Source organism: Stenotrophomonas sp. STEN046 (genome assembly GCF_056759755.1).
Genome location: NZ_JBRRDR010000010.1, coordinates 1 through 55449, shown reverse-complemented (window position 1 = coordinate 55449; position 55449 = coordinate 1). Strand labels below are relative to the sequence as shown.

Sequence of the window (55449 nt, the reverse complement as noted above, 5' to 3'; positions counted from 1 at the left end):
CGCTGCCAGCACGGTCAGCCCCAACAGCAGCGGGCGGCGCCCGAAGCGGTCGGACAAGGCACCGCACAACGGGGTGATCGCGATCACCGCCACCGCCGCGACCGTCGACAGCCACAACGCATCGCCCTCGTCGTGGCCCTGCGCGTGCAGGAACGCGGGTACATAGGTGATGCCCACGTAGTAGGTGATCGAGCCCAGCGCGGATATCGCAAAGGTGCGCGCAACCGCGCCCGGATGATTGCGCAGCACATGCCGCAACGGCGTGGCCGGGATGCTGCCTTCGCGACGCTGGCGTTCGAACTCCGGCGATTCATGCATGCCTGAGCGCGCGATCAGGATCACCAGTGCCAGTGCCGCGCCAAAGAAGAAGGGAATACGCCAGCCCCAGCTGTCCAGCTGCGGAGTGGGCAGCAGCGCAACAGTGACCGCCGAGATCGCCACCGCCAGCAGCGCGCCCACCTCACTGGCGGCCGAGGCCAGCGAAGTGACCAGGCCACGTCGCCGCACCGGTGCGCTTTCCAGCAGATAGGCGACCACGCCGGTGTATTCGCCGCCCACGGAAAAAGCCATCACACAGCGCAGCACCAGCAGCAGCACGCCGGCGGTTGCGCCTGCGGTGGCGGCGGTCGGCAACAGCGCGGTGGCAAGCATTGCCGCGGCCATCAGGGCCATCGATGCAAGCAGCATCCAGCGCCGGCCAAGCCGGTCACCCAGATGGCCAAAGCACAGCGCACCCAGCGGGCGCATCAGATAGGACACCGCGAACCCGGCCAGGGTCACCAGCATTGCCTCCTGGCCGCCGCCGAAAAACACCCGCGACAGCACCGTGGCGAAGTACAGGTACAGGGTGAAGTCGTACCACTCCACCACGGTGGACAGCCCAGCCACCCACATCGAGCGCTGCCGCGTGGCGGTCATTGCATGTTTTCCTTCATGGCCGCAGCGTGTCATGGCCATGGTGACGATGCGGTGGACCCATGCCCTGCTCAGCCGCCTGGCGAACGGCCAGCGGGGGCCGGTTGCATGTACTGGGTCTGGTGGCCGGTGAAGCGCTCGCCATCGAAGCCAAAGCAGAAGCGCCCCTCCTCGAACACGCGGTAGACCAGCAGCGAACCGTTGAGGCAGAACTGCTGCTGGTCCACGCCGGTTTCCAGTGTGCCGTAGCCGGTGGCTTCGCCGCCGTCCATCGCCGGCCCGGTGAACGCATCGATCGGCAGCGGCGTGGCCCTGCCGGTGCGGGTATCGACAAGCACCAGCGAGCGCTGGAAGTACTCGGGCCGCTCGTCGATCTGCACCAGCAGATAGTGCTGCTGGAAGTTGGGCGCCTGGTGCTGAAGGGCATCTTCGATCAGGACACGATGCGCCGCATCGCAGAAGTCGACCGGGCTGTAGCGATAGCTGCAGCCGTCGTGGTCGTACGGAAGATGGATGCCGGCATAGCGGACCGGAGCATCACTGCCCACCACGTCACCCGGCTCGGGCGTACTGCACAGCAGCCAGGAATACGCTGGGTCTTCCGGATCGGACATCAGTTTCGGTTCGCGGCCATTGTCGTAGTCCGCACCGCCGTCGAAGGCCTGCCCGAACTGCTGCTGGACGATCGGCCGCGCCTTCTCCAGCGGCAGGCCGATCTTCGCTCCGCGGAACGATACGAAGGTCATCGTCGGCAGGATCACTTCTTCCACCGGCAGTCCCTTCCATGTCCCGCGCACGCAGAACGTGGCGATCTCGTTCTCCGCATCCACCCTGCACGGCTGCGGTGCATGCGCAGCCAGCCAGGGGTGCGACGGACGCCCGGCCGGTTGATCGATGTACCACCCCTGCAACGCACAGGTGGGCAGGACATCGAGCAAGGGAGAGAGATCGGCGACGGTCGCAGGCGCCTCGATCGGCACAGCCGCAGCCGTGCTCTCGGCGGCGGCCTGCGGCGTGCGCTGGCAGGCCGCCAGCAGCATCACGGCGACAAGCAGCAGGGCGTGTTGCACGTGCGCGGTTGAGAAAGGCGTTCCCTGCATTGCGAGCTTCCTTGTTTCAGCATCCAACGATGATCGCCGATCCGGGTCCATCCAGGCATGCAGCAGCTCCACGCCATGCGGGGATGACCGGCAATCGGCTCAATGCGCTTTGCCGCTGCCAGCGACATCCGCACCTGGCAACTGCAGCACCGCCTGCAGGCCGCCACCTTCGCGGTTGTGCAGCCGCAGCGAGCCGCCGAGCGACTGCGCCAGCTGCACGGCAATGGCCAGGCCCAGGCCGGTGCCGCCCGTATCGCGGTTGCGTGAGCTTTCCAGCCGATGGAAGGGCGCCAGCACCGCCTGCAACTGGTCTTCGGGAATGCCGGGGCCGCGGTCGGATATGCTGATCCACACCCTGCCCGCCTCATCGCGGCCGGCATCGATCTGCGCACTTCCCGCATAGCGCAGGGCGTTGTCGACCAGATTGCCGACCACCCGCCGCAGCGGCTGCGGCCAGGTCTGCACGATCAGCCCGCCGTCGGCCCCACCGCTGACCGGTTTGCCCATGTCTTCATAATCACCGACCACACTGGCCAAAAACGCGCCCAGATCCATCGACACCGGCGCACCACTGGCCACATGGCTGCTGCGCGCGTAGGCCACGCCTTCGCGTACCAGCTGTCCCAGATGATCCAGGTCGGTCAGCAGGCGCTGCTGGGTGGCATCCTCGGGCAGGGTCTCGACCCGCAGCTTCATCCGCGTGATCGGCGTCTGCAGATCATGCGAGATCGCCGCCAGGATCTGCAGGCGCTCACTGACATGGCTACGAATGCGCAACTGCAGTGCATTGAGCGCCGCGGCGGCAGTGCCTACCTCTGCAGGTCCATCTTCGGGCAGCGCCGCCCCGTCCTGGCCCGGTTGCAGCTGCGCCACCGCGTGCGACAACTGCGCCAGCGGCCGCATCGCCAGCCGCACTGCCAGCCATGCGCACAGCAGCAGCAACGCCAGCTGCACCAGCAGCACCGCCGGCAACCAGCGCGCCAGTGGCAGTCCAGAGGGAGTGACCTCGATGGTCAGCGGCGTGCCATCGTGCAGGCGCAGTTCCACTTCGAATCGCTCGGGCATGCGCGCGACCTGCCGCGACTGCAGCGGGTAGCGGTGCTGCAGGCTGTCATCGATGATCGCGGTCACCTGCCTTGCACGATCGGTCTCCAGCGCGGGGCCAGCCGCAGCCGGGCGCAGCAGATAGCGGTAGGTACGCCGTTCCAGCCGCGGCACCCATGCTTCGCGTTCGCTGGCCGGCAGATGCTCCAGCAGGGCCACACTCACGGCGACGTCCTCGTCCAGGTTGCGCAGCATCATGCTGCGCGTGGCCTGGTAGCGCTCGAAGAACAGCAGGCCGAACGAAAGCGCATGGGCCAGGACCAGCCCGCCCAGCAGCAACAGCAGCAGCCGCGCCGACAGCGTGCGCGGCCACGGCAGGCGACGCGCGGCGGCGTTCATTCCTGCGGCCCCAGCATCTGCACCGGCATGCTGAACACATAGCCTTCGCTGCGCACGGTCTTGATGTAGGTGGGCTCGCGCGCGTCGTCGCCCAGGCGCTGTCGCACGCGGCTGACCAGCAGATCGATGGACCGGTCGAACAGCTCGGCGTCGCGGCCCTGGGTCAGGCTCAGCAGCTGGTCGCGGCTGAGCACGCGGTTGGCGTGGTCGAGGAACACGCGCAGCAGGCGGAACTCGGCGCCGCTGAGCGGATAGGCGGTGTCCTGCGCATCCAGCAGGTGCCGCGCGGTGGTATCCAGCCGCCACTCACCGAAGGCCAGCTGGCGCCCGGCTTCGGTCACCTGCAGGTTCGGCGGCAGCATCTGCGTGCGGCGGATCACCGCGTTGATGCGGGCCAGCAGTTCGCGCGAGGAGAACGGCTTGGTCACATAGTCGTCGGCGCCCATTTCCAGCCCGATGATGCGGTCGGTTTCATCATCGCGTGCGGTCAGCAGCACCACCGGCACCGCGCGATGCTTGCCGGCGCGCAGGTTGCGGCACAGGCTCAGGCCATCTTCACCGGGCATCATCACGTCCAGCACCACCAGGTCGACAGCGTGGGTATCCATCAGCGTGCGCATGGCGCGGCCGCCATCGGCCTGGCTGACGCGCAGTCCATTGCGCTGCAGGTAATCGGCCAGCATCTGGCGGATCTCGCTGTCGTCGTCGACGACAAGGATATGCGGTACGTGATTCATCGCGTTCTCGGTGAAGGCAGGGACAGGGCCGCACGGCGCGGCCATGGTAGCGCGGCTCAGGGGCTGGCCAGCAGGCGCTGGATCTCGCTTTCGGTACGTGCGTAATCACCTTCACCGTAGTGGCGGTAGACCACCCGTCCCTGGCGGTCGACCAGGTACAGCGCCGGCCAGAAGCGGTTGCCCCATGCATTCCAGATCCGGTACTGGTTGTCCTGCACCACCGGCCAGGTGATATCCAGCCGCTGGATGGCACGGCGCACATTGCCCGGCAGTCCTTCATAGGCGAATTCCGGGGTATGCACGCCGATCACCTGCAGGCCCTGCGCCGCGTAACGGCGGTGCCATTGATGCACGTAGGGCGCCACGTTGAGGCAGTTGCTGCAGGTGTAGGTCCAGAACTCGACCAGCACCACCTGCCCTCGCAGCTGCTGGAGCGTGACCGGTGGACTGTTGTGCCACGGCCCATCGCCCTGGAAGCCGGCCGGCGGCGCCGCCTCGGCAGGCTGCGCGCCGGCTTCGGGGCTCGGCCAGGCCAGCAGCACGCCCGCACCGCCGCACAGGGCCAGCAGCAGCGGCAGCGCGTATGCGCGAACGCGTGCCATGTCAGCCTCCCTGCTCGGCCAGCGGCAGTTCGGCCGGCTTCACCCCGGCCGCTTCAAGGATGCTGTCGGCGACCTGTGCAGGGTGCGAGAGCAGCGACACGTGACTACTGCCGATCGACTGTACCTGCGCGCCGATGCGGCGTGCGGTGGCCGCCTGCAGCTGTGGCGACAGCATGCGGTCATCGCGGCTGATCACATACCAGCTAGGCTTGCTGCGCCATGCCGCTGCGCTCACCGCCTCGCCCAATGCGCTGGCCCTCAGCGGCACCTGGGTGCTGTACAGCAGTGCTGCGGTCTTCTTCATCACGTCCGGCGCGAAGTCCTGCGCGATCGCATCGGCCGGCAGGGTCAGGTAGCCGTCACGCTCCTGCAGGCGGGCCAGCCCAGGGCCGACCGGGAAACCTTCGCCCTGCTGCGCGGATGACTGGCCGACATCCGGCGCGAACGCCGCCACGTAGACCAGGGCCTGCACCTTCGGGTCGTTGCCGGCTTCAGTGATCACCGTGCCGCCCCAGCTATGGCCCACCAGCACCACCTTGCCCGGCGCGGCGGCAATGGCACGGCGGGTGGCGGCCACATCGTCGGCCAGCGAGCTGAGCGGGTTCTGCACCGCCACGGTCGGCAGCTTCCAGTCGTGCAGGGTACCGATGACCTTGTTCCAGCTGGAGCCATCGGCGAACGCGCCGTGAACCAGGATGATGGTGGGCGCTGCGCCGCCATCGATCGATGCGGCGAAGGCAGGGGTGGCAACGCTGGCCAAAGCCAGGGCGGCTGCAAGCAGGCTGGTGCGGATCATGGGTGGCACTCCGGTGTTGGGAGTGGCCATTTCCACCTGCGGGTGTATCGGTGCTGTTTCGGCACCGGGCGGAGTTGTACCGGACTGTAGGGCGGCGGCCGGTTCCTACAGTGGGATACATTCGGCCGCCGGGCATGGGCCAACGCTGCGGCGTGGATATCGTTCCCCGCGCGCGCGCAACACCCCGATACGCCCCCCGACGCGGCGGTTTTGTATCGGACTGTACAAAACCCCGCCGACACCACAGTGGCTGACAAAACCCCTCGCAACGGCACACGTTGCCGATACCTGCACGTCCTGAAATGGCCTCCATCGACCACTGGCCCGCAGGACACCGACATGATCAGCACCACCGCTTCGCTGCACACCCCCCGCCTGGATGCCGTTGGCCGCTGGCTCTCGCCACTGGCCCTGCGTGTACTGCTGGCCTGGGAATTCTTCGAGTCCGGCCGCGAGAAGCTGGGCGGGCAGAACTGGTTCGCCGACCTGGACGGTCGCTTCCCGTTCCCGTTTTCCACCCTGCCCGCATCGCTCAACTGGCAGCTGGCCACCTGGCTGGAACTGGTGGGCGCGGTGATGCTGCTGCTGGGCCTGGCCACCCGCTCGGTGGCCTACATCTTCTGGGTGCTGACCATCGTTGCCATCGCCGCAGTGCACTGGCCCGACCAGTGGAACGGCCTGGCCGAACTGTGGCAGGGCTATGCGATCACCGACCAGGGTTACGGCAACTTCAAGCTGCCGCTGCTGTTCCTGGCCATGCTGCTGCCACTGATCCTCAACGGCGGCGGTGCACTCAGCCTCGACCGGCTGCTGGCCAGCCCGCAGCGCGCCACCGCCGGCAACGACAGCCTCGGCTGGGGCGTCAGCCTGATTGCCCTGCTGCTGCCGGTGGCCGCACTGCTGCCGGGCATCGGGTTTGGCGGTGCGCTGCTCGGTGCTGCACTGCTGCTGGGCCACGTGCTGCGCCGTCGCCGCCCGGCCTGACCGGCTTCGCTCCTTCCCCCCTCTGCTTTCCGCCATCCGCATTGCGCCGCCGTCCCGGTGGCGTCCATCCCGCACGCCCCGCGTGCCTTCCAAGGAGTCATCCGCATGTCCATCTCGACCAAGAACACCTCCACGTCCCGCCTGCCGCGCATCGGTGCCATCGGCATCGCCCTGGCCGGTGGCCTGCTGCTGGCCGGCCAGGCCGCCGCCATCCAACCGTTGGCGATCAGCGCCGTGGCGGTCAGTGCCGCCGCCGAGGGCAAGTGTGGTGAAGGCAAGTGCGGCGCCAACAAGGCCGGTACCAGCAAGCCCGCCGGCAAGGCCCGCGTGGCCGAGGGCCAGTGTGGCGAAGGCAAGTGCGGCGACGCTTCGTTCGCCCGCACCGATCGTGACCACGACGGCAAGGTGTCGCGTGCCGAGTTCAATGCCGTCGCCGCCAAGCGCGCCGCCGAGTTCGACCGCATCGATACCGATCACGACGGCTACATCAGCGAACAGGAAGCCCACGACTACCTGCGCAGCGTCTACACCGCCAACGGCAAGCCGATGCCGAAGGGCCTGTTCTCGCGCGTCAACGACTGATCGCCCACCATCCGGCGCCGCCCCCACGGCGGCGCCACTGCCCCGGAGTACCGCGCATGTCCCTGCCCCTGTCCCTGCCTTCCGCCAGTGCCGGTCTTGGCCTGCGCCGCGGGCTGATCGATGAACTGCTGGCGATGCCGGCCGGTGCCATCGATTTCCTCGAATGCTCGCCGGACAACTGGATCGGTATCGGCGGCGCGCACGGCGCCGCGCTGCGCCAGCTGAGCGAGCGTCACCGCCTCACCTGCCATGGCCTGTCGCTGTCGCTGGGCGGTCCCGATCCGCTGGACCGCTCGCTGCTGCAACAGACCCGCGCCTTCCTGGACCTGCACCAGGTGCAGCTGTACAGCGAACACCTGAGCTACTGCGCCGCCGGCGGACACGTCTACGACCTGCTGCCGCTGCCGTTCACCGCCGAAGCCGTGCGCCACGTCGCCGGCCGCATCGCCCAGGTGCAGGACAGCCTGGGCCGGCGCATCGCGGTGGAAAACATCTCCTACTACGCGGTGCCCGGCGCTGACATGAGCGAGATCGCATTCATCAACGCCGTGCTCGATGAAGCAGACTGCGACCTGTTGCTGGACGTCAACAACGTCTTCGTCAACGCCTGCAACAACGGCTACGACGCCTTCGATTTCCTTGCCCGCGTGCCGCCGCGTCGCGTGGCCTCGCTGCATGTGGCCGGACACTTCGACGAGGACGATGGCTTCAAGATCGATACCCATGGCGCGCCGGTGAAGGGCGTGGTGTGGAGCCTGCTGCGCCAGGCCTATGCATGCGTGGGCGTGCGCCCCACCCTGCTGGAGCGCGATTTCAATTTCCCACCGCTGGCCGAACTGCTGGCCGAGGTCGACCAGATCCGCCTGGCGCAGACCGATGCTGCGGTACCGGAGGTGGCCCATGGCTGAGTCGCTGGCCACACTGCAGCACCGCTGGGCCGACCACATGCGCGATCCATCGCGACCGGCACCGCAGGGTATCGAGCCGCGCCGGCTGCGGGCCTACCGTCGCCTGTGCATCGACAGCCTGGACAGCCTGCTGTCCAGCAGCCTGCCGCGCCTGCAGCAGCAGCTGGGTTCAGTGCAATGGCGCGCCACCGTGGAGTACTACTACGCGAACCACGCTTGCCAGACGCCGTTGTTTCCGCAGATCGCCAGTGAGTTCGCCCGCTGGCTTGCGGTGCAGCAGCCGCTGCCCCTGCCCAGCTGGGCGGCGGAGCTGGCCCACTACGAAAGCACGCAGCAGGCGGTGCAGATTGAACCGCACGATGCGGGCCTACTGCTGCAGCGCGCGCCGGCTGCCGATGACGTACTGGCGGTGTCAGCACACGCACGCGTGCTGGGCTACCAATGGCCGGTGCATGCAGACGATGTACTGCACCAGCACACCGATGCCACGGCGACGCTGTTGCTGATGCGTCGCCTGCCCGATTTCAGCCTGCAGGTCGCTGCGCTGGCACCGCTGGCCTACGCACTGCTGTCGGCATTCGGCAGCGACGGCACGCGCGTGGATCTGGCCCAGCAGGCATTGGCAGCGGCGCATGGCATCGCGCCAGCCGAGCTGCAGGCGCTCTGTGCACCGCTGCTGGCCGAATTGTGCGCTGCCGGTGTGCTGGTTGCGCTGACAGCTGCCTGAGCGCGCCGGCCAGCGTCCGCCACATCCCGTTTCCCCTATCCAACGAGGTCTGACCATGGCTGTTGCAACTTCCTCTTTCCTGCGCGGCTGGCGCCTGTTCGTGGCCATCGCCGTTGTACTGATCGCCATCGCGGTGGCTGCATTCGCACTGCAGCCGGACACTGTCGAAGGCAGCCGCGCGGCGATCCGGGTGACCGCACGCACATCGTTCCTGTTGTTCCTGGCCGCGTTCACCGCGTCCTCCTTCGCCAGCCTGCTGCCTGGGCCATTCACCCGCTTCGTGCTGCGTGAGCGCCGCATCGTCGGCCTGTCATTCGCCTTCTCGCACCTGCTGCATGCCATCGCCATCACCGCCTTCGGCATCCTCAACCCGGCGTTCTGGCCAGCGCGGTCGGCGTTGGCCAACCTGCCTGGCAGCATCGGCTACGTCGCGATCCTGGCCCTGGCCATCACCTCGCACCGTGGCCTGGCCCGGCGCATGGGGCCTACTGCCTGGCGACGCCTGCACGTGACCGGCATGTGGATCATCGCCGCGGTATTCACCTATTCCTACTTCAAGCGCGTGCCGGGCAACTTCTGGTACGCGGTGCCTTCGGCGCTGCTGTTCACCGCCTTCGTCGTGCGCTGGATCGCCAAGCGTGCGCAGTCACTGCGCCGCACCGCCCACGCCCGTCCTTCCCTGCCGGCGGCGTGACCGCCCTTCCAACTGGAGTACTGACATGTCCGATTCTTCTCCCCGTCGCCGCGCACTGGTCATCGGTGGCTCGCGTGGCATCGGCGCGGCCATCGCGCAACGCCTGGCGGCCGACGGCCACGATGTGGCCCTCACCCATGTCTCGCATGCCGATGGCGCGCAGGCATCGCTTGATGCCATCCGCATGCACGGTGGTCGTGCCGTGTCCTTCCAGGCCGACAGCGGCGATGCAGAAGCGCTGCGCAAGGCCGTGGCGGAAGCCGCGCAGGCATTCAATGGGCTGGATGTGCTGGTGGTCAACGCCGGCCTGTACCGGCATACCCCGATCGACAGCGTGGACCTGCCCACGCTGGACCAATTGCTGACGGTGAACATCCGTGGCGTGGTGCTGGCCATCCAGGCGGCCCTGCCGCATCTGTCGGCCGGCGGCCGCATCATCACCATTGGCAGCAACACCGCCGTGCGCAGCGGTTCGCCCGGCAGCAGCCTGTACGCGATGAGCAAGGCGGCGGTGGCCGCGCTGGTGCGCGAGCTGGCACTGGAGCTTGCCCCGCGTGGCATCACCGTCAACAACCTGCAGCCCGGCCCGACCGCCACCGACATTACCGCCGGGCTGGACGGGATGCTGGCCGCGCGGGTTCCGCTGGGCCGCATCGCCCAACCCGCCGAGATCGCCTCGCTGGCCAGCTGGGTAGCCGGGCCAGAGGCGGGTTACATGACCGGCAGCAGCCTGACCATCGATGGCGGCTTCATCCTTTGAGCCCTGCACCGATCACGCGTTCAGCGCCGCGCCACCCAGCTTCAGGGCGCACGGCGCAGCGTGATCAGGGTGATCTCCGAAGGCACGCCGATGCGCGCCGGGAAGCCTGCCCACAGGCCGGCGCCGTTGCTGACATACAGCGTCATGCCGTCCACCTGGTAGCGGCCGGATACATACCCCCCATTGGCGCGCTTCACCAGCTGGTCCATGCCGATGATCTGGCCGCCATGGGTATGCCCGGACAACTGCAGCTTCACTCCGCGTGCGGCGGCATCACGTGCATTGCGCGGGCGGTGATCGAGCAGGATCACCGGCGCGGCCGCATCGGCCCCGGCCAGCGCCGCCTCCAGGTCCGGCAGGGGCAGGCCATAGCGTGCCGCCACCGGGTCGGTCACGCCGGCGATGGTCAACGCCGCCTCGCCACGGCGTACCTGGGTATGGCTGTTTTCCAGCACCTGCATGTGCAGCGCGCGGAATGCCTGCATCCATTCACTGTACTGCGCGTAGTACTCGTGGTTGCCGGTAATGGCGATCACCCCATCGGGCGCACGCAGCTCGCCCAGCGGCGTGTAGTCGTCGTGGCGCGCCTGCACGCTGCCGTCGATCAGGTCACCGGTAATCACCACCAGGTCGGGGTTCAAGGCATTGCTTTCGGCCACGACCCTGCGCACCCAATCGCCGGTCAGCAGGCGGCTGGCATGGATATCGGTGAGCTGCAGCACGCGGTAACCATCGAAGGACGGCGGCAGCCCGGCAATGGTCACTTCGATCTGCCGCGGTGTGGGCACGGCCATGCCCTGGCTGACGCCGAACGCGCTGAGCAGCAGTGCCGCCACGGCGGCCACCGGGCGCAGGGTGCTCGCGCGCAGGGCCTGCGCCAGACGCGGTGAACGCAGCAGGCGTGCGCCGAGCAGGACCACATCCAGCACCAGCAGCATCAGGGCCAGCAGCAGCACCGCAGTGGAACCGGTGGCGAGCGTGGCGATGGCCATCTTCGGAATTTCCGGCGACGCCATCGTGCCCCAGAAGCTGGCGACGATCCGCAGCTGTACCGCCACCGCCACCAGCAGCGCCGACAGCACTGCCTTCAACCAGACCGGCAGGCGCAGCGGCCACAACAGCCGCCACGCCACATACAGGCCCATCAACAAACCCAACGTACTCAGCACAACCACAATCCAATACGGAAAACAGGGCCGCCATGGTGACGGCTGGAGATGTCATTGGGTAGATGCGCCGTCACACCAATGGCAGGCGTTCCACCCGCAGTCGCGCGATACGGCGCTTTTCCATCGCCAGCACGGTAATGCGGATACCAGCCACCTCCAGTGTGTCGCCCACATCGGGCAGGCGTCCCAGCTGCTCCAGCACCAGCCCGGAGATGGTCATGTAGTCCACGCTGCGCGGCAGCGACACCCCGGCCAGGCGCTGCAGGTCATCCAGGGTCAGCGCGCCATCGGCGTCCCAGCAGTCCTCGCCCTGCGCGATCACGCCGTAGCGCTCGTCCTGGGTATCGGCCAGGTCACCGGCAATGGCAGCCAGCAGGTCATTGGCGGTTACCAGCCCCTCCACGCTGCCGTACTCGTCCACGGCCACCGCCAGCGGCACCGGGTGCTGGCGGATCAGTTCCAGTACCTGCAACGCACTCGCGCTGGACAGTACGAACTGCGGTTCGCGCAGGTTGCCTTCCAGCTGCAGCGGCCTGCCCTGCAGCAGATCGGCCAGCAGGTCGCGGCTCTGCACCACGCCACGCAGGCTGTCCAGGTCACCGTCGCCCACCAGCAGGCGCGTATGCGGCGAAGCCACCAGGCGCGCCACCACATCGTCGTGGCCACGCGACAGGTCGATCCACTGCACGTCCGCACGCACGGTCATCACGCTGGATACCGGGCGGTCGGCCAGGCCCAGCACGCTGCGGATCATCTCGTGCTCGGCCGGCTGCAGGCGCTCTTCGTTGCTGTTGTCTTCCTCGTTTTCCTGCGCGTCGTGGCCGTTGGCCTGGCGGGCACCCAGCAGGCGCAGCACCGCATCGGCCGTGCGCTGGCGGAACGGCTGCCGCTGCTCGTTGCGCTCGCGGTTGAACCGCACCCACTGGTTGAACGCTTCCACCAGGATCGAGAATGCGATCGCCGCATACAGATAGCCCTTCGGGATCTTGTAGCCCAGTCCTTCGGCCACCAGGCTGAAACCGATCATCAACAGGAAGCCCAGGCACAGCACCACCACGGTGGGATGCTTGTTGACGAAGCGGGTGAGCGGCTTGCTGGCCAGCAGCATCAATGCCATCGCGATGGTCACCGCCGCGTACATCACGCCGAGGTTGTCGACCATGCCGACCGCGGTGATTACCGAGTCCAGCGAGAACACCGCATCGAGCACCACGATCTGCGCCACCACCATCGCGAAGCTGGCGTAGACCTTCTTGCCATCTTCGTGGTGCTCGCGGCCTTCCAGCCGCTCGTGCAGTTCCATGGTGCCCTTGAACAGCAGGAACAGGCCGCCGCCCAGCAGGATCAGGTCACGCCCGCTGAAGCTGTGGTCGAACAAGGTGAGCAGCGGCGCGGTCAGTTTCATGATCCACGCCAGCGCTGCCAGCAGCACCAACCGCATCAGCAACGCCAGCACCAGGCCGATCACCCGCGCGCGGTCACGCTGGTGCGGGGGCAGCTTGTCGGCCAGGATCGCGATGAACACCAGGTTGTCGATGCCGAGAACGATCTCCAGCACGACCAGGGTTGCAAGGCCCATCCATATCGAGGGGTCAGCCAACCATTCCATTTCAGTTCCGTTTCGTCAGTAGAGGGAAAGTAGCAATGCAGTGCCAGCGCTCAGTCGCCGTCCTGTGCCTGCGTGGGGTCATGCCCCAGCAGGTCACCGGGGCTGCACTGCAGTTCGCGGCAGATCGCATCAAGGGTGGAAAAGCGGATCGCGCGCGCCTTGCCGGTCTTCAGGATCGACAGATTGGCCAGGGTGATGTCGATCCGCCCCGCCAGTTCGGACAAGGTCATGCCGCGTTGCTGCAGCATGCGGTCGAGTGTGATGACGATCGCCATCAGAGCTGTTCCATCAGATCACACCGTCCAGGTCATCGCGCATCGCCGCGCCAACGGCGAACACCCGCGCCAGTACGAACAGCATCAGCACCGCCACCAGCCCGGTGATGGACATGCCGCCGCCCACTTCCATCCAGGCGAAGTCCGGGCCCATCCAGCTGGCGTACACGCCGATCACGATCGACAGCACTTCCATCGACAGCATCAACCACGCCATGCGCTGCAGGCGCTGTGCGTTGGCGTGGGTGAAGGGGCGTTCGCGAGCGGCCGAGCGCAGCAGCCTTGCCAGATGGCGCAGGAACACCAGGCACAGCACCAGCAAGGCCACGATGGCACCGAGGCCGCCGCAGAAATGCAGGAACAGATGGGAACCATGTACGGCTGCGGCATGCGCATCGTGCACGCTGTCCAGCAGCCAGCTGCGGTCGTAGGCCACCAGCGGCACGGCCAGCAGGGCGGCCAGGATGCCCAGCCAGCACATTGCGCGTACCGCCTGCACGGCGGTCTGGGCCAGGGTGAACAAGCCGCGCGCAGGTTGCGCGCGGGCGGGTCGAGCGGTCAAGCAGCCTCCGATGGGGGACGGCTGCGCCGCCCCGGGGTGGATTTATCGATAAACGATATACCACATCCAGGCCGATTGGATGAATCGAACGCGCAGCCCGCCGCCAAGGGCGCGCCGCCAGCGGGGGTCAGCGGGTGCTCTGCGCAGCCGGCGGCGCGCCGGCTTTCCGCATGGCCTCGCCCGGCGTGGCCGAGGCCATCGCCTGTACGCCCGCTTCGGCCGCCTGCCGGGTGACCAAGCGGAAGCGCACGCGCAGCTTGCTTTCGCCGGGGCTGGCCCAGCCGTACTGGATGGCCACCTGGTCGCCGGACAACGGCCCACGCGCGGGCAGCGAACGGATCTGCAGGGGCTTCGGCGCCGCCTGCATCAACCGTGCAAACCCCTTCTGCACCACCGCCGGTTCGGCCTTTTCGGCGTAAACCGTGCAGGTGCCATCATCGGCCCAGCTGACCGCGTAACGGCCACTGGCCAGCGGCACCATCCACGCCATGCCCTGCTGCCCCTGCAGCAGCGTTGCCGCCTCGGCCGCCGGCAACGGGCTCAGGCCATTGGCATCCATCAGCGACTGCAACCGCGCCGGTGCACCGATGTGCTGCATGCACGCCGTGTCGAACAGCTCACTGAAGGGGTCCTGCGCCGGCGCCGCGCCCTTTGGCGCGCGCGCGGGCTGGGCCAGCGCCAGCACCGGCAGCAGCAGGCCAACCACCAGCCAGGGGGCTGCGCGCATGGAAACTCCAGGGAACGGAAAACAGCGGGGAGGATGGCAAAGGCGGGGGGCGCAGCGCAACGGTTGCGCGACCACTTGACATCGTGCGCCAGCCGGAACAACATCAATTAACGAATTAGTTAACTACAGCCATGGACCGCATCTTCGAAGCCCTTGCCTCCACCGCGCGCCGACAGATCCTGGCCTACCTCAGCGCAGGCGAACTGAGCGCGGGCGAGCTGGCCGAACGTTTCGATTTCAGCAAGCCGGCATTGTCCAGTCACCTGCGCATCCTGGAAGACGCCGGCCTGATCGAACGCGAGAAACGCGGCCAGTTCGTGTACTTCCGCCAGGTGCCCGACCGCCTGGCGAACACGCTGTTTTCCTGGGCCGCCGAAGTGTGTCCGGTCGGTGGCCCGCTGAAGCGCGAAGCGCGCGCACGCCGCAAGACCCCCGCCCGCTGAGGAGCACTGCGATGCCCGGTTCGACCCGCACCAGCCGTTCGTTCCCGAGTATCCAGCTTCCCGCCCAGGAAGGCGGCGGCCCGGTTGAAGTCACCCTGATCGCACAGCTGGGCATCGGTGCCGGCGATGCGCTGGTTGCCGATGCCAGCCAACGCCAGCGCCATCATCCCGCCTTCATCGATGCGCTCGACGAGCCTTCGGCGCGGCTCGGCGGCATGCACCTGCAACAGGGCGATGTGTCATCGCTGTACAGCTTCATGGTCGGTGCCGGCGGCCATCCCTTCCATCGCCACGGCGGGCCACGCATGTTCACCGCCATCGCCGGAAGCGCGGGCGCCGAGCTGCGCTTTGCCAGTGCATCCGATGCGCAGCTGGCCGACGATCCTTCGCGTTTCCTGCGTGCGTTGCGGCGCATCCGCATCCCGCCGGATTGCCTGTTCACCGTTCGCTTCGGCGGCGGTACGTGGCACCAGTTCGCCTCGAACCATCCTGCACACCCGGCCCTGTTCGCGCTGTCGTGCCACAGCAACGAACTGGCCGGCGCGATGAGCGAGCAGGCACGCCTGCAGGCACAGGCCAATGCCGCCGACATTCCCAGCCTGACCGAGGTGCTGCCGCAGATGCATTGGCCCAGTGCTGCCGCACTGGCCGCTTCGCCACTGCTGCAGTTGTCGCTGCAGGCGGCAGCGCCCAGCCTGCGTGCCCGCCTGTGCAGGCAGACGCGTGCACTGCTTGGCCCCCTGCGCCGGCTCAGCCTGGAGCCGCTGCGCGGCTTTGTGGAACGGGCGACACCGGCCTACCCGGTGTGCCGCAGTACGCCGCCTGCGCAGGGCCTGCTGGCCAACGCCCTGCCCGGCAGCCACTACCAGGACCTGACCACGCTTGCGTTGCGCCGCGAGCAGCTGGTGCAGCACAGCGCCTCCGCCCTGCTGGCCGACGTGCTGGACGGCTTCCTGCGCAACCCGCCCGCAGGGGTGGGCCAGCTGATGGCCCTGCGCAATCGTCTGGTCGCACCGCTCAAACTGCGCACCTCGCCGCTGGGTTGCCCGGTCTCGTCACTGCTTTCAACCGATCGCAGCACGCTGTTCGCCGGTCGTTTCCCGGTGCTGGCCGCCCACGTGGATGCCGATGACCGCTGCGCCGAAGTCCTGCTCGGCGCCGACGACCGCCACCTGCGCTTCCGCAGCAGCGTGCGGGTGCACATCACCGAGGCCGGCACGGTGGACGTCAGCCTCGGCTCACGCGTGCAGACCCACAACGCATTTGGCCGTGCCTACATGGCGCTGATCGATGGGGTGCATCGTCACTACATCGCCCCGGCCTTGCTGCGCCGTGCGGTGGAACACGCGCTTGCACCGGAACTTGCCGGCTGGACCGGCGAGCCCGCGCATCCCTGACAGGTGCCCGCGCGAGCGGGCTACTCACACCACGATCTCGCCTGCATCTTCGCCGTCCCAGTAATGGATGCGGGCGGCGTGCACGTGGATCAGCACCAGTCCCGGGGTATCGACGCCCTGTTCGAACCAGCGCTCCAGGTCCTTCACCCAATGGCGGGCCATCGTGGCGCGGTCGCGGATGAGCGCGGCCCTGCCCTGCACGTGCACGAACAGTGGCGGTTTGCCCAGCAGCGATTTGCTGCCCGAAAAGCTCAGTGCCACGGCAGGGTCGGCTTCGATCTCGCGCACCATGTCGGTGTTTTCAAGGGTGAAGAACCAGCTGTCGCCGTCGTAGTCGACATCGCCGTTGTTGCTCATCGGGCGGCCTGCAATCTCGCCGCCGGCGCGGGTCTGCAGCATGGTGAAATCGATGCCGGCCATCTTCTTCGCAAGTTCCGGCAGGGTAAGCGTGGTCATGGGTGGCTCCTTCAACAGGGTGGAGCCCAGCCTCAGCCCACCCCGGTGACCGACGCGTGGATGGGCACTGCCGGATTCTTCACGCTGGGCCTCTGCCATCCGCGACGCACCGGGACAGGTCGTCAGCACGGATAGCGGAACACCAGATCGTCCGGATCGCTGCGCGCCGCCATCGCATCCAGCACCCCGCCAAGGCGAACCGCCACGGCCTGCGAAGCGCGGTTGTCCGCGGTCATGTAGCTCACCAGCGTCGGCAACCCGCGCACCTCGAACGCCCAGTCGCGCAGTGCGGCCGCCGCTTCGCCGGCATAGCCCTGCCCTTCCTGCCCGGCGTACAGCAGCCAGCCCAGCTCCGGCTCGGGAAACAACGGCCCGTGGTTGATACCCACCTGGCCTATGCACCCGCCGGTGTCGCGGCGTTCGATCATCAATGCGCCGTGGCCGAACAGATGCCAGCTGGCCAGGTCATGGCAGAACTGCCCCCACGCGGCGACCTCACCGAAGGGCCCGCCCATGCCCGCTGCACGCGGCGATGCGAGGAACGCGGCGTATACCGGGAAATCGTCGATGCGCTGCGCACGCAGGCGCAGGCGGGGTGTTTCCAGCAACGGGATTTCGATCATGCGGGCAACGGTCAGTACACCGCCAGGAATCCGCAGCCGCGGCGCTGCGGCTGGCCCTCGACAGTCACCTGCACGCTGGCCGAGGTATCCACGCCTTCGGCATTGCGGCAGGGCTCGCGCTTGATCTCGACGATGGCGGGCTGTTTGCCCAGCTCGCCGTTGAGCACCGTCAATGAACCCGGTGCACCGGCCGGTTGGCCGAGGTAGCGCAGTGTTCCCGCGCTGCTGCGCCCGTCGACGACGAGCGTGGCATCGTGGTTGCCTTTGCCGGTGGAGGCGATCTCGATGCTCCAACCCGCGCCACCACCGGTGAACGCCGGAACCGGGCTCGCGTCGGCGGCGATGGACGGATGCCGGGGTGCGTCGGCACCGGCATCGTGATGCGGCGCGCTGCTGGCGCACCCCGCGAACAGGCCGGCCGCCAGGGCGGCAGTCACAACACAACGAAGGGCCATGATGGATTCCTGTGATGGTTGAAACGCCAGTCTAGGCAAGCTGCCGTGGGGCAGCGATGAATTCGCCGTCCCACCATCGGGCCCGCCCCGCACAATCAGCGTGGCGCACGCCCCGCTGCCGCAACCTGCACCCGGTCGCGGCCCCGCGATTTGGCCTCGTACATGGCCGCATCGGCGGCGCGTACCAGCGCGCGCCAGCCCAGTGGGTCGAGCGTGCCCTGGGCAACGCCGAAGCTGGCGGTAACCCGCAGGCTGTCGCCGCCGCCCAGCAGGATGTCCTGCCCGCGCAGCGCCTGCCGCAGCGACTCGGCCAACTGCCGGCCGCCGGCCAGATCGCCGTCGGCCAGCAACACCAGGAACTCCTCGCCACCGTAGCGGGCGATGCTGTCATCGCGGCGCAGATGGCGCTGCAACAGGTGTGCCACCTGCACCAGCACGTCATCACCGGCCGCGTGGCCCTGTCCGTCGTTGATCGATTTGAAGTGGTCCACGTCCAGCAGGATCACCACCGCCTGCGTGCTTCCTGCGTCGTGCCGACGCTGCACCTGTTGTTCCAGCGAGCGCCGGTTCAACAGGCCGGTCAGCTGGTCGGTATCGGCCAGCTCGCGCAGCTCACGGGTCAACGCCGAGCGCTGCTGCGATTTCGAACGCAGCACTTCTATGGCATCGAACAGGCGCTGCATCTCGGCCATCCGATGGCTGCTCCGCTGGCCGTCGTCCGGCAGGTCCGAGGCGATCTGGATCACCTGTGCCTGGGCCTGCAGCAGCGGCCGCAGGATCTGCACGTGGGCGATGCGCAGGGCCAGCCCCAACACCAGCAGCGTGCCCAGTGCGGTGGCCGCCTGCACGGCCAGGCGCGTGGCAGCTTCGTTCCGGGTCTGCTGGAAGCGCGCGATCGATACCGCCAGATACCCATCGCGCAGTGCCTCCAGCGATTGCAGCGTAGGCACGTAGCGCGCGGTGAATTCAGCAGCGGTCCATGGCGGCGTGACGCCGCGTCGGCCGTCCTCGACCAGCTGTTCAACCATCGGCAGCGATTGACCGAAGAACTGCCGGCGCGCCCTCTCCCAGTGCAGGGCCAGTTCCGGGTCGCTGCGGAACACCGACTCGTGGCTGGCAGCCAGCCGCCACAGCTCCAGCAGCCGCCCCTCGGTCTGCTGGGCGGCGCGCACCTGCTGCATGCGCCACGCCCCGGGCACCACGATCGGCGCCATCACGTTCGACGCCAGCCGGCCACCATGCTCGCGCAGGTCGATCAGTATCTGGCCCTGCATGGCAGGAACCGCCGCTTCACGACCGGCGCCGACCAGGTCGCTGATCTGTACCGATGTGAGTGCCTGCAGCCGGTCGTACACCGCGAACATGCTGTTGATTGCATGCTCCACATCCTCTGCCGAGCGCTCGCCCCGCGGCAGTGCGGCGACCCGGTCAACGGCAGCGCGCGCGGTCAGCAGCCGCCTCCGGGCTTCCCGCAGGCGCGGTGTTTCGTCCACCACCCGCGGGTCGGTCTGGAACACGGCCTGCAACCGCAGCAGTGCGGCATCCACGCGTTGCCGTGCATCGGCCAGCTGCGCTTCCAGACGCCGGCGTGCCCATGCATCGGCCGGGTCGGCACCGAGCAGGCTGTTGGCAGGGCCGCGTTCGGCAGACACCAGATTGGCCAGTTCAAAGGTCTGCCGCAGCTGCTGCAGGGCGATCAGGTTGTCGTCGGCCTGGGTGTAGCGCTGCGTCGCCTGCACCAGCGCGATGGCCATCAACGGCAGCGTGCACACCACGAACAGACCGGCCAGCAGCCATACCCATGCGCGCAACCCGATGGACGATGCCGTGCGACCCATTCAGCTGCCCCTTGGCGTGTGGATCAGTGTAGCGGCCAGGCCCGGATCTGCTGCTTCAGATCCAGCGCTGGTCCACCAGTTCGCGCTTCACGTAGGCGTAGAACACCGGTGCGGCCACCAGCCCCGGCAGGCCGAACGCCGCCTCCATCACCAGCATCGCCAGCAGCAGCTCCCAGGCACGGGCCTGGATCTCGCCGCCGACAATGCGTGCGTTGAGGAAGTACTCCAGCTTGTGGATCACCACCAGGTACAGCAGCGCGGCCACGGCCACATAGAACGACACCGACAGCGCCACGATGGTGATGATGGTGTTGGAGATGATGTTGCCGACCACCGGCAGCAGCCCGGCGATGAAGGTGATCAGCACCAGCGTCTTCGACAGCGGCAGGTGCACCCCGAACAGCGGCAGCACGCCCAGCAGGAAGATGGCGGTAAACACCGTATTGAGAAGCGAGATCTTCACCTGCGCGAACACCACCTGGCGGAACGCGGTGGCCAGGCGGCTGGTGCGCCCGATCAACTCCTGCGCCAGCGGGCCCATCTTCGGCAGCGGCAGTTCGTCATACAGCGCGATCATCGCGCCCAGCACCATGCCGATCAGCACGCGTACCCCCACCTGCACCACCGACGTGCCGGCCACGCCCAGCTGACGCTGGTGCTCGGCGGCCCACTCGTTCACCGCCGCGCGCAGGGCGGTCAGGTCTTCGGGAATGTATGCCTGCAGCACCGCCGGCACCTGGTGGCGCGAGGTATTGAGGATGTCCATCAACCGCGCCAGCAGCACGTCGGGGCCACCGGTCTCGTTGCGGAAGAACGAGGCCACGCCGATACCGGCCAGCACCAGCGCGCTGATGATGACCGCCGACAGCACGATCACCGCAATCGCACGCGCGCGGCCGGGGCGCAGCTTGCCTTCCACGGTGGCGGCCAGCACGTGGGTCAGCTGGAACACCAGCAGGCCGGACAGCAGGGTCACCACCAATCCCAGTTTCAGCGCCAGCCACATGCCCAGCAGCATCAACAGCCAGGCGGCGATGCGTGCGACGGGCGGCTTGGGCAGGGTCGGCAGGACAAGTGACATTGGCGCACATCCGGGTGGGGTGGCCCATGGTAGTGGATTGCCCGGCGTGCTCCCGCGCGCGTTCAGCCCCTAGCACGCCGGGCACTGGCGGCCGCTGCCCGGCACACGCCTCATGCGCTGGCAGCATCCTGCCCGAGGCGGTAATGCAGGCGTACGCAACCGCGGTCGAGCGCCCTGGCATCAAGCAGCGTGGGACTGCTGCGGAAACCCGTCTGCGGAAACAGCGGGCGCCCTCCTCCCAGCAGTTCGGGCATCAGGTAGACCTCGATCTCATCCAGCGCGCCGCGTTCCATGAAAGCCATCTGAAGTTGCCCGCCACCGAGCATCCAGACATCGCCGTCGGCCAGCCCGCGCAGTTCGGTGATCAGTGCATCGATGTCGCTGCGCGTCTGCAGCGGTCCCTTGGGCGCATCGATGGCGCGCGAAGTCACCACGATCACCCGCTGCCGTGGGTACGGCCAGGGCGATGGGTCACGGGCCAGGAAATCGTAGGTGGCACGCCCCATCACCACCGTGCGGATACCGCGCAGGAACACGCCGTAGTCGTGCTCGCCCAGGTCCATGCCCGCGTAATCGAACAGCCACTGCAGGCTGTCACCCGGCCCGGCGATGAAGCCATCCAGACTGCTTGCGATGTATCCCCGGATGCGTGCCATCAGTCGAGCCTTGTTTATAACCGAACATTCATTTACTTTAAACCCATGGCCCGCACCAAGACAATCTCCGATACCGCCCTGCTCGACCGCCTGCTGCATGCCCTGCAGTCACACGGCCCGTCTGCCCTGTCCTTCGCCAGGGCGGCCACCGCCTCCGGTCTTGCCGCAGCGACGCTGGTGCAGCGGTTCGGCAACCGCGAGGCGATGCTGGAAGCAATCCTGCTGCGCGCCTGGGACCTGCTGGACGATGCGACCGAAGTGGCCAATGCCGAAGCGGGACCGGGTGCAGACGGTGCGGTCGATGTTCTGGTGCGACTGACCGACGACGCGAGCGCCGAGCGTGACCTCAGCGACGGGCTGTTGCTGCTGCGCGAGGACTTCAGCAACCCGCTGCTGCGCGCACGCGGCGCGCGCTGGGGCGCACGCCTGGCCGAGGTGCTGGGCAACCGCCTGTCCAGCGATGCTGATCGCGCGGGCCGGCTGGGCGTGCAGATGGCCAGCCTGTGGCAGGGAACGTTGCTGTGGTGGGGCTTCAACCGCGAAGGACGGCCCCGCGACCAGGTCCGCGCCGCCCTGCAGGTCTGGTGCGACGGGCTGCAGCTGCCGCAGCGCTCACCTCGTGGCAAGCGCGGCTGAAGGCACTGCAAGCGCTGCCGCCTGCAGGCTGCCCTTGCGCTCGCTGTAGCGATCGGTCAGGTACGCCGAACGCTCCCGCGTCAGCAGCGTGAACTTCACCAGTTCTTCCACCACGTCCACTACCCGGTCGTAGTACGGCGACGGCCTCATCCGCCCCTGCTCGTCGAATTCCTGCCACGCCTTGGCCACCGATGACTGGTTGGGGATGGTCAGCATGCGCATCCACCGCCCGAGCACGCGCAGCGTGTTCACCGTATTGAACGATTGCGAGCCGCCACTCACCTGCATCACGGCCAGGGTCCTGCCCTGCGTCGGCCGCACGCTGCCGTCTTCCAGCGGCAACCAGTCGATCTGGTTCTTGAATACACCGGTGACCGTGCCGTGGCGTTCGGGACTGACCCAGAGCTGCCCCTGCGACCACTGCGACCACTCGCGCAGGCGGCGCACTTCCGGATGATCGGCGCCGACGCTGTCGAGCATCGGCAGCGCGTGCGGATCGAATACCCGGGTCTCGCAGCCGAGATGGCGCAGCAGGCGCTCGGCCTCCAGCGTCAGCTTGCGGCTGAACGATTGCGGGCGCAGTGAACCGTATAGCAGCAGGATCCGCGGCGGATCTGCGTGCACGGCGCCAAGCACTGCGGGGTCGGGCCGGGGAAGCGACGCTTCAGCCAGATTCGGAAGGCACGGGGTTGTGTCGATATCATTCATTCGACTATTCTAGAAATATGGAAACGATGAATGCAATCACCGCCCTGACCGCGCTCGGCCACGCCACCCGTCTGGCCGCCTTTCGCCTGCTGGTCGAAGCCGGCCCGGAAGGCCGCATGGCTGGCGACATCGCCAGCGCACTGCGGGTGCCGCCGGCGACGCTCAGCTTCCATCTGAAGGAGCTGCTGCAGGCCGGGCTGGTCGAGAGCGAGAGCCAAGGACGCAACGTCTGCTACCGCGCCAACTTCGGAGCCATGACCGGCCTGATCGACTACCTCACCCACAACTGCTGTGCCGGTTCACCCGGCCCGGGCTGTGGGCCCGGCTCCCCTGCCCGTACCTGTTGAACGGAGATCCATCGTCGTGCCCCTCCAGCGCATCCTGTTTCTCTGCACCGGCAATTCCGCCCGCAGCGTTCTTGCCGAAGCCACGCTGCGGGCGTGGGCCTGCAGCCGATTCGATGTCTTCAGCGCCGGCAGCCAGCCCACCGGCGAGGTCAACCCGTTTGCCCTGCGCCAGTTGCAGGCCGAAGGCATCGCGACAGCCGGCCTGCGCAGCAAGTCCTGGGACGAATTCGCCGATGCAGCACCGATGGACCTGGTGATCACCGTCTGCGACGCCGCCGCTGCCGAAGCCTGCCCGTTGGTGTTTGGCAACTTCCTGCGCGCACACTGGGGACTGCCGGACCCCGCCGCGGTCAACGGCAGCGATGCCGACAAAGCCGATGCATTCGCGCAGGCTCACGCCATCGTCAAAACGCGCCTGCTGGCATTGCTGGCACTGCCCGCGGCGACGTGGTCCGATCGCGGGCAGCTGCAACGTGCGCTGGACCGGATCGGCTTCGTGCAGCCGGGAGATGGCGAGGCGTGAGCCTGCAACGTCCATGAACCTGTTCGAACGCTACCTGACCCTGTGGGTCGCCCTGTGCATCGTGGTCGGCACCCTCCTCGGCTACCTGCTTCCAGCCGCCTTCGCATCGTTGGCAGCGGCGGAGATGGCGCAGGTCAACCTGCCAGTGGCCGCGCTGATCTGGCTGATGATCATCCCGATGCTGCTGAAGGTCGATTTCAGCGCCATGCGCCAGCTCGGCCAGCACTGGAAAGGAATCGGCGTCACACTGTTCATCAACTGGGCGGTCAAACCGTTTTCGATGGCGCTGCTGGGGTGGTTCTTCCTGCGCCATGTTTTTGCCGACGGGCTGCCGGCTGCACAGATCGACAGCTACATCGCCGGCCTGATCCTGCTGGCTGCGGCGCCCTGTACCGCGATGGTGTTCGTGTGGAGCAACCTGTGCCGCGGCGATGCCAACTTCACCCTCAGCCAGGTCGCGTTGAACGACACCATCATGGTGCTGGCCTACGCACCGCTTGTCGCACTGCTGCTCGGCCTGTCCGCCATCAGCGTGCCATGGGACACGCTGCTGCTTTCGGTTGTCCTCTACATCGTCGCGCCGGTGCTGGTTGCCGCGCTGCTGCGGCGCTGGCTGCTGGCCCGTGCGGGTGAAGCAGGGCTGCAATCGGTCCTGGGCAGGCTCGGCCCGCTCTCGTTGCTGGCGCTGCTGCTGACGCTGGTATTGCTGTTCGGCTTCCAGGGCGGGCAGATCGTGCGCCAGCCACTGGTCATCGCGATCCTCGCGGTGCCGATCCTGCTGCAGGTCTACTTCAATGCCGGTCTGGCCTACCTGCTCAACCGTCGCCTCGGCGTTGCCCACTGCGTGGCAGGGCCCTCGGCGTTGATCGGCGCCAGCAATTTCTTCGAGCTCGCTGTAGCCACCGCCATCGGTCTGTTCGGCGTGCACTCGGGTGCAGCGTTGGCGACCGTGGTCGGCGTACTGATCGAAGTGCCGGTGATGTTGTCGGTGGTGCGCATCGTCACTGCATCACGCCGGTGGTACGAGCGCGCCTGATCCGTCCCTCACCTGCGCCCAGGCACCGCCGTCGAGCCACGCAGCATCAAGCTGAAATCCAGTGTCTGCTGAAGCGGCACATCGACACGCTCGATGATGGCGAGCAGCAGATTGACCGCGCGCTCACCGATCTCGCGCATCGGTTGCCGGACGGTCGTCAGCGGCGGCGTGAGGAAACGGGATGATGCGAGGTCGTCGAAGCCGACGATGGACAGGTCATCGGGCACGCGGATGCCCAGATCCCGGCAGGCCGCCAGGGCACCCAATGCCATCTGGTCGCTGAAGCAGAAGATCGCGGTCGGTGCCGACGCGGCGGCCAACAGCGCCACCGCGGCGGCATGCCCGGATTGCAGCGAAAAGTCGCCCGGCACGATGCCCAGCTGGCGCAGGCGGCCGCGCGCCTTGGCGGAGGCGCGAACGCCTTCCATCCGTTGCTGATGCAGAGGATTGTCCGGCGGCCCGCCCACCACGGCGATGCGCTCATGTCCCAATCCATACAGGTGGTCCATCACCGCGCGTGCGGCGGCCGCATTGTCGATGTGCACGCTGGGGATGCCCAGCGCAGGATCGAATTCGCAGCCATTGACCACCGGCGCGGCGGCGCCCCGCTGCTGCACGATCTCGCGCGCGGTCGGCGGCAGGCGATGCCCCAGCACGATCAAGCCATCGGCCTCGTTGCGCCGGAGCATCTGCGCATAGCGCTCCTCGCGCTCGGGCAGGTGCTGGGTATCGCCCAGCAACACGGCGTAGCCGACCGCCTGCGCGGCATCCTCGGCACCCTGCAGGATCTGCGCGAAGAACGGATTGGCAATATCCGGCACGGTGACCAGGATCTTGCCGCTGCGCTGGGTCTTGAGCGTCCGCGCCACGGTATTGGGCACATAGCCTAGCGCGGCGGCGGCCTGCTCGATGCGCGTGCGGGTGGCCGGCAGCACCTTGTCCGGCCGCGAGAGCGCACGCGACACCGTGCCGGCGGAAACGCCAACGTGCTTTGCGATGTCGTAGATGGTTGCCATGGGGTTACGTCGTTCCTGCCGCTGTGCAGTGCACAACGGCTCTGCGGGAGGCCCATGCTAGGGTAATGCAATCGATTGCATCGAGGCGAATCCGCTTGAAAACGCTCAAGGGTCCAGCGCTGTTCCTGGCGCAGTTCATCGGTGACACACCTCCTTTTGATCGACTGGACACCTTGGCCGGATGGGCCGCGGGGCTGGGCTATTCTGGCCTACAAGTACCGACCGGCGCGCCCCACCTGTTCGATCTTGCCGAGGCAGCACGCAGCCAGGCCTACTGCGACGACGTTGCCGGCATGCTGGCCGGGCATGGCCTGCAGATCACCGAGCTGTCCACCCATCTGCAAGGGCAACTGGTCGCCGTGCATCCCGCCTACGACAGCCTGTTCGACGGCTTCGCGCCGGCCGACAAGCGCGGCGATCCGGCTGCACGCCAGGCCTGGGCGGTGCAGCAGCTGCTGCTGGCGGCCAAGGCCAGCCAGCGCCTGGGGCTGACCGCGCATGCCACCTTCTCCGGCGCGCTGGCCTGGCCGTACTTCTATCCCTGGCCACAGCGCCCACCGGGTCTGGTGGAAGAAGCCTTCGCCGAACTCGGCCGCCGCTGGCGCCCGATCCTGGATGCCTTCGACGCCTGCGGTGTGGACCTGTGCTTCGAGATCCATCCGGGCGAGGACCTGCACGACGGCGCGACCTTCGAGCGCTTCCTCGATGTGGTGGATCAGCACCCCCGCGCAAAGATCCTGTACGACCCCAGCCATCTGCTGCTGCAGCAGATGGACTACCTGGGCTTCATCGACCGCTACCACGCGCGCATCGGCATCTTCCACGTCAAGGACGCCGAGTATCACGCCAGCGCGCGCAGTGGCGTGTATGGCGGCTACCAGGACTGGATCGATCGTCCGGGGCGGTTCCGTTCGCTCGGCGACGGCCAGGTCGACTTCAAGGCGATCTTCTCGAAACTCGCGCAGTACGACTTCCCGGGCTGGGCGGTGCTGGAGTGGGAGTGCTGCCTGAAGCACCCGGAAGACGGCGCGCGCGAGGGCGCCATCTTCATCCGCGACCACATCATCCGCGTGACCGAACGCGCCTTCGATGATTTCGCCGGCAGCGGCACGGACCCGCACTCACTGCGCCGCATGCTGGGGATCTGAGCCATTACCGCCCCGGGAGGGCAAGCCATGACGTACGCCATGTCGCGCTTGGGCGCGATGATGTTTCTGCAGTTCTTCATCTGGGGCGCCTGGTTCGTCACCCTGGGGACATACCTGGTGCAGGGCCCGCTGCAGGCCAGCGCCAGCCAGGTCGCAACGGCCTTCCTCAGCCAATCCATCGGCGCCATCGTCGCGCCCTTCCTGGTCGGCCTGATCGCCGATCGCTACTTCGCCGCGCAGCGCATCCTCGCAGTGCTGCACCTGGCCGGCGCGGCGCTGATGTGGCTGGCGTCCACCGCGACCACCTTCAGCATGTTCTCGGCCTATGTGATGGGCTACATGCTGCTGTTCATGCCGACGCTGGCGCTGGCCAACAGCGTTGCGATGCGGCATATGCAGTCGCCTGAAGAACAGTTCCCACTGGTCCGCGTGGCCGGCAGCATCGGCTGGATCGTGGCGGGCGTGCTGATCGGCTGGCTGGGCTGGGAACAGGCGCATCGGCTCGAATTGACGTTCCAGATGGCGGCGATGGCATCGCTGGCGCTGGGCCTGTATGCCTTCACCCTGCCGCACACTCCACCGCTGGCGCAGCAGCGCGACGCCGGGCTGGGGCAGATCCTGGGGCTGGATTCGCTGCGGCTGTTGAAGTCGCGCTCCTACCTGGTGTTCTTCCTGGCCTCCATCGCCATCTGCATCCCGCTGTCGTTCTATTACAACTTCACCAACCCGTACCTCAACGATCTGGGCGTGCGCGGCGCGGCGGGCCTGCAATCGCTGGGCCAGGTGTCCGAAGTGCTGCTGATGCTGGCCATGCCGTTCCTGTTCGTTCGCCTTGGCGTCAAGACGATGCTGGCGGTGGGCATGGCGGCCTGGGTGGTGCGCTATGCCCTGTTCGCCTTTGGCGATGCGGGCGGCGGCTTCTCGCTGCTGGTCATCGGCATCGTGCTGCACGGCATCTGCTACGACTTCTTCTTCGTCACCGGCCAGATCTACACCGATGCGCATGCCGGCCCCGCCGCGCGCAGCAGCGCACAGGGCTTCATCACCCTGGCCACGTACGGCGTGGGCATGCTGATCGGCACCTTCCTGTCCGGCGCGGTGGTGGAGCACTACACCACGGCAGCCGGTCCGGACTGGCAGAAGATCTGGTTGTTCCCGGCCGGCGTCGCACTGGTCGTGCTGATCGCTTTCCTGTTGTTGTTCCGCGATCGGCCGGTGGCCGCGTCCGTGCCTTCCACGCCCTGAGGACCCCGCCCGATGCAGAAGCTTGGAATCGCCATCGTCGGCACAGGCATGATCGGTGCCGTGCATCGCCGCGCGGCACTGCTGGCCGGCGCCGCGGTCCGCGGCGTGGCCGCCTCGTCGCCGCAGCGCGCACGTGAAGCCGCGCAGTCGTGGAACGTTCCGCGCGCCTATCGGAACATCGAGGAGGTGGTCGCCGATCCGCAGGTACAGGTCGTGCATATCTGCACACCCAACCATCTGCATCGCCCCATGGCGGAAGTCGCGTTGCGGGCCGGCAAGCACGTGATCTGCGAGAAGCCGCTGGCCACCACGCTGGACGATGCACAGGCCCTTGCAGCATTGGCCGCCTCGACCGGGCTGGTCGGCACGGTGCCCTTCGTCTACCGCTACCACCCGGTGGTGCGCGAGGCACGCGCACGCATCGCGCAGGGTGAGCTGGGACCGTTGCACCTTATCCACGGCAGCTACCTGCAGGACTGGCTGCTCGACCCTGCCAGCAACAACTGGCGCGTGGACCCGGCGCTGGGTGGCGCATCGCGCGTGTTCGCCGACATCGGCTCGCACTGGTGCGACCTGGTGGAATGGGTCAGCGGCGAGCGCTTCACCGAGGTCAGCGCGGCGTTCGATACCGTGATCGCCGAACGCGGCGCCCTCGGCGGACAGAGTTTCACCACGCCGACGGCGGGCAGCACGATGCAGGCGGTGACCAGCGAGGACGTGGCGGCGGCGATGTTCCGTACCGGCGCCGGCACGCTGGCGTCGCTGACGGTCAGCCAGGTATCGGCGGGACGCCGCAATCGCCTCTGGTTCGAGATCGATGGCGCCAAGGCCAGCGTTGCATTCAACCAGGAAGACCCCGAGCGGCTGTGGATCGGCCTGCCCGACCAGCGCGAGGAAATCTTCGTGCGCGGGCCCGGCGCCGGCAGTGCCGAACAACGCCGGCTGTCGGTGCTGCCGGCCGGGCACGCGCAGGGCTACGCCCAGTGCTTCGAAGCGTTTGTCGCCGACACCTATCGCGCCATTGAAGGCGTGCAGCCGCAGGGCCTGCCCACATTCGAAGACGGGCTGCGCTCTGCGCGGATCGTCGATCACGTCGTTGCATCGGCCAGGACCCGCGCCTGGACCCCCATCGCTTGAACACCGGGAGGATCTGTTGATGACTACCCCTGCTCGCAGAACGGCGGCCCTGGCCCTGCTGTTGCTGGCTGCCCTGCCCGCCTTCGCGCGCGACGCCGCCGGCCCGCAACCCCCCATCGCGGTGCAGATGTATACGCTGCGCAACGCCGGCTCGCTCGACCAGCAGTTGAAGATCGTCCATGACGCAGGCGTGCACGCGGTGGAAACGGTTGGCACGCAGAACACCAGCGCTGCGGAACTCAAGCAGCTGCTGGACCGGTATTCAATCAAGGCGATCTCATCGCATGTCGCACTGGCCGATCTGCACAAGGACCTGGACCGCGTCGTGGCCTTCAACCGGTCGATCGGCAACACGACGCTGGTGGTGCCTTACCTGGACGCGAAGGATCGGCCGACCGATGCCGCGGGCTGGACCGCGCTGGGCCAGGAACTGGGCGGTATCGCCCGGCAGGTGCGGGCCAAGGGCATGCGCCTGGCCTACCACAACCATGACTTCGAGCTGGTCGACTTCAACGGCAAGACCGGCCTGGAACTGCTGTTCGCCGCCGCCGGCCCCGACCTGCAGACCGAACTGGATCTGGCCTGGGTCGCGCGTGCAGGCCTGGACCCGGCGGTGATGCTGGGAAAACTGCGGGGCCATGTGTTCGCAGTGCATGCCAAGGACAATGCGCCGCAGGGCCAGGCTGAAGACGAAGGCGGCTTCGCCGCCGTGGGCCAGGGCGTACTGGATTGGAACGCGATCCTGCCTGCCGCGGCCGCTGCCGGCGTGCAGTGGTTCATCGTCGAGCACGACCAGCCACGCGATCCGGCCAAGGTCATCCAGACCGGCGCGGACTACCTGCGTGAACATCTGAAACCCACTGTGCCCGCCGGCGCACAACGCTGACGCGTGAAGGAGCCCCGCATGAAAACGATTCTGGCAATCGCCGTGGCCCTGGGCGGCATGAGCCTTGCGACAGCAGCATGGTGCAAGGACGATCCTGCCGCGGGTGCCAAGCTCTACACCGCGAACTGCACGGCCTGCCACGGCGCCGATCGTGCGGGCATGCCGGGGGCATTTCCCGCACTCACCGACATCAACAAGCGGCTGCAGCCGGCGCAGATCAAGGACAAGATCAGCAAGGGCGGCGGATTGATGCCGCCCTTCCCCCAGCTGTCGCAGCAGGAGATCGCCGACATCGCCAGCTACCTGGCCAAGTAACAGGTCGGCATTACAGTTCGCGCACCCAGATGTTGCGGTAGCTGACCCTGGAATCATGCTCCTGCAGGTAGATCGGCGCGCACCCGTGTGGCGCGTACGAAGGCGCGCCGATGTACTCGGTCCTGCCCGCCAGCACGGTGTCGTTCTGCACCAGCACACCGTTGTGCAGGACGGTGATGCGGGCGGGCGAGAGGAGCCCGCCGCCCGGCGAGAAACGCGGTGCCTTCCACAGGATGTCGTAGGCCTGCCACTGCCCCGGTGCGCGCGAGGCATTCACCAGCGGCATGGCCTGCTTGTAGATCGAGCCCGCCTGGCCGTTGGCATAGGTCGGGTTGTTGTAGCTGTCGAGCACCTGCAGCTCGTACAGCTCCTGCAGGAAGATGCCGCTGTTGCCCCGGTTCTGACCATCAAAGCCCTTCGTGTCGGTGGGCGTGCGCCACTCGACATGCAGCTGGATATCGCAGAAGCGCTGCGTGGTGCGAATGCCCTTGCTGCCCGGAACCACCGTGAGCGCGCCATCGGAAACGCGCCAGGGTACGCGTCCGCCCTGCTCAGACTCCCATGCGGACACGTCCTTGCCATCGAACAGCACGACCGCATCGGAGGGCGCGCCGCCTGCAGGCGTGGCCACGCTGGCGGGCAGCGGGGTCCACACTTCCGTCTTCGCCGGATCGCGCGCGGGGTCGGTGCCGGCCTGTGCGAGCAGCGGTGCCGCCGCCAGCATGCCGGCCGCCATCAACAGCGGCCTGATCATCAGGGAGCGCTCCATCAGCCGGTCCCCCACGCAGGCGTGCCGGGAACATAGGCCAGATCGCCGTCATAACGACCCGGCACGGCGACGTACCGCAGCACTTCGGTCGCGCCGACCTTCGATGTGAAGAAGCCGAAGATGGCCAACTGCTTGATCATCGTGAAGTAGTGCGGCATGGCTTCCCCTTCCTCGGCGGTACCGGTCTCGGTCACCTCGACCGTGTGTGCTTTTGCCTCTGCATCCAGCGCGCGCAGCAGTTCGGCACGGGCCGGCGCGGCGAGCGATACGAAGCGGCCGCCGGCACGCTTGTCGATAGCGGTCAGCCCGGCGCGGAACGTTGCCTGCTGCCGGGCGGTGTAGCAGTCGGTGACAAACTGCGCCATGAACACCCCGGCGCCTGCATCCTTCGCCCCCGGTGTCTTCGTCCGCGGCAGGATGGTGTCGGCGATCTCGTCCAGCATGCCCACATCGAGCGCGGAGAACAGGTTCTTCGCCGCCGTCGCAGGTGCCTGCCCCTGGGCAAGCGCGGGCAGGCCGACCATGGCCGCGCCTGTGGCAGCGAAGATCATCTTCAGCAGTTCGCGGCGATCCATCAGAGGTTCCCCGCTTTCAGTTCACGCACCGCATGGTCGGCGGCCCGGGCCGTCAGCGCCATGTAGGTCAGTGAGGGATTCACGCAGGCGCTGGAGGTCATGCAGGCACCATCGGTCACATACACGTTGGGCGCATCCCAGACCTGGTTGTGCTGGTTCAGCACCGAGCTTTTCCGATCACGCCCCATGCGTGCGGTCCCCATTTCATGGATGCCCTTGCCCGGGGCATAGTCGTTGTCGTGCATCTCCACATCCTTGACACCGGCGGCCTCCAGCATCTCGGCGGCATCGGCCGCCATGTCCTTGCGCATGGCCTTTTCATTGGCGCGCATTGCAACGTCCATCGCCAGCACCGGCAACCCCCACTTGTCCTTGCGCTCCCGGTCCAGGCGGATCGTGTTGTCGTGGTGCGGCAGCATTTCGCCGAATCCGGTCATGCCGATGCGCCAGTCACCCGGCACGGTCAGCGCCTCTTTCAGGTCGGCACCGATGTTCAGCTCGGCGATCTCGCGCGACCACCCGCTGCGGCTGGCACCGCCCTGGTAGCCGAACCCGCGCAGGTAGCCGCGCTTGTCCGCCGCGACGTTGCGGAAGCGGGGAATATAGAAGCCGCAGGGACGACGACCGAAGTAGTACTTGTCGTCATAGCCTTCGACGCGGCCGGAGGCACCTGCACCGAAGTGATGGTCCATCACGTTGTGCCCGAGCTCGCCGGACGAAGAGCCCAGCCCGCCTTCCCATACATCGGTGGCCGAGTTCATCAGCAGCCAGGTCGAGTTGAAGGAGGACGCGTTGAGGAAGATCACCTTGGCCGTGTACTGGTAGGTCTCCCCCGTCTCGGCGTCGATGATCTCCACGCCCCGCGCGCGCTTGCGGTCCTTGTCGTAGAGCACTTCCTTGACGATCGAGAACGGCCGCAACGTCAGGTTGCCGGTCTTCATGGCGGCCGGCAGCGTGGCCGACTGGGTCGAGAAGTACGCACCGAAGGGACAGCCCAGGATGCACTTGTTGCGGTACTGGCAGTTGACGCGGCCCTGTTCGGGCAGGGGCTGCGTAATGTTGGCGGTGCGCGAGTGGATCATGTGCCGGGTGCCGCCGAAGGCCTTCTTGATCCGCGCGGCCACGTCCTTCTCGACGATGTTCAACGGGATCGGCGGCAGGAACTCGCCATCCGGCAACACGTCCAGCCCTTCGCGCGTACCAGCAATGCCGGCGAATTTTTCCACATGGTCGTACCACGGCGCGATATCGGCGTAGCGGATGGGCCAGTCGGTCGCGATACCGTCCTTGAGGTTGGCTTCGAAATCCAGGTCGGAGAAGCGATAGCTCTGCCGGCCCCACATCAATGAGCGGCCGCCGACGTGATAGCCGCGGAACCAATCGAATCGTTTGGTCTCGATGTAGGGCGAGTCCTGTTCGTTGGCCCACATTCCTTCCAGGTTCTCGGCCAGCGCGTAGTCGCGCATCAACACCGGGAAGGCGGCCTTCATCGCCTGTGTGGGCCGGTTGCGGTGCGGGAAATCCCACGGTTCCTTCATCGCATTGACGTAGTCCTTGACGTGTTCGATGTTGCGGCCGCGTTCGAGCATCAGGACCTTCAGGCCCTTCTCGGTCAGTTCCTTCGCCGCCCAACCGCCACTGATTCCCGAGCCAACGACGATGGCGTCGTAATGATTGTCTGCCATGGGTACTTCACCTAGGTGGATATCGTTTCAGACGTCGCAGAGGCGGATCGCCTCGCGCAGCGAGCCGACGGGATCAGGCGCTGCAGGCATGAATTCCTGCGCCAGATACCCATCGAAACCGGTGTCGCGGATCGCACGACAGATGGCCGGATAGTTCAGTTCCTGCTGATCCCCGATCTCGTGCCGGCCGGGCACGCCTGCAGTGTGGTAATGCTTGAAGCAGGCGTGATGCTTGCCGATGGTGGCGATGATGTCGCCCTCCATGATCTGCATGTGGTAGATGTCGTAGAGCAGACCGAAGTTGTCCGAACCGAGCCGCTGGCACAGCTCGACGCCCCATGCGGAGTGATCGCACAGGTAGTCGTGGTGATCGACCCTGGAGTTCAGCAGCTCCATCACCAGCACCACCCCGCGCTTCTCGGCATGCCCGAGGATGCGCTTGAGTCCGGCCTCGGCATTGGCCAGGCCTTCCCGGGAGTCCATGCCGTTGCGGTTGCCGGAAAAACAGATGAGGTTGCGATAGCCGGCATCGGCGACCAGATCAATGTGCCGTGTGTAGCGTTCCACCAGCTGGTCATGGAACTGGCGGCCGGCAAAGCCTTTGGTGAGGCCGAGCTCCGCGCCGTTGCACATCGCGCTGTAGACGCCATGGGCTTTCAAGGTCGGCCAGTCCTCCGCGCCCACCAGGTCGATCGCGGCAAAACCGATGTCCTTCACCGTCGTGCAGAGCTGGGCGACCGACAGCTGCGGGAAGGTCCAGCGCGCGACGGAATGCTTCAGGTTGCCCTTGAGCGGTGCGGCGGCGGCGAATGCGGGGAGTACACCTGCCGCCCCCAGGCCAATGCTGCCGGCAACCGCGAGACGCAGCGCATCGCGCCGCGTGAGGCCCGTCGCCGGGGCCGGTCTGATCGAATGGATGGACATCCACCTGCCGGCCTCCCAACCGGTATCAAACGCAACGATTCACAGCAATGCAATCGATTGCACCATAGGGGAGGAAATTGTCTTTTTGCAAGTCGCGGTGCACGAAAACCGATGCTGCGAGGCACAACCATGCAGGAATCCCGAAAAAAGAAAAGCCCCGCATCGGCGGGGCTTTCTTTTGTGCTGCGAACGCGCGTTCGATCAGAACGGAATATCGTCGTCGGCAAAGTCGTCCATCGGCGGCGCCTGCTGCGGCTGCGGGCGCTGGTTGCCACCCTGGTTGCCGTAGCCACCGCCCTGGTTGCCGTAACCGCCACCCTGGCCACCGCGCGGGTTGCCGCCACCACCGCCACCGCCGCCGTACTCCTGGCGCGGCGCCTGCTGGCGCTGCGGGCGCTCACCGCCGCCGTAGTTGCCGCCACCGCCACCGCCGCCGCCACCGCCTTCACCGCGGCCGCCCAGCATCTGCATCTCGTCGGCAATGATGTCGGTGGAGTACTTCTCCACGCCGTCCTGGCCGGTGTACTTGTCGTAACGCAGGCTGCCTTCGACATACACCGAGCTGCCCTTGCGCAGGTACTCGCCGGCAATCTCGCCGAGCTTGCCGAAGAACACCACGCGGTGCCATTCGGTGCGCTCCTGCTGGTTGCCATCCTTGTCCTTGCGGACGCTGGTGGTGGCCAGGCTGATGCGGGTGATCGCCATGCCGCCTTGGGTGTACTTCACGTCCGGGTCGTTACCGAGGTTGCCGACCAGGATGACTTTATTGATGCCGCGCGCCATAGATGGGTTCTTCCGTTGTCCGGGGCAGGCCGCCAGTGATATCACGTCCCCCGGGCGGGGGGCAGTGCGCAGGGGCCGCCCCCGGTGAATTTGGGGGAATGCGAGAACGGGGCATCTTACCATTGCCGCCGCGCCGCGCCTCGTCAGGCAAGCCCTTGGCGTGCTCCGGAATCCGCCTCTCACCTAGTGTCGCAAGGGACCTGCACGGGCGCCGGTCGTTCCCCTGCCCGCCCATGGCATCATCCCGGGGTCCTTCTCCAGCAGCTCCCGCATGACCATCAAAGGCAAAGCCACCTCCCTGGACATCGCCCACCTGGCCGGGGTCTCCCAGCCCACGGTGTCGCGGGCCCTGCGCGGCAGCCCGATGGTCAACGCCGAAACCCGCGAGCGCATCCTGCGCATCGCCCGCGAGCTGAACTACAAGGTCGACAAGAACGCCTCCAGCCTGCGCCTGCGCAACGCCGGCACCCTCGCCCTGCTGTTCTTCGAGGACCCGACCAACGACGACTCGCTGATCAACCCGTTCTTCCACTCGATGCTGGGCTCGATCACCCGCGCCTGCGCCCTGCACGGCCAGGATCTGCTGGTGTCGTTCCAGCAGCTGTCCACCGACTGGCAGGCCGACTACGAGGACAGCAACAAGGCCGACGGCATCATCCTGCTGGGTTACGGCGACTACCACGAGTCGCGCGACCGGCTGCAGCGGCTGGTCGAACAGGGCACCCATTTCGTGCGCTGGGGCGCGGCCCTGCCCGGCCAGCCCGGCGTATCGATCGGCAGCGACAATTTCCAGGGCGGGCATGACATCACCACCCACCTGCTGGGCCAGGGCTGTCGCCGCATCGCCTTCCTCGGCCATGCGTCGAGCCACTACCCGGAATTCGAAGAGCGCTACCGCGGCCACGTCGAAGCGCTGCGCACCCATGGCCTGGCCGCCGACCCGGCGCTGCAGCACGATGCCATCACCACCGAAGCCTCTGGCCAGGAGGCGTGCCTGGCGCTGCTGGCCCGTGGCGAGCCGATCGATGCGATCTGCGCGGCCAGCGACCTGATCGCCATCGGTGCGATCCGCGCGTTGCGCGAGTGCGGCCTGCGCGTTCCGCAGGATGTGGCGGTCACCGGTTTCGATGACATTCCGCTGGCCGCGTCGGTATCGCCGGCACTGACCACCGTGCAGCAGGACACCAAGCAGGCCGGGCAGCTGCTGGTCGAAAAGCTGCTGGCATCGATCGGCCGGCAGCCGGTGGAAAGCCAGAGCATCCCGGTGAAACTGGTGGTGCGCGAATCGTCGCTGCGCGCCTAGCCCGCTCAGGTCCCCTCCGGCATCGACGAACGTACCGCCGCACTGAATTCATCCAGCAGGAAGGGCTTGGCGATCATCGCCATGCCATCCTCGAGGAACGACGAGCGTTCCTGAGCCTTTTCCGCATAGCCGGTCATGAACAGGATCGGCAACGCCGGGCGTGACTGCCGGGCGATCTCGGCCAGCTGGCGCCCGTTGAGTCCCGGCAAGCCGACATCGGTTACCAGCAGATCGATGGTCTGCGCAGAGGCCAGGATGGGGATGGCCGCATCGGCGTCCCCCACCACCTGCGCGTGATAGCCCAGGTCTTCCAGCACGATGGTCACCAGCATCCGCACCTGCTCGTCATCCTCCACCACCAGGATCGACTGGCCCTCGCCGTGCCGGATCGGCCGCGCCGGGACGCTCTCCTGTACTACCGCGGCCTGCTCGGCAATCGGGATGAACAGCAGCACCGTGGTGCCTTCGCCCACATTCGATTCAATGGCGATATGGCCGCCGGACTGCTGCATGAAGCCATACACCATCGACATGCCCAGCCCCGTGCCCTTGCCGATGGGCTTGGTGGTGAAGAACGGCTCGAACGCACGCTCGACCACTTCCGGTGCCATGCCGGCGCCGGTATCGGCCACGGCCACCATCGCATAGTCGCCGGCCGGCACGGCGCGGTACTGACCCTCCCGCACCGTCGCCTGCGAAGCACGCAGGGTGAGCTCGCCGCCATGCGGCATCGCATCGCGTGCGTTGATGGCCAGGTTCAGCAGCGCGCTCTCGAATTGGTTTGCATCCAGGGTGGCATGCAGCGGCGAGGGACAGGGTTCGGCGCGCAGGCGGATGGTCTCGCCCAGCGTGCTGTGCAGCAGTTGCTGCACTGATACCAGCAGTGTGTTGATCTCCACCGGTCGCGCGTCCAGCGACTGCCGCCGCGAGAACGCCAGCAGCCGCTGGGTCAGCGCGGCTGCGCGCTGTGCCGAGGCGGTGGCGGTGTCCAGGAAGCGTTCCAGATCGTCCACCCGGCCCATGTCCAGCCGCAGCCGTACGATGTCCAACGCCGACAGGATACCGGTCAGCATGTTGTTGAAATCGTGTGCGATGCCGCCGGTCAGCTGGCCGATGGCTTCCATCTTCTGCGACTGCCGCAGCGCGGTTTCGCTGGCTTCGCGCGCGGCCATCTGCGCTTCAAGTTCGCGGGTGCGCTCGGCCACCATCGCCTCCAGCGCATGCGCGTGCTGCTGGCTGCTGGCCAGGGCCAGCTTGGCGGCGGTGATATCGGTGACAAACACGTGGAAGCCATCGATGCGACCGGCGTCGTCACGGCGTGGCGAGTACCGCACCTCGCAATCGCGGCGACCGTGCACGCGGTGTGGCCAGACGATCTCGAACACGGCCTCGCGGCCGGACAAGGCCGCCTCCATCGCCGGTCGTCGTTGCTGCCATACGTTCTCGCCGATGACCTCGCGCACGTGCCGGCCGATCACTTCACCGGTGGGCAGGTCGAACCAGGTCTCATAGGCCTTGTTGGCAAAACGGAAGCACAGCGCGCGATCGACGAAGGCGATCAGCACCGGCATCGCATCGGCGATCAGGCGCAGCTCGGATTCACTGCGCGCCAGCGCCGCGCGGCCATCGGCCAACGCCGCCACCTGGTCACGCACCACGAACTGCTTGTCACGCGCACGCAGTGCGCCCTGCACCGCGCTGAGCAGCGACATGCTGCCCAGCGGACGGTCCATTTCCACCACGTTGATCGACCCGGGCAGCAACGGCTCGCGGGTGGAGCGCCGGTAGGAACGCGCCGAACGCAGCAGGATGAAGGGGATATCCGACCACGCCGGTTGCTGCTGAAGCACCTGCAGCAGCGCATCGCTGCCGCGTGCCACGGCCTCCTGGGTGACAACGACCAGCCCGGTATCGTCATCCAGCTGCCTAGCCAGCACTTCCAGGCTGGGTGCGATCTGCGTGCTCAGCCCTGCGCTGCCGAGAACCCCGGCGATGCTGTCGGCGTCGCGTCCGAACGGAGCGACGATGCGGACGACGGTACTGCCACCTCCGCTATCGGACATCGGTCTGGCCCAGCAGCGACGCACTGTCACCGACAAATTCAGGCGTGCCGGTGAGGATGCCCTGGAAATCTGCCAGTGCCGCGCTGACGGTGATGCCACGGCCGTCGATCTTCAGCTCGCGGATGGTGTCCTCATGCGCACCACCACGGTTCTTGATGACCGAAATCGCCTTGCGGATGCGGCCCTTGGCTTCGAAGAAGCGGAACAGCACCACCGCATCGGCGATGTAGGACACATTGAGGCTGCCGGTGGACATGGTGCCGACCAGGCCGTGCTGCGGGTTGATCAGGAAGGTGGCCACGCCCTTCTGGTTGAGGTAGGACAGCATCTCGTGCAGCTGCAGCATCAGCTGCTTTTCCTGCGGCATGGCGGTCACGTAGCCGTTCAGGCTGTCGATCACCAGCACGGTGCAGCTGCGCTCTTCCACGGCCTTACGCAGGTTCCATGAGAACTCGCCCGGCGAAACTTCCGCCGGGTCCATCTGCAGGATCTCCAGCAGGCCCGAACGCAGGTGCTTGTCCAGATCGATATCCAGTGCAGCCGCTCGCGCCAGCAAGGTACCCACGCGCTCGTCGAACTCGAAGATGCAGCTGCGCTCGCCGCGTTCGCAGGCGGCCCACACGTACTGCAGGGCGACGTTGGTCTTGCCGCTGCCGGCCGGGCCGGTCAGCAGGGTCGATGTCCCACGCAGGGGCCCGCCGCCCAGCAGCCGGTCGATCTCATCCACGCCGCTGCTGATCGGGGTGCCAACGAATCGGCCGTGATGTTCGGATGCGATCAGGCGCGGGAAGATCTGCAGCCCACCGCTGCGGATTACCATGTCGTGGTAACCGGCGATGAAATTGACACCGCGCAGTTTCTGCACCTGCATGCGGCGCCGCGCGGGACCGAAATCCAGCGTCAGCCGTTCCAGGGAAACCACGCCATGGCACAGGCTGTGCAGCTGCCCATCGCGCTCCTCGTTGGTGGAGGTCAGGTCGTCCACCAGGATGACCGTCGCGCTCTTGGGTGCGAAGAACTGCTTCAGCGCCAGGATCTGCCGGCGATAGCGCAGCGAATCCTGCGCCAGCAGCCGCAGCTCGGACAGCGAATCGAAGACCACACGGGTCGGCCCGATGCTGTCCACCTTGGACATGATCAGGTTGACCGTCTCGTCCAGCTCCATTTCCCAGGAATGCAGCACCGACTGCAGGCGGCCATTGCCCATGGCCCCCTCGGCCGAGCCCAGCTCGAACAGATGCAGGCCCTCCAGAGACCAGCCGTGGGCGGCGGCGACTTCGCGCAGCTCCTCGGCGGTTTCCGAAAGCGTGATGTACAGGCAGCGCTCCCCGCGCCGCAGCCCTTCCAGCAGGAACTGCAACGACAAGGTGGTCTTGCCGGAACCAGGCGGCCCTTCCAGCAGGTACAGGCGTGCCTGCGGCAGCCCGCCGCCCAGGATGGTGTCCAGCCCTTCTATTCCGGTTACGATCCGCATGTGCGCCTGCATGGCAATGGCCAAAGAGGGGCAAAGCCTAGCGATGCCGCTGTGGAGGCATTGTGTGATCCAGCGCACCGATGCCAACGCATTCAGGAATATTTCACGACTACGCCATCCGCACGCCGGCCCTGCCAGGTCAGGCGCCGCCGAGCCGTCACCCCGCTATCCGTTCTTCCAGGAGAAGGCCTTTGTCCGCCGTCGGCATGACCCGCACCGTACCGGTAACGGCGGCGATCGGCATGTCACGTGCAGGCTGGGGCCCGGCGCCTTGAGCGATCGCGTGGATTCAGCGCACCGCCACCTTCGGCCCCAGAACGGCCAGCACTACGTAGACCACGATCGAGGCGACCGTACCCAGCGCCGCCGGCACCCCGAACGCCCACGCCGAACGGCCCTGCTGGCGCGCCCACTGCGCCAGATGCCACGCCGCGCCCAGGTTGATCAGCCAGGCGATGACGAACACCGGCCACTGGACAATCCCCACCGCGCGCAGCAGGGGCATGGCCACCAGTGCAGCGACGACGGCCGCGATCAGATAGATCATTGCGTTGCGGGAGTGTCGGGCGATAGTGCTGGACATGGCGTTGCTTCCTTTGGACGGGGGCGCTGCATTCTGTACTGGCGAGCCATGCTCGGCTCCGACTGTAGGTCGTCGCTCCGCGCTTCACTGCCCACACGCTACTCGTTGCGACGATACAACAGCCAGCCGTAGACCATGAATGCAGGCACAGGCCCAAGCGCGGCAATTCCTGCATACAGCCAGGCGCGGCGGCGCTGCACGCGGGCGCGCCAGTAAAGATGGTAGGCCGCCCCCCAGGCACCTATCCATGCCAGCAGTGGCGCGGGGGTATCGTGCATGTCGAAGGCGAAGGCAAGAACAAGACCGAGAGCCAGCGAGAATGCGAAGCCGGTAACCAGCCAGATGACGGCGAGTCGTTCGTGGTAAGAGGCACTGCGTTCCTGCAGGGTCATGTCCGAGTCCTTTCGATTCAGTAGGTACAAAGCAGCCGAGCATGGGCTCGGCCCTACAGGACAGTCAGCCCTGCGCGAAGTCCTTGAGGATCTCGCCCACGCCGCTCGGCGAAATCTCAAAACCCAGCGTGGTGCCCGGGTTGATCACCACACCATACCCGCCCGGCACGCGACGCAGCACGTCCAGCATCAGCCAGCGGATCTGGTGTTCGGCCTGCTGGCTGTAGATGCCCACCCGCGATGGATCGGTGAACACCGCCACATGCAGGGTGCCCTGCTTGTCGAACAGCAGCGGGTCGAAGCCGCTGCCATCAGGGGTGACCAGGCTGCCGGTCAACAGCACCACCTCGGAGGCGACGAAGGCCTGCATGAAGGCGCGGATCGGCACCGTTCCGTCCATCGCCGCCTTCAGCAGGGTTTCGATCGGGGTCTGCGGGGCAAGGTCGGTCATGACGGTACGGCGGGGCGCGAGGGGTGCCTATTGTAGAGTCGAGCTTGCTCGACTGCTCGAAAAGCGTGCCAACCAAGGTTGGCACCCACCATAGCGGTAGCGCCGGGCCATGCCCGGCGGCGCCCTCAGCGCCCCAGCCGCTGGTCGCGCGCCTGCTGGTCGGCCACGGCCTTGTCCAGCTCGGCCTGCAGCATCGGCTGCTTCACCTCGGCGTCCAGCACGAACACCTTCACCCCGTGTGCGGGCACCTCGGTTTCCAGCGACCGCTTCACCTTCAGTTCGCCGCCATCCAGCGCATCGCGCCAGGTGCCCGGCTGCAGGTAGCGGTCCACCTTGAACGGCTTCGCCGCATCGCCCTTGTTCAGCAGCACCAGCGCGGTCTGCGCCACATCGCCGTGCTGCAGCACACGCAGGAACACCGCTTCATCGCCCTGCAGGCGCTCGTTCACCTGCAGGCCGCGTTGCAGTGCCGGGGTCGCTTCGCGCAGAAGGGCGATGCGCTGCAGCGGGCCGAAGATCGGGCTCTGCGGCGCCGCATCCACACGCGGCTGGCCGAAGTAGGCGCGGTTGCCGGCATGCTCGGCACGACCACGCATGAAGCCGGTTTCCGAGCCGTAATAGACCACCGGAATGCCGCGCGCGGTGAACAGCCAGTTGTGCGCATCGATGAAGCCGTTGTCGCTGGCCTGCAGGCGCGGCATGTCGTGGTTGTCGTAGAAGCTCATCAGCTCGTACGGGTTGGCATACGGGCCGCCGGTCAGGTGCAGGGGCTCGGCCAGGGTTTCAAAGCCCTTGCCGGCGGTGCCGAAGGTCTGCTCCAGCGCGCCCCGCAGCGGGAAATCCAGCACGCTGACGTTGGCATTGGCCGGCCAGGTGTGCTCGGCGATGCTGGCCGCGTTGTAGTCGAACGCTTCGCCAAACATGAACATGCCAGGATGCTCGGCGCGGATGCGATTGACGAATTCATGCCACCACGGGTGCGGCAGCCAGCCGATGGTGTCGATGCGCAGCGCATCCACGCCTTGCGCCGTCCACTGCAGGTACGCGCCCACCAGGTAGTCCATCACCGCCGGGTTGTGCTGGTTGAAGTCACCCAGCTCGGCCAGGTTGCCATCGAAGATCGAGCCGTCTTTGCTGTCGACCGGGCCAATGTTGTTGTAGAACGCGTGCAGCGGATTGTGCTGGGGGTCCAGCTGCTGCGGCGGCAGGTTCTGGTGGTCGGCAACGAGCTTGCCGTCCTTGTCGAAGACCTGGCCGAACTGCGGCTGCCGCGTCGGCATGGTCCAGGCCGGTGAACCGTGGTTGCCGACAATGTCCAGCACCACCTTCAGGCCGGCACCGTGCAGTCCCTTGGTCAGCCCGGCGAAATCCAGGTCCTTGCTGGGCAGGTGCTCGTCGAGCGTGTAGAAATTGATGCCCCAGTAGCCGTGGTAACCGGTCTTGCCGCGGTCGGTCAGCGTGCTGGTGCAGCTGATCGCCTTGCTGCCGGTGAACGCCTGGTCCGGGTTGTCGACGATGGGCGTGATCCACACCGCACCGAAGCCGAGCCTGCGGATGTAGTCGGCGTTGTCGAGCACGCCACGGAAGTCACCGCCGAGGTAGCCGATGTTGCCGTCCACCTTGTCCGGGCACGGCACCGGAATATCGAACGTGCGGTGCTTGCCGCCCTGCTCGCGATGATCGTTGGACGGATCACCATTGACGAAGCGATCGGTGACCACGAAGTACACCGCATCGCTGGCAAACGGCTCGGTAGTACCGACATAGGCCGGACGCGGCGCAGCAACGGCACTGCCGGCAAACAGTGCGAGGGAAACCGCAACGGACAACACACCACGCATCACACCACCTCCGGACGGGACGGGACCCGCAGCACGCACACACCGGCAACCAGCAGGCTGCACCCGCCCAGCACCAGCACATGCATCGGCTGGCCACCCAGCCATGCACGCAGGGCGAAGCCCAACGCACTGGCCGCGACCAGCTGCGGGATCACGATGAAGAAATTGAAGATGCCCATGTACACGCCCATCTTCGCCGCCGGAACACTGTCCGACAGCAGCGCATAGGGCAGCGACAGGATCGAGGCCCAGGCAAAACCCACACCCACCATCGACAACAGCAGCCAGCGGGGATCATCGATGAACATCATCGAGATCAGCCCTGCCCCGCCCAGCCACAGATTCAGCAGATGGCTCCAGCGCAGGCCGATCGCACGCACCATCGGCGGGATCAGCAGCGCGGCCAACGCCGCAAAGCCGTTGTAGGCACCAAACAGCACGCCCACCCAGTTGGCACCTTCGTTGTAGGCGGCCGACTCGACCTCGGTGGACCCGAAATGGACGCCGGCCACCGCGCGCGTGGTGAAGATCCACATCGCAAACAGGGCAAACCACGAAAAGAACTGCACCCAGGCCAGCCGTCGCATGGTGACCGGCATCGCCCGCAGATCGCCGACGATGGCGGCCAGCATGTGTGTGCCCGGCAGCACGCGCGATACCGCCAGCAGCGCGCCGTAGGCCGCACACAGGCCAGCCAGCACGTACAGCATCCTGTCGCCCTGGCGCCAGGCGATCAGCGCCGCCAGCAGCACGCCCAGCGCCAGCCACAGCGCCACCTGTGCCCACGGTGCGTGGCCCCTGACCACGGCGCCAGCATGATGCGCCGGCGGCTCGGCGTCATCGAACCCGGCCAGTTCGGTGGGTGAATACTCGCCGGTGCTGACCACCGTCCAGGTGATCGCCGCCAGCAGCACCACTGCGCCGAAGTAGAACGCATAGCGCACGGTATCGGGCACCTCGCCCGCCGCAGCGGTGTTGGCCACGCCGAAGTGGGCCAGGATGAAGGGCAGGAAGCTGGCAACGATGGCACCGATGCCGATGAAGAAGCTCTGCATCGCATAGCCGACCGGACGCTGGCGTGGCGCCAGCTGGTCGCCGACAAAGGCACGGAACGGTTCCATCGATACGTTGATCGAGGCATCCAGCACCCACAACGTGCCGGCGGCGATCCACAGCGTCGGCGAGTTCGGCATCACCAGCAGGGCCAGCGTGGTCAATACCGCGCCGATCATGAAGAACGGACGGCGCCGCCCCCAGCGCGTCCACGTGCGGTCGGACAGGTAGCCGATCACCGGCTGCACCAGCAGGCCGGTCAGCGGCGCGGCGATCCACAACCCCGGCACCGCGTCCATGTCCGCGCCCAGCGTCTCGAAGATGCGGCTGGCGTTGGCGTTCTGCAGGGCGAAGCCGAACTGGATGCCGAGGAAGCCGAAACACATGTTCCAGATCTGCCAGAACGACAGCTGCGGTTTTGCGGGACGGCTCATCGTGCGTCCCCGGCAGCCGCCACGGGCGCCACCTTCAGTGCCTGCACCTGGGCCTGGTTGAGCACGCCGTCACGCCCGCCCTTGCCACCGGTGTAGTGCGCGAAGTGCTGCAGCGCGCTCATGTTGAAGCCCTCTTCCAACGTCACCGTGCAGCGTCCCTTCGGCACCGCGAAGGTCGCCGCAGTGGAGTCCTGCATCGCCACGCTGTGCGGCAGCGCGACCGTCAGGCGTTGCGGCGGCTGGTCCTTGCACTGCAGCGCCAACTGCTTCACCGCAGCGGTCACGCCGGTGTTGATCGGGCCGTTTGGGTTGTTGTACTGCAGCCGCAGGCGCACATGGCCGGCGCGCGCCGTGCTGAACTGCCAGCGCTGCGTCCCACGCAGCACCTGCTGCGGACCGACACAGACCATTGGGCTGTGCAGCGATTCCAGCCCCCCCTCGCGCCGGGTCAGGCTCAGGCAGTGCTGCAGTCCATCATCATGGATACGTACCTGACCCTTGCTGGCGGTGGCAGCGGTGCCGTCCTGCCACAGCACCTGGCCGGCGGCGACCGCGACGCTCCAGCCCTTGCCACTACGCTTTGCCTGCGGCGCAGCCGGGGTGGCGGGCGCGCGGGCGTTGGCATCGGCAGGCGACACATCCGTACCTGCTGCCAGGGGCGCGGCAACCAGCTGCACGGTGGTCACCTTGCCGCGCGTCCTTGACGTGCCAGCCACCAGCAGGCCACTGCCGACCTGCTTCGGGCGCTCCAGCACATAGCGGTGGCGACCGGTATCGAGGGTGATCCGGCGCTGCTTGCCGAACAGTTCGGGCACCAGCGCGGCCGGCAGCTTGGGCAGTACACGGCCGTCATCCTGCACACCGAACACGCCTTCGGTGACCATCGCCAGATAGCCGGCCACCGACCACAGCTGGCGCTCGGAATTGACCACCGGCCCGCTGAGTGCACCTTCGTCCACATGCACGGCCTGGCTGGCCAGTTCGTAATTTTCCATGTTCGATCCGGCCAGCGCAGCGCCCCGCATCAGCGAGCGGATCTCAGCGGCGATGCGCGAGGTGTCGTCCAGCTTGCGGGCCGCCCGCAGCGAGTACGCACTGACAAACGGCCAGATTGCGCGGTTGTGGTAGATCGGCTGCTGCGCTTCCTGCGGCCACACCACCGGGCTGCCGGCCGGTCCCATCGGATAGGCGGCCAGTGCCCGCCGCGCGCGCTCGAGCGGCAGCACGTCGGCAAGGATGCCCAATGACAGGCCCAGCAGATCAACCTTGGCGTAGGGCACCGGGTGTGCTGCTTCGCCGATGTAGCTCATGTACTGGCCCATGTCCTGTCGCCAGAAGCGCGCGTCGATCTGCACCGCCAGCGCATCGGCCCAGGCCTTGTACTGCACGCTGCGCTCGTCCCCCAGCTGCTGCGCCATCTGCTGGCCCAGGCGCAGCGCCTGGTAATGCAGCACGTTGGTGGACAGCGCGTAGGAATCACCAATGAAGCGCACGTTCCCGCGCGTCCAGTCCGGGTAGGTCTGCTCGCGCCAGTCCAGGAACGAGGTCTCGCCGCGATACAGCCCCATCTGCGCGTCGAACACCATCGCCCGGTCCTGCGCCAGGGTGCCCTGCAACGCCTGCCAGACCTGTTCGGCGAATGCCGGATCGTCCAGCAGGTGGCGTGCGGCAAGGAACCACACCACGCGGTCGCTGCTGATCGGCCAGCTGCCACCGGAACCGGTGTCCTGGGCGACGAACAGCCCCGCCGTGTGCCCATCGCGCGCGGCCGACAGCTTGAACTGCAGCGACTGCCGCGTGCGCTTCGGGTCCAGCTTCGCCAGCGCCAGATCGGCGGCGAAGCTGACATCGCGCGTCCACACATAGGGCCAGCGCGCACCGGTCTGGAAGCACTCGCACGGCACCGGCCGACCTTCATCGAAGGCCGGATCGCGGATCGCGTCCACCCGATCCTGGTCCATTTCCTGCTGGGCCAGTGCGAACAGCGCGTCGAACATCACGCTGCCGGTCTGGCTGCGCATGGGTGCGGCGGCAATGCGCACTTCGCCCTGTGGCGCATGCAGCACGAAGCCGCCCTTGGCAGCGGCGTCGGCACGCGCGTGGCGGCCATCGAATTCCAGGTCGGCCGCCTGCGCGGTCGTCCCCAGCGCTGCCCCCAGGGCAGCGGTCAGGCAAATGATCTTCAGCATCGAAGCGGCAGACCGGCTTGCGCCCGTCGACCTCCCTCCCTCTCCGCAGCGTTGTAGGTCCGTAGCGCCGTTGCCGGCGTGCGGGCGCGACACCTCCCTCAAGGTGCCTGGCCCCATGGTAGACGCCGGGCTGTCGCCTGCGTCCGCTTGCATACGTATTCATCACCCGCGGCGCCAGCACACCTGTCCGGCTGGCTTATGGTCCGGATCTGCCAACGGCGCCTTGGGAGGGGAAATGCCGATGTCACCCACTGCTGTACGCGCGATGTTCGCGCACGCCTTCGGCCTGCTCCTGCTGGGCCTTGCGACGCTGGCGCACGCCGCAGCCGAGGTCACCCGCGTGGAATCGCCGGGCAAGGTGCTCAGCGTCAGCCTGGTGCTCGACGGCGGCACCGCACGTTATCGCGTCGACCGCTTCGGGCAACCGGTGGTCGCCGATTCCAAGCTCGGCTTCGCACTGCGCGACGGTCGCCTCGACCGCGATTTTGTCCTGCTCGGGCAGGAGCGCCGCAGCGTGGATGACACCTGGGAACAACCCTGGGGCGAGCGTCGGGTCACCCGCAACCACTTCAACGAGCTGACCGTGCATCTGGCCGAGACCACCGGCAGCAAGCGCCGGCTGGATCTGGTGTTCCGCGTGCATGACGACGGTGTCGGCTTCCGCTATGTATTCCCTGAACAGCCGAACCTGCGCGAAGCGATCATCGACGACGAACTGACCGAATTCGCGATCGCGCCGGAGTCGACGGCGTGGTGGATTCCCGCAGGCGAGCCGATCCACTACGAATACCTGTACCAGCGCACGCCGCTGCGTGAGGTGCCACTGGTGCACACCCCCATCACCCTGCGCAGCCAGGACGGGTTGCACGTGGCCATCCACGAAGCGGCGCTGGTGGACTACGCCGGCATGTGGCTGCGGCGCACCGAAGGCCAGCGCCTGCGCGCGCAGCTTTCACCCTCGGCCGAGGGCTGGAAGGTCCGCCGCACCCTGCCCTTCGCCACGCCGTGGCGCACGCTGCAGATCGCCGATCACGCCGGTGGCCTGGTCGAATCGGACCTGATTCTCAACCTCAACGAACCCAATGCGCTGGGCGATGTGAGCTGGGTGAAACCGGCCAAGTACCTGGGCGTGTGGTGGTCGATGCACCTGGACAACGAAAGCTGGGCAACCGGGCCGAAGCACGCCGCCACCACCGCCAAGACCAGGAAGGTGATCGACTTCGCCGCCGCGCACGGCTTCCGAGGGGTGCTGGTGGAAGGCTGGAACCCCGGTTGGGATGGCAACTGGGTCGGCAACGGCTACGACTTCGATTTCACCCGCGCCACGCCTGACTTCGATATCGAGGCGCTGTCGGCCTATGGTCTGAAGAAGGGCGTGCACCTGATCGGCCACCATGAAACCGGCTGTGCCATCGAGCACTACGAAGACCAGCTCGGTGCAGCGCTGGATCTGTATGCGCGGCTGGGCGTGGACCAGTTCAAGACCGGCTACGTCTGCGATGACGGCCAGGTCGATCGGCGCAATCCTGCCGGCGGACCGCTGTGGCGCGAGTGGCATGACGGCCAGTTCATGGCCCGTCACCACCTGAAGGTGGTGCAGGAAGCCGCCGCCCGCCACCTCTCGGTCAATCCACACGAGCCGATCAAGGATACCGGCCTGCGCCGCACCTATCCGAACTGGATATCGCGCGAGGGCGCGCGCGGCATGGAATACAACGCCTGGGGCCAGCCACCGAATCCACCCGAGCACGAGGTCAACCTGGTATTCACCCGCATGCTGGCCGGGCCGATGGATTACACCCCCGGCATACTCAGCCTGAAGGGCCGCCATGGCCAGCCCATTCAAAGCACGCTGGCGCGTCAACTGGCCCTGTACGTGGTGCTGTACAGCCCGATCCAGATGGCGGCCGATCTGCCCGAACACTACCTGCAGCACCGCGATGCTTTCCGCTTCATCGAAGACGTAGCGGTGGACTGGGAACAGAGCCACGTGCTTGACGGCGAGGTCGGCGACTACGTGACCATCGTGCGCCGCGCGCGCAACGGCCGCGATTGGTTCCTGGGCAGCATCACCGATGAGCACGGCCGCGTGCTGCCGCTATCGCTGGGCTTCCTGGAACCGGGCGTGCGCTACCGCGCCGAGATCTATCGTGATGGCGAGGGCGCGGATTTCCGCAGCAATCCCTTCGCGTTCAAGCGCGAAACACGCGAGGTCAGCAGCACCGATTCACTCACCCTGGTGCTGGCGCCGGGCGGCGGACAGGCCATCCGCTTCACACCGCTGTGAATGGACGGGTACTGCCGGAATGATGATCTGGAATCGATTACAACCCTGCATTAGCCATTGAATACGTATGCAGGGTGATTCCCGCGGAGAACACGCTGCCTACCATAGCGGCGACGACAGCGGCCACCGCGTCGCACGTCCTGGACAGCATCGGGACGACCACGAATCGCACTACAACATTACCTGGGAGGGGAAAATGTTGAACCACAAGCGCAGCGCGCTGAGCATCGCGTTGGCCGTCGTACTGACGCCGTCGCTGGCAGCCGCACAGTCCACGCAGCCCACCGCGACCACGCCCACCGGCACCGCTGCCACCAACCTGGACACCGTGCAGGTCACCGGCATCCGTCGCGGCATCGAAAGCGCGATCGCGGTCAAGCAGGACGCCACTTCGGTGGTCGAAGCGATCTCCGCCGAAGACATCGGCAAGCTGCCCGACGTCAGCATCGCCGAATCGATCTCGCGCCTGCCCGGCCTGGCCGCACAGCGCGTTGCCGGCCGTGCCCAGGTCATCAGCGTGCGCGGCCTGTCGCCAGACTTCGCCACCACCCTGCTCAACGGGCGTGAAGTGGTCAGTACCGGCGACAACCGCGGCGTCGAGTTCGATCAGTACCCGTCCGAGCTGGTCAACGGCGTGACCGTGTACAAGACCCCGGACGCCGCCCTGGTCGGCCAGGGCCTGTCGGGCACCATCGACATGCAGACCGCGCGCCCGCTCAGCTTCCCCGACCGCGTGATCGCGGTCAGCGGCCGCCTGCAGAAGAGTTCGCTGGGCGATGCGGCCAATGTCGACGAGTTCGGCAACCGCTTCAGTGCCAGCTACATCGACCAGTTCCTGGACAAGACCCTGGGCATCGCCATCGGCTACGCGCACAGCGACATGCCGATCCAGGAAAACCAGGTCGGCCTGTACGAGCCGTGGACCACCGAGCACACCGATGCGGGCAACCGCCCGGGCGTGGCGCCGGGCACCTACTTCTCCGACGGCATCAAGGCGCTGCGCCGCACCGGCAACAACAAGCGCGACGGTGTGATGGCCACGATCCAGTTCCGGCCGAACAACAGCTGGACCAGCACCTTCGATGCGTTCCACACCGAAGCCGAGCAGATCGACACCGCCAACCAGTTCGAGCTCAACCTCAGCAACTACAACGGCAACTACACCCCGGGCCTGCTGGTCAGCAACCCGCAGGTCAATGGCAACGGCTCGTTCACCGGCGGCACCGCCAGCGGCGTGTATCCGCTGGTGCGCGGCATGTACAACAAGCGCAAGGACAAGATCGATGCGTTTGGCTGGAACAACGAGTTCACCTTCGGCAGCGTCAAGCTGGTCGCCGACCTGAACTACTCCAAGGCCACCCGCGATGAGCTGAACCTGGAAAACAACCTGCAGCTGACGCCCATGCCGCAGCTGGATACCATCGGTGTGCAGTTCCGCCAGAACGGCTTCTCGCAGATCAGCCCGGGCCTGGACTATTCCAACCCGGATGCACTGTTCCTGACCAACACCATCTACGGCTCCGGCTACGGCAAGGTGCCCAAGGTGGAAGATCGCCTGAAGGGCGCCAAGCTGGCCGCCACCATCGCGCTGCCCGATGTGATGGCATCGTGGGCCCCGGATCTCGACATCGGCGTGAACTATGCCGACCGCCGCAAGGTGAAGACCCAGTCCGAAGGCAACATCCTGCTCGGCGCGCAGGGCGATGCCAACATCGCCAGCGATCTGCAGTACGACCCGGTCAATCTCGGCTTTGCTGGCCTGGGCACCATTCCGGCCTGGAACGTCCCGGCCGCCGTGGCGCGCTACATGACCTTCAACCCGGTCGACAACCTGGACTACCTGATTCCGAAGTCGTGGACGGTGCAGGAAAAGATCACCACCGCGTGGGCACGCCTGAACATCAACACCGACATCGGCGTGGTGGGCGTGCGCGGCAACATCGGCGTGCAGATGCAGCACACCGACCAGAGCTCGGATTCGCGCTATTGGGACAGTTCGCAGCCGGCCGGCAGCAACGTCCAGCCGTACTCGAATGGCCGCACCTACAACGACTGGTTGCCGAGCTTGAACCTGGCCTTCATGTTCCCGCATGAGCAGACGCTGCGCTTCGCCGCGGCCAAGCAGGTCGCGCGCCCGCGCGTGGACCAGATGCGCGCCGGCCTGGAATTCGGTGTGGATACCGCGACCGGCAAGCCCGGCGGCAGCGGCGGCAACCCGCTGCTGGACCCGTGGCGCGCCACCGCGCTGGACCTGTCCTACGAAAAGTACTTCGGTGAGAAGGCCTACGTGGCCGCCGCGATCTTCTACAAGGACCTGAAGAGCTACGTGTACACCCAGTCGGTGGACAACTACGACTTCACCAACCTGCTCGGCGGTTACGTGCCGCCGCCGGGCATGGTGGTACCGGTGCTGCCGACCGGCACCTTCTCCACCCCGGAGAACGGCAAGGGCGGCACCCTGAAGGGCCTGGAACTGACCGCCTCGTTCCCGCTGGAGATGGTCACCGACAGCCTGCGCGGTTTTGGCGTGCAGGCCAGCGCGACCTTCAACAAGAGCGACATCCAGATCCTCGATCCGGAAAGCGCCTCCAGCGTGGGCAGCGATCCGATCAGCCTGCCCGGCCTGTCCAAGCGCGTGTACAACTTCACTGCGTACTACGAGCGCAGTGGTTTCGAGGCCCGCGTCAGCCAGCGCCGCCGTTCGGACTTCATTGGTGAGATCGGCAACTTCAACGGCAACCGCACCCTGCGCTACGTGGTGGGCGAGAACGTGACCGATGCGCAGATCAGCTACACCTTCCCCGATGGCGGCAGCCTGCAGGGACTGACCCTGCTGCTGCAGGGAAGCAACCTGACCAACGAGCCGTACCGCACCTACGCCGGCACCAAGGACCGTCCGCTGGAGTACATCGAGTGGGGCCGCACCTACGTGCTGGGCGTGAACTACAAGTTCTGACCACACGCACGGCTGGTAGCGCCGGGCCATGCCCGGCGACGCAGCACAGGGAGCTGGACCGGAAACCCGCTGCGCAGGCAGCGGGTTTTCTTTTGCGCACGTGCTGCACCCGGTAGGTCCACGCCATGCGTGGATGCCTTTCGCCGGAACTTCACCCACAAAAAAGGGACGGGGCGCTTCGGCCCCGTCCCCGCAAGTGCCGCCACCGGAGAAATCGGTCAGCTGCGTCGGACGCAGACCACTGCGCGCGGCGGCAGCCGTAGTTCATTGCCCTGCACCGTGCCCGCATCCGGGCCCGGCACGGCCACCTGCTGCCAGTCGCCGGCTGGCAGCGGATGGACCACCGCCTCGGCCGACAGGTTGAACGCCAGCAGGAGAGTTTCATCTGCAAGCATACGCTGGAACAGCAGCACCGGCTCGGCACTGTCCAGGAACCGGATATCGCCGTGCATCAGGGCCGGCTGGGTCCGGCGCCAGGCCAGGAAGGCCCGGAACGCGGCCAGCACCGAGTGCGGGTCGCGCGCCTGCACCGCCACCGCCGCCGCCCGGTGTTCGGCCGGAATCGGCAGCCACGGTTTGCCGGTGCTGAAGCCGGCCAGCGGTGCATCGGTCCACGGCAGCGGGGTGCGGCAGCCATCGCGGCCCTTGAAGTTCGGCCAGAAGGTGATGCCATACGGGTCCTGCAGCGCCTCGAACGGCACCTCGGCCTCGGCCAGGCCCAGCTCTTCACCCTGGTACAGACAGACCGAGCCACGCAGCGAGCACAGCATCGCCACCAGCATCCGCGCCAGTCGCGGGTCGGCAGGATGGCCGCCCCAGCGGCTCACCGCCCGCTCCACGTCATGGTTGGACACCGCCCAGCACGGCCAGCCTTCGGTCATCGCCGCTTCCAGGCGCGAGACCGTGTCGCGGATGTAGGCGACGCTGTAGTCGTTGACCAGCAGCTCGAAGCTGTAGCCCATGTGCAGGCGGCCATCCCGGGTGTACTCGGCGGTGGTCGCCAGCGAATCCTCCGAGGAGATCTCGCCCAGGCTCACCGCGCCCGGGTACCCATCCAGCAGCGCGCGCAGCCGCTCCAGGAACGGCAGGTTCTCCGGCTGGGTATTGTTGTAGTAGTGGTACTGGTAGGCGTACGGATTGTCCGCGCTGAAACCGCGGCCGACGCGCTTGTCGGCCGGTTTGGCCGGGTTGTCGCGCAGCTGGGCATCGTGGAAGCAGAAGTTGATCGCATCCAGGCGGAAGCCATCCACGCCGCGGTCCAGCCAGAAGCGCACATTGTCCAGGGTCGCCTGCTGCACCTCCGGGTGATGGAAGTTCAGGTCCGGCTGGTCCACCAGGAAGTTGTGCAGGTAGTACTGCTCGCGGCGCGGCTCCCACTGCCAGGCACCACCGCCAAACAGCGACAGCCAGTTGTTGGGCGGCGTGCCGTCCTCGCGCGGGTCGGCCCAGACGTACCAGTCCGCCTTGGGGTTGCTGCGGTCCTGCCGGCTCTCGCGGAACCAGGCGTGCTCGATCGACGTGTGGCTCAGCACCTGGTCGATCATCACCTTCAGGCCGAGGCCATGCGCCTTGGCCAGCAGGCGGTCGAAGTCGTCCAGGCTGCCGAAGAGCGGGTCGACATCGCGGTAATCGGCGATGTCATAGCCGAAGTCGGCCATCGGCGACCGGAAGAACGGCGAGATCCAGATCGCATCCACGCCCAGCGCGGCGATATGGTCCAGGCGCTGGATGATGCCCGGCAGGTCGCCTACTCCGTCGCCGTTGGCGTCGAGGAAACTGCGCGGGTAGATCTGGTAGATGACGGCTCCGCGCCACCATGGATAGTGCGACATCGACAGCCCCCCTCCGGGCATGCGGGACCCGCCGGAAGCGGGCTGAAAACCAACTCCAGCAAGCTTAGCGGGGCCCAACCGTGATGGCGCCGCCTGCATACGTATTCACGCCGGGCACCGTGGCCGGCACCATGCCGCAGACCGGGGGAACCGGTTTCCTCCCCAATTCACAGGCAGCCCCTATAATCAGGGATGAGCCTGAAAGCCTGATCGCATGACCATCACCGAAGACACCCGTCCCGCCCTGGGCCTGTCCCAGATCCAGTCGCTTGCCGCAGCCGACATGGCTGCCGTCGATGCCCTGATCCGCCGCCGGCTGTCCTCGGATGTGGTGCTGATCAACCAGATCGCCGACCACATCATTTCCGCCGGCGGCAAACGCCTGCGGCCGATGCTGGTGATGCTGGCCGGCCATGCCGTCGGCAGCGCAGGGCCCGAGCACCACCAGCTGGCGGCGATCATCGAGTTCATCCACACCTCCACGCTGCTGCACGATGACGTGGTGGACGAATCCAGCCTGCGCCGTGGCCGCAGCACCGCCAACGCCCTGTGGGGCAACGCGCCGAGCGTTCTGGTAGGTGATTTCCTGTACTCGCGCAGCTTCCAGCTGATGGTCGAGCTGGACCGGATGTCGGTGATGCAGATCCTGGCCGACACCACCAACCGCATCGCCGAAGGCGAAGTGCTGCAGCTGCTGCACGTCCACAACCCCGACACCGATGAAGCGGCCTACCTGCGCGTGATCGAGCGCAAGACCGCGGTGCTGTTCGCCGCCGGCACCCGCCTGGGCGCGCTGGCCAGCGGCGTGGACGAGGCCACCCAGCAGGCCCTGTACGACTACGGCATGCACCTGGGCTACGCCTTCCAGATCGCCGATGACGTGCTGGACTACTCGGCCAACGCCGACGAGCTCGGCAAGAACCTGGGCGACGACCTGGCCGAGGGCAAGGCGACGCTGCCGCTGATCCACGCCATGGCGCATTCGGATGAGGCCACCCGCCAGCGCCTGCGCGGGATCGTGCAGAACGGCGATGCTTCGGCGATGCCCGAAGTCCTGGCCGCGATCCGTGCAACCGGCGGCCTGGAGTACAGCCGGGCCCGCGCCGAGGAATACGCCGAAGCCGCCGAGCGCGCGCTTGATGGCCTGGGCGACAACGACGCTGTTGCGGCCCTGCGCGGCCTGGCCCGCTACGCGGTGCAGCGCTCGCATTGATGAAGGAGTGCCGCCCCCCCGGGGGGGCCGCCCCCCGGGGGGGGGGGGGGGCGCCGGGGGGGGGCGCGCCCGCAGGGGCGGGGGGCCCCCGGGGGGGGGGGGGGGC

54 protein-coding genes (1 of these 54 only partly in view) are annotated in these 55449 nt (G+C 67.0%); 21 read left to right on the top strand and 33 right to left on the bottom strand.

Going from position 1 to position 55449, the window contains the following annotated elements:
• The 6 genes from ACVOLJ_RS07290 to ACVOLJ_RS07265 form a co-directional block, all read right to left on the bottom strand.
• On the bottom strand, positions 1-918 hold the 5' portion of the coding sequence (locus ACVOLJ_RS07290) for an MFS transporter (RefSeq protein WP_481563808.1). It extends 354 nt beyond the left edge of the window; the window shows 918 of its 1272 coding nt (coding positions 1-918); it begins with the start codon at positions 916-918; its stop codon lies beyond the left edge, outside the window.
• Between the two features lie 68 nt (positions 919-986).
• Entirely contained in the window at positions 987-2015 is a 1029-nt protein-coding gene (locus tag ACVOLJ_RS07285; protein WP_481563807.1) for a hypothetical protein, read from the bottom strand.
• A 99-nt stretch (positions 2016-2114) separates the two neighbouring features.
• The gene (locus tag ACVOLJ_RS07280) at positions 2115-3458 is read right to left on the bottom strand and encodes a sensor histidine kinase (RefSeq protein WP_475277722.1); all 1344 of its coding nucleotides are present in this window, start codon (positions 3456-3458) and stop codon (positions 2115-2117) included.
• Positions 3455-4195 carry a response regulator gene (locus ACVOLJ_RS07275; protein ID WP_475277721.1) on the bottom strand — a complete coding sequence of 247 codons (741 nt, stop codon included), beginning with the start codon at positions 4193-4195 and terminating at the stop codon, positions 3455-3457. The genes ACVOLJ_RS07280 and ACVOLJ_RS07275 overlap by 4 nt, the downstream gene beginning before the upstream one ends.
• Before the next feature lie 56 nt (positions 4196-4251).
• Complete coding sequence (locus tag ACVOLJ_RS07270) at positions 4252-4797, bottom strand: redoxin family protein (protein WP_475277720.1); 546 nt, start codon at positions 4795-4797, stop codon at positions 4252-4254.
• Position 4798: 1 nt separating this feature from the next.
• On the bottom strand, positions 4799-5593 hold the full coding sequence (locus tag ACVOLJ_RS07265) for an alpha/beta fold hydrolase (RefSeq protein WP_481563806.1): 795 nt from the start codon (positions 5591-5593) through the stop codon (positions 4799-4801).
• Between the two features lie 339 nt (positions 5594-5932).
• Between ACVOLJ_RS07265 and ACVOLJ_RS07260 the strand changes: the two genes are divergently transcribed.
• The 6 genes from ACVOLJ_RS07260 (at position 5933) to ACVOLJ_RS07235 (ending at position 10248) form a co-directional block, all read left to right on the top strand.
• Entirely contained in the window at positions 5933-6577 is a 645-nt protein-coding gene (locus ACVOLJ_RS07260) for an HvfX family Cu-binding RiPP maturation protein (protein WP_475277718.1), read from the top strand.
• Positions 6578-6682: 105 nt separating this feature from the next.
• Positions 6683-7159, top strand: a complete 477-nt coding sequence (locus ACVOLJ_RS07255) for an HvfA family oxazolone/thioamide-modified RiPP metallophore (RefSeq protein WP_475277717.1) — start codon at positions 6683-6685, stop codon at positions 7157-7159.
• Between the two features lie 56 nt (positions 7160-7215).
• The gene (locus tag ACVOLJ_RS07250; protein WP_481563805.1) at positions 7216-8067 is read left to right on the top strand and encodes an HvfB family MNIO-type RiPP peptide maturase; all 852 of its coding nucleotides are present in this window, start codon (positions 7216-7218) and stop codon (positions 8065-8067) included.
• Positions 8060-8794 (top strand): HvfC family RiPP maturation protein, encoded by a 735-nt coding sequence (locus ACVOLJ_RS07245; protein ID WP_475277715.1) that lies wholly within the window; start codon positions 8060-8062, stop codon positions 8792-8794. The genes ACVOLJ_RS07250 and ACVOLJ_RS07245 overlap by 8 nt, the downstream gene beginning before the upstream one ends.
• Before the next feature lie 55 nt (positions 8795-8849).
• Entirely contained in the window at positions 8850-9488 is a 639-nt protein-coding gene (locus tag ACVOLJ_RS07240) for a ferric reductase-like transmembrane domain-containing protein (RefSeq protein ID WP_475277714.1), read from the top strand.
• Positions 9489-9513: 25 nt separating this feature from the next.
• Positions 9514-10248 (top strand): SDR family NAD(P)-dependent oxidoreductase, encoded by a 735-nt coding sequence (locus ACVOLJ_RS07235; RefSeq protein WP_481563804.1) that lies wholly within the window; start codon positions 9514-9516, stop codon positions 10246-10248.
• A 41-nt stretch (positions 10249-10289) separates the two neighbouring features.
• On the opposite strand, the gene ACVOLJ_RS07230 is transcribed toward ACVOLJ_RS07235, so the two are convergent.
• From ACVOLJ_RS07230 to ACVOLJ_RS07210, 5 genes are all read right to left on the bottom strand, one after another.
• Positions 10290-11426 (bottom strand): metallophosphoesterase, encoded by a 1137-nt coding sequence (locus tag ACVOLJ_RS07230; RefSeq protein ID WP_481563830.1) that lies wholly within the window; start codon positions 11424-11426, stop codon positions 10290-10292.
• A gap of 61 nt (positions 11427-11487) precedes the next feature.
• Positions 11488-13026, bottom strand: a complete 1539-nt coding sequence (locus tag ACVOLJ_RS07225) for a TerC family protein (protein WP_481563803.1) — start codon at positions 13024-13026, stop codon at positions 11488-11490.
• Positions 13027-13076: 50 nt separating this feature from the next.
• On the bottom strand, positions 13077-13301 hold the full coding sequence (locus ACVOLJ_RS07220; protein ID WP_475277711.1) for a helix-turn-helix domain-containing protein: 225 nt from the start codon (positions 13299-13301) through the stop codon (positions 13077-13079).
• Between the two features lie 13 nt (positions 13302-13314).
• Positions 13315-13782, bottom strand: coding sequence for a DUF2975 domain-containing protein (locus ACVOLJ_RS07215; RefSeq protein WP_475278173.1), 468 nt, complete (start codon positions 13780-13782; stop codon positions 13315-13317).
• A gap of 208 nt (positions 13783-13990) precedes the next feature.
• On the bottom strand, positions 13991-14590 hold the full coding sequence (locus tag ACVOLJ_RS07210) for an NMCC_0638 family (lipo)protein (protein ID WP_481563802.1): 600 nt from the start codon (positions 14588-14590) through the stop codon (positions 13991-13993).
• A 131-nt stretch (positions 14591-14721) separates the two neighbouring features.
• On the opposite strand from ACVOLJ_RS07210, the gene ACVOLJ_RS07205 reads away from it, so the two are divergent.
• Together ACVOLJ_RS07205 and ACVOLJ_RS07200 are read left to right on the top strand one after the other, a co-directional pair.
• Positions 14722-15033, top strand: a complete 312-nt coding sequence (locus tag ACVOLJ_RS07205) for a metalloregulator ArsR/SmtB family transcription factor (RefSeq protein ID WP_025873922.1) — start codon at positions 14722-14724, stop codon at positions 15031-15033.
• Positions 15034-15044: 11 nt separating this feature from the next.
• Positions 15045-16430, top strand: a complete 1386-nt coding sequence (locus ACVOLJ_RS07200; RefSeq protein WP_481563801.1) for a DUF2867 domain-containing protein — start codon at positions 15045-15047, stop codon at positions 16428-16430.
• 24 nt (positions 16431-16454) lie between these two features.
• Here the strand turns inward: ACVOLJ_RS07200 and ACVOLJ_RS07195 are convergent, their stop codons facing one another.
• The 6 genes from ACVOLJ_RS07195 to ACVOLJ_RS07170 all read right to left on the bottom strand — a co-directional run bounded on the left by ACVOLJ_RS07195 (position 16455) and on the right by ACVOLJ_RS07170 (position 21539).
• Positions 16455-16886 (bottom strand): pyridoxamine 5'-phosphate oxidase family protein, encoded by a 432-nt coding sequence (locus ACVOLJ_RS07195; RefSeq protein WP_481563800.1) that lies wholly within the window; start codon positions 16884-16886, stop codon positions 16455-16457.
• A 122-nt stretch (positions 16887-17008) separates the two neighbouring features.
• On the bottom strand, positions 17009-17509 hold the full coding sequence (locus tag ACVOLJ_RS07190; protein ID WP_481563799.1) for a GNAT family N-acetyltransferase: 501 nt from the start codon (positions 17507-17509) through the stop codon (positions 17009-17011).
• Between the two features lie 11 nt (positions 17510-17520).
• Positions 17521-17964, bottom strand: coding sequence for a hypothetical protein (locus ACVOLJ_RS07185; protein ID WP_481563798.1), 444 nt, complete (start codon positions 17962-17964; stop codon positions 17521-17523).
• Between the two features lie 95 nt (positions 17965-18059).
• A complete protein-coding gene (locus ACVOLJ_RS07180; RefSeq protein WP_481563797.1) occupies positions 18060-19802 on the bottom strand; it encodes a GGDEF domain-containing protein in 1743 nt (580 codons plus the stop codon).
• A gap of 55 nt (positions 19803-19857) precedes the next feature.
• On the bottom strand, positions 19858-20883 hold the full coding sequence (locus ACVOLJ_RS07175) for an AI-2E family transporter (protein ID WP_475277704.1): 1026 nt from the start codon (positions 20881-20883) through the stop codon (positions 19858-19860).
• 110 nt (positions 20884-20993) lie between these two features.
• Positions 20994-21539 carry a dihydrofolate reductase family protein gene (locus tag ACVOLJ_RS07170; RefSeq protein ID WP_475277703.1) on the bottom strand — a complete coding sequence of 182 codons (546 nt, stop codon included), beginning with the start codon at positions 21537-21539 and terminating at the stop codon, positions 20994-20996.
• Between the two features lie 45 nt (positions 21540-21584).
• Between ACVOLJ_RS07170 and ACVOLJ_RS07165 the strand changes: the two genes are divergently transcribed.
• A complete protein-coding gene (locus ACVOLJ_RS07165) occupies positions 21585-22175 on the top strand; it encodes a TetR/AcrR family transcriptional regulator (RefSeq protein ID WP_475277702.1) in 591 nt (196 codons plus the stop codon).
• Here ACVOLJ_RS07165 and arsH read toward each other — a convergent pair.
• Entirely contained in the window at positions 22152-22883 is a 732-nt protein-coding gene (gene arsH, locus ACVOLJ_RS07160) for an arsenical resistance protein ArsH (protein ID WP_481563796.1), read from the bottom strand. The two genes, ACVOLJ_RS07165 and arsH, sit on opposite strands and share 24 nt — an antisense overlap.
• A 17-nt stretch (positions 22884-22900) precedes the next feature.
• On the opposite strand from arsH, the gene ACVOLJ_RS07155 reads away from it, so the two are divergent.
• The 3 genes from ACVOLJ_RS07155 to arsB are packed head-to-tail and all read left to right on the top strand — an operon-like array spanning position 22901 to position 24789.
• Positions 22901-23230 (top strand): ArsR/SmtB family transcription factor, encoded by a 330-nt coding sequence (locus ACVOLJ_RS07155; RefSeq protein WP_475277700.1) that lies wholly within the window; start codon positions 22901-22903, stop codon positions 23228-23230.
• Between the two features lie 16 nt (positions 23231-23246).
• A complete protein-coding gene (locus ACVOLJ_RS07150) occupies positions 23247-23753 on the top strand; it encodes an arsenate reductase ArsC (protein ID WP_475277699.1) in 507 nt (168 codons plus the stop codon).
• A gap of 13 nt (positions 23754-23766) precedes the next feature.
• A complete protein-coding gene (gene arsB, locus ACVOLJ_RS07145) occupies positions 23767-24789 on the top strand; it encodes an ACR3 family arsenite efflux transporter (protein ID WP_475277698.1) in 1023 nt (340 codons plus the stop codon).
• 8 nt (positions 24790-24797) lie between these two features.
• Here the strand turns inward: arsB and ACVOLJ_RS07140 are convergent, their stop codons facing one another.
• Complete coding sequence (locus ACVOLJ_RS07140; RefSeq protein WP_475277697.1) at positions 24798-25805, bottom strand: LacI family DNA-binding transcriptional regulator; 1008 nt, start codon at positions 25803-25805, stop codon at positions 24798-24800.
• Positions 25806-25900: 95 nt separating this feature from the next.
• Here ACVOLJ_RS07140 and ACVOLJ_RS07135 point away from each other — a divergent pair, with 95 nt between their 5' ends.
• The 5 genes from ACVOLJ_RS07135 to ACVOLJ_RS07115 are packed head-to-tail and all read left to right on the top strand — an operon-like array spanning position 25901 to position 30536.
• Complete coding sequence (locus ACVOLJ_RS07135; protein ID WP_481563795.1) at positions 25901-26953, top strand: sugar phosphate isomerase/epimerase family protein; 1053 nt, start codon at positions 25901-25903, stop codon at positions 26951-26953.
• 27 nt (positions 26954-26980) lie between these two features.
• Positions 26981-28198, top strand: a complete 1218-nt coding sequence (locus ACVOLJ_RS07130) for a nucleoside permease (RefSeq protein WP_481563794.1) — start codon at positions 26981-26983, stop codon at positions 28196-28198.
• Positions 28199-28210: 12 nt separating this feature from the next.
• Complete coding sequence (locus ACVOLJ_RS07125; protein WP_481563793.1) at positions 28211-29335, top strand: Gfo/Idh/MocA family protein; 1125 nt, start codon at positions 28211-28213, stop codon at positions 29333-29335.
• A 19-nt stretch (positions 29336-29354) separates the two neighbouring features.
• Positions 29355-30221 (top strand): sugar phosphate isomerase/epimerase family protein, encoded by an 867-nt coding sequence (locus tag ACVOLJ_RS07120; protein ID WP_481563792.1) that lies wholly within the window; start codon positions 29355-29357, stop codon positions 30219-30221.
• An 18-nt stretch (positions 30222-30239) separates the two neighbouring features.
• On the top strand, positions 30240-30536 hold the full coding sequence (locus ACVOLJ_RS07115; RefSeq protein ID WP_475277692.1) for a c-type cytochrome: 297 nt from the start codon (positions 30240-30242) through the stop codon (positions 30534-30536).
• Positions 30537-30546: 10 nt separating this feature from the next.
• On the opposite strand, the gene ACVOLJ_RS07110 is transcribed toward ACVOLJ_RS07115, so the two are convergent.
• The 5 genes from ACVOLJ_RS07110 to ACVOLJ_RS07090 all read right to left on the bottom strand — a co-directional run bounded on the left by ACVOLJ_RS07110 (position 30547) and on the right by ACVOLJ_RS07090 (position 35272).
• On the bottom strand, positions 30547-31290 hold the full coding sequence (locus ACVOLJ_RS07110; protein WP_481563791.1) for a 3-keto-disaccharide hydrolase: 744 nt from the start codon (positions 31288-31290) through the stop codon (positions 30547-30549).
• A 14-nt stretch (positions 31291-31304) separates the two neighbouring features.
• Entirely contained in the window at positions 31305-31880 is a 576-nt protein-coding gene (locus tag ACVOLJ_RS07105) for a gluconate 2-dehydrogenase subunit 3 family protein (protein ID WP_481563790.1), read from the bottom strand.
• On the bottom strand, positions 31880-33565 hold the full coding sequence (locus ACVOLJ_RS07100) for a GMC oxidoreductase (protein ID WP_475277689.1): 1686 nt from the start codon (positions 33563-33565) through the stop codon (positions 31880-31882). The genes ACVOLJ_RS07105 and ACVOLJ_RS07100 overlap by 1 nt, the downstream gene beginning before the upstream one ends.
• Positions 33566-33592: 27 nt before the next feature.
• On the bottom strand, positions 33593-34489 hold the full coding sequence (locus tag ACVOLJ_RS07095; RefSeq protein WP_481563789.1) for a hydroxypyruvate isomerase family protein: 897 nt from the start codon (positions 34487-34489) through the stop codon (positions 33593-33595).
• 201 nt (positions 34490-34690) lie between these two features.
• The gene (locus ACVOLJ_RS07090; RefSeq protein WP_481563788.1) at positions 34691-35272 is read right to left on the bottom strand and encodes a single-stranded DNA-binding protein; all 582 of its coding nucleotides are present in this window, start codon (positions 35270-35272) and stop codon (positions 34691-34693) included.
• A 271-nt stretch (positions 35273-35543) separates the two neighbouring features.
• Between ACVOLJ_RS07090 and ACVOLJ_RS07085 the strand changes: the two genes are divergently transcribed.
• Positions 35544-36575 (top strand): LacI family DNA-binding transcriptional regulator, encoded by a 1032-nt coding sequence (locus ACVOLJ_RS07085; RefSeq protein ID WP_475277686.1) that lies wholly within the window; start codon positions 35544-35546, stop codon positions 36573-36575.
• Positions 36576-36580: 5 nt separating this feature from the next.
• Here ACVOLJ_RS07085 and ACVOLJ_RS07080 read toward each other — a convergent pair whose 3' ends face one another.
• The 8 genes from ACVOLJ_RS07080 to ACVOLJ_RS07045 form a co-directional block, all read right to left on the bottom strand.
• Entirely contained in the window at positions 36581-38638 is a 2058-nt protein-coding gene (locus ACVOLJ_RS07080) for a PAS domain-containing protein (RefSeq protein WP_481563787.1), read from the bottom strand.
• Positions 38628-40124 (bottom strand): DUF7125 family protein, encoded by a 1497-nt coding sequence (locus tag ACVOLJ_RS07075; RefSeq protein ID WP_475277684.1) that lies wholly within the window; start codon positions 40122-40124, stop codon positions 38628-38630. Before ACVOLJ_RS07075 ends, ACVOLJ_RS07080 begins: the two co-directional genes overlap by 11 nt.
• A gap of 277 nt (positions 40125-40401) precedes the next feature.
• Positions 40402-40695, bottom strand: coding sequence for a hypothetical protein (locus tag ACVOLJ_RS07070; protein WP_475277683.1), 294 nt, complete (start codon positions 40693-40695; stop codon positions 40402-40404).
• 98 nt (positions 40696-40793) lie between these two features.
• On the bottom strand, positions 40794-41087 hold the full coding sequence (locus ACVOLJ_RS07065) for a hypothetical protein (RefSeq protein ID WP_475277682.1): 294 nt from the start codon (positions 41085-41087) through the stop codon (positions 40794-40796).
• A gap of 64 nt (positions 41088-41151) precedes the next feature.
• Positions 41152-41538, bottom strand: a complete 387-nt coding sequence (locus ACVOLJ_RS07060) for an SseB family protein (RefSeq protein WP_481563786.1) — start codon at positions 41536-41538, stop codon at positions 41152-41154.
• A gap of 125 nt (positions 41539-41663) precedes the next feature.
• Positions 41664-43379: an alpha-amylase family glycosyl hydrolase gene (locus ACVOLJ_RS07055; RefSeq protein WP_481563785.1), complete on the bottom strand. Its 1716-nt coding sequence runs from the start codon at positions 43377-43379 to the stop codon at positions 41664-41666.
• Positions 43379-44866 (bottom strand): MFS transporter, encoded by a 1488-nt coding sequence (locus ACVOLJ_RS07050; RefSeq protein ID WP_475277679.1) that lies wholly within the window; start codon positions 44864-44866, stop codon positions 43379-43381. The genes ACVOLJ_RS07055 and ACVOLJ_RS07050 overlap by 1 nt, the downstream gene beginning before the upstream one ends.
• The gene (locus tag ACVOLJ_RS07045; protein ID WP_475277678.1) at positions 44863-47055 is read right to left on the bottom strand and encodes a glucosidase family protein; all 2193 of its coding nucleotides are present in this window, start codon (positions 47053-47055) and stop codon (positions 44863-44865) included. The genes ACVOLJ_RS07050 and ACVOLJ_RS07045 overlap by 4 nt, the downstream gene beginning before the upstream one ends.
• Positions 47056-47290: 235 nt before the next feature.
• Between ACVOLJ_RS07045 and ACVOLJ_RS07040 the strand changes: the two genes are divergently transcribed.
• Both ACVOLJ_RS07040 and ACVOLJ_RS07035 read left to right on the top strand, forming a co-directional pair.
• Entirely contained in the window at positions 47291-49342 is a 2052-nt protein-coding gene (locus tag ACVOLJ_RS07040; protein WP_475277677.1) for a glycoside hydrolase family 97 protein, read from the top strand.
• Positions 49343-49538: 196 nt separating this feature from the next.
• Positions 49539-52298, top strand: a complete 2760-nt coding sequence (locus ACVOLJ_RS07035) for a TonB-dependent receptor (protein WP_475277676.1) — start codon at positions 49539-49541, stop codon at positions 52296-52298.
• Between the two features lie 218 nt (positions 52299-52516).
• Here ACVOLJ_RS07035 and ACVOLJ_RS07030 read toward each other — a convergent pair whose 3' ends face one another.
• The gene (locus ACVOLJ_RS07030; RefSeq protein ID WP_475277675.1) at positions 52517-54130 is read right to left on the bottom strand and encodes an alpha-glucosidase; all 1614 of its coding nucleotides are present in this window, start codon (positions 54128-54130) and stop codon (positions 52517-52519) included.
• A gap of 214 nt (positions 54131-54344) precedes the next feature.
• Between ACVOLJ_RS07030 and ACVOLJ_RS07025 the strand changes: the two genes are divergently transcribed.
• A complete protein-coding gene (locus tag ACVOLJ_RS07025) occupies positions 54345-55343 on the top strand; it encodes a polyprenyl synthetase family protein (RefSeq protein ID WP_475277674.1) in 999 nt (332 codons plus the stop codon).
• Positions 55344-55449: the final 106 nt, after the last annotated feature.

Coding starts and splice junctions, on each gene's coding strand:
- ACVOLJ_RS07285 (WP_481563807.1), bottom strand. CDS start 2,015: ATGCAGGGAACGCCTTTCTCAACCGCGCACGTGCAACACGCCCTGCTG.
- ACVOLJ_RS07280 (WP_475277722.1), bottom strand. CDS start 3,458: ATGAACGCCGCCGCGCGTCGCCTGCCGTGGCCGCGCACGCTGTCGGCG.
- ACVOLJ_RS07275 (WP_475277721.1), bottom strand. CDS start 4,195: ATGAATCACGTACCGCATATCCTTGTCGTCGACGACGACAGCGAGATC.
- ACVOLJ_RS07270 (WP_475277720.1), bottom strand. CDS start 4,797: ATGGCACGCGTTCGCGCATACGCGCTGCCGCTGCTGCTGGCCCTGTGC.
- ACVOLJ_RS07265 (WP_481563806.1), bottom strand. CDS start 5,593: ATGATCCGCACCAGCCTGCTTGCAGCCGCCCTGGCTTTGGCCAGCGTT.
- ACVOLJ_RS07260 (WP_475277718.1), top strand. CDS start 5,933: ATGATCAGCACCACCGCTTCGCTGCACACCCCCCGCCTGGATGCCGTT.
- ACVOLJ_RS07255 (WP_475277717.1), top strand. CDS start 6,683: ATGTCCATCTCGACCAAGAACACCTCCACGTCCCGCCTGCCGCGCATC.
- ACVOLJ_RS07250 (WP_481563805.1), top strand. CDS start 7,216: ATGTCCCTGCCCCTGTCCCTGCCTTCCGCCAGTGCCGGTCTTGGCCTG.
- ACVOLJ_RS07245 (WP_475277715.1), top strand. CDS start 8,060: ATGGCTGAGTCGCTGGCCACACTGCAGCACCGCTGGGCCGACCACATG.
- ACVOLJ_RS07240 (WP_475277714.1), top strand. CDS start 8,850: ATGGCTGTTGCAACTTCCTCTTTCCTGCGCGGCTGGCGCCTGTTCGTG.
- ACVOLJ_RS07235 (WP_481563804.1), top strand. CDS start 9,514: ATGTCCGATTCTTCTCCCCGTCGCCGCGCACTGGTCATCGGTGGCTCG.
- ACVOLJ_RS07225 (WP_481563803.1), bottom strand. CDS start 13,026: ATGGAATGGTTGGCTGACCCCTCGATATGGATGGGCCTTGCAACCCTG.
- ACVOLJ_RS07220 (WP_475277711.1), bottom strand. CDS start 13,301: ATGGCGATCGTCATCACACTCGACCGCATGCTGCAGCAACGCGGCATG.
- ACVOLJ_RS07215 (WP_475278173.1), bottom strand. CDS start 13,782: ATGTGCTGGCTGGGCATCCTGGCCGCCCTGCTGGCCGTGCCGCTGGTG.
- ACVOLJ_RS07210 (WP_481563802.1), bottom strand. CDS start 14,590: ATGCGCGCAGCCCCCTGGCTGGTGGTTGGCCTGCTGCTGCCGGTGCTG.
- ACVOLJ_RS07205 (WP_025873922.1), top strand. CDS start 14,722: ATGGACCGCATCTTCGAAGCCCTTGCCTCCACCGCGCGCCGACAGATC.
- ACVOLJ_RS07200 (WP_481563801.1), top strand. CDS start 15,045: ATGCCCGGTTCGACCCGCACCAGCCGTTCGTTCCCGAGTATCCAGCTT.
- ACVOLJ_RS07195 (WP_481563800.1), bottom strand. CDS start 16,886: ATGACCACGCTTACCCTGCCGGAACTTGCGAAGAAGATGGCCGGCATC.
- ACVOLJ_RS07190 (WP_481563799.1), bottom strand. CDS start 17,509: ATGATCGAAATCCCGTTGCTGGAAACACCCCGCCTGCGCCTGCGTGCG.
- ACVOLJ_RS07185 (WP_481563798.1), bottom strand. CDS start 17,964: ATGGCCCTTCGTTGTGTTGTGACTGCCGCCCTGGCGGCCGGCCTGTTC.
- ACVOLJ_RS07180 (WP_481563797.1), bottom strand. CDS start 19,802: ATGGGTCGCACGGCATCGTCCATCGGGTTGCGCGCATGGGTATGGCTG.
- ACVOLJ_RS07175 (WP_475277704.1), bottom strand. CDS start 20,883: ATGTCACTTGTCCTGCCGACCCTGCCCAAGCCGCCCGTCGCACGCATC.
- ACVOLJ_RS07170 (WP_475277703.1), bottom strand. CDS start 21,539: ATGGCACGCATCCGGGGATACATCGCAAGCAGTCTGGATGGCTTCATC.
- ACVOLJ_RS07165 (WP_475277702.1), top strand. CDS start 21,585: ATGGCCCGCACCAAGACAATCTCCGATACCGCCCTGCTCGACCGCCTG.
- arsH (WP_481563796.1), bottom strand. CDS start 22,883: ATGAATGATATCGACACAACCCCGTGCCTTCCGAATCTGGCTGAAGCG.
- ACVOLJ_RS07155 (WP_475277700.1), top strand. CDS start 22,901: ATGGAAACGATGAATGCAATCACCGCCCTGACCGCGCTCGGCCACGCC.
- arsB (WP_475277698.1), top strand. CDS start 23,767: ATGAACCTGTTCGAACGCTACCTGACCCTGTGGGTCGCCCTGTGCATC.
- ACVOLJ_RS07140 (WP_475277697.1), bottom strand. CDS start 25,805: ATGGCAACCATCTACGACATCGCAAAGCACGTTGGCGTTTCCGCCGGC.
- ACVOLJ_RS07130 (WP_481563794.1), top strand. CDS start 26,981: ATGACGTACGCCATGTCGCGCTTGGGCGCGATGATGTTTCTGCAGTTC.
- ACVOLJ_RS07125 (WP_481563793.1), top strand. CDS start 28,211: ATGCAGAAGCTTGGAATCGCCATCGTCGGCACAGGCATGATCGGTGCC.
- ACVOLJ_RS07120 (WP_481563792.1), top strand. CDS start 29,355: ATGACTACCCCTGCTCGCAGAACGGCGGCCCTGGCCCTGCTGTTGCTG.
- ACVOLJ_RS07115 (WP_475277692.1), top strand. CDS start 30,240: ATGAAAACGATTCTGGCAATCGCCGTGGCCCTGGGCGGCATGAGCCTT.
- ACVOLJ_RS07110 (WP_481563791.1), bottom strand. CDS start 31,290: ATGATCAGGCCGCTGTTGATGGCGGCCGGCATGCTGGCGGCGGCACCG.
- ACVOLJ_RS07105 (WP_481563790.1), bottom strand. CDS start 31,880: ATGGATCGCCGCGAACTGCTGAAGATGATCTTCGCTGCCACAGGCGCG.
- ACVOLJ_RS07100 (WP_475277689.1), bottom strand. CDS start 33,565: ATGGCAGACAATCATTACGACGCCATCGTCGTTGGCTCGGGAATCAGT.
- ACVOLJ_RS07095 (WP_481563789.1), bottom strand. CDS start 34,489: ATGTCCATCCATTCGATCAGACCGGCCCCGGCGACGGGCCTCACGCGG.
- ACVOLJ_RS07090 (WP_481563788.1), bottom strand. CDS start 35,272: ATGGCGCGCGGCATCAATAAAGTCATCCTGGTCGGCAACCTCGGTAAC.
- ACVOLJ_RS07085 (WP_475277686.1), top strand. CDS start 35,544: ATGACCATCAAAGGCAAAGCCACCTCCCTGGACATCGCCCACCTGGCC.
- ACVOLJ_RS07080 (WP_481563787.1), bottom strand. CDS start 38,638: ATGTCCGATAGCGGAGGTGGCAGTACCGTCGTCCGCATCGTCGCTCCG.
- ACVOLJ_RS07075 (WP_475277684.1), bottom strand. CDS start 40,124: ATGCAGGCGCACATGCGGATCGTAACCGGAATAGAAGGGCTGGACACC.
- ACVOLJ_RS07070 (WP_475277683.1), bottom strand. CDS start 40,695: ATGTCCAGCACTATCGCCCGACACTCCCGCAACGCAATGATCTATCTG.
- ACVOLJ_RS07065 (WP_475277682.1), bottom strand. CDS start 41,087: ATGACCCTGCAGGAACGCAGTGCCTCTTACCACGAACGACTCGCCGTC.
- ACVOLJ_RS07060 (WP_481563786.1), bottom strand. CDS start 41,538: ATGACCGACCTTGCCCCGCAGACCCCGATCGAAACCCTGCTGAAGGCG.
- ACVOLJ_RS07055 (WP_481563785.1), bottom strand. CDS start 43,379: ATGCGTGGTGTGTTGTCCGTTGCGGTTTCCCTCGCACTGTTTGCCGGC.
- ACVOLJ_RS07050 (WP_475277679.1), bottom strand. CDS start 44,866: ATGAGCCGTCCCGCAAAACCGCAGCTGTCGTTCTGGCAGATCTGGAAC.
- ACVOLJ_RS07045 (WP_475277678.1), bottom strand. CDS start 47,055: ATGCTGAAGATCATTTGCCTGACCGCTGCCCTGGGGGCAGCGCTGGGG.
- ACVOLJ_RS07040 (WP_475277677.1), top strand. CDS start 47,291: ATGCCGATGTCACCCACTGCTGTACGCGCGATGTTCGCGCACGCCTTC.
- ACVOLJ_RS07035 (WP_475277676.1), top strand. CDS start 49,539: ATGTTGAACCACAAGCGCAGCGCGCTGAGCATCGCGTTGGCCGTCGTA.
- ACVOLJ_RS07030 (WP_475277675.1), bottom strand. CDS start 54,130: ATGTCGCACTATCCATGGTGGCGCGGAGCCGTCATCTACCAGATCTAC.
- ACVOLJ_RS07025 (WP_475277674.1), top strand. CDS start 54,345: ATGACCATCACCGAAGACACCCGTCCCGCCCTGGGCCTGTCCCAGATC.